The organism is Pseudomonas sp. B37(2017) (assembly GCF_002112885.1).
Taxonomy (GTDB): Bacteria; Pseudomonadota; Gammaproteobacteria; order Pseudomonadales; family Pseudomonadaceae; genus Aquipseudomonas; species Aquipseudomonas paraglycinae.
In genome coordinates, this window is record NZ_NEIX01000014.1 from 1 (window position 1) to 57,671 (window position 57,671).

General features: G+C 62.2%; 30 protein-coding genes and 1 pseudogene (1 of these 31 running past the window's edge). 18 read left to right on the top strand and 13 right to left on the bottom strand.

The features are described 5' to 3' along the window. Window positions 1–356 precede the first annotated feature (356 nt). Entirely contained in the window at window positions 357–1,313 is a 957-nt protein-coding gene (locus CAF90_RS25925; RefSeq protein ID WP_085608929.1) for a threonine dehydratase, read from the bottom strand. Window positions 1,314–1,410: 97 nt separating this feature from the next. On the opposite strand from CAF90_RS25925, the gene CAF90_RS25930 reads away from it, so the two are divergent. Together CAF90_RS25930 and yghU are read left to right on the top strand one after the other, a co-directional pair. Beyond that, on the top strand, window positions 1,411–2,256 hold the full coding sequence (locus CAF90_RS25930) for an AraC family transcriptional regulator (RefSeq protein WP_085608930.1): 846 nt from the start codon (window positions 1,411–1,413) through the stop codon (window positions 2,254–2,256). 61 nt (window positions 2,257–2,317) lie between these two features. Then, the gene (yghU, locus tag CAF90_RS25935) at window positions 2,318–3,157 is read left to right on the top strand and encodes a glutathione-dependent disulfide-bond oxidoreductase (RefSeq protein ID WP_085609000.1); all 840 of its coding nucleotides are present in this window, start codon (window positions 2,318–2,320) and stop codon (window positions 3,155–3,157) included. Between the two features lie 54 nt (window positions 3,158–3,211). On the opposite strand, the pseudogene CAF90_RS29420 reads toward yghU, so the two are convergent. Beyond that, a pseudogene (locus tag CAF90_RS29420) lies at window positions 3,212–3,319 on the bottom strand (DUF2269 domain-containing protein); the annotation flags it as partial. A gap of 150 nt (window positions 3,320–3,469) precedes the next feature. After that, on the bottom strand, window positions 3,470–4,111 hold the full coding sequence (locus CAF90_RS25940; protein ID WP_085608931.1) for a LysE family translocator: 642 nt from the start codon (window positions 4,109–4,111) through the stop codon (window positions 3,470–3,472). Window positions 4,112–4,266: 155 nt separating this feature from the next. Between CAF90_RS25940 and glcD the strand changes: the two genes are divergently transcribed. From glcD to CAF90_RS25960, 4 genes are all read left to right on the top strand, one after another. Then, window positions 4,267–5,766, top strand: coding sequence for a glycolate oxidase subunit GlcD (gene glcD, locus CAF90_RS25945; protein WP_085608932.1), 1,500 nt, complete (start codon window positions 4,267–4,269; stop codon window positions 5,764–5,766). Beyond that, window positions 5,766–6,830 (top strand): glycolate oxidase subunit GlcE, encoded by a 1,065-nt coding sequence (gene glcE / locus CAF90_RS25950; protein WP_085608933.1) that lies wholly within the window; start codon window positions 5,766–5,768, stop codon window positions 6,828–6,830. Before glcD ends, glcE begins: the two co-directional genes overlap by 1 nt. Before the next feature lie 3 nt (window positions 6,831–6,833). Beyond that, a complete protein-coding gene (gene glcF, locus CAF90_RS25955; RefSeq protein ID WP_085608934.1) occupies window positions 6,834–8,066 on the top strand; it encodes a glycolate oxidase subunit GlcF in 1,233 nt (410 codons plus the stop codon). A gap of 959 nt (window positions 8,067–9,025) precedes the next feature. Next, entirely contained in the window at window positions 9,026–9,796 is a 771-nt protein-coding gene (locus tag CAF90_RS25960; RefSeq protein ID WP_085608935.1) for a helix-turn-helix transcriptional regulator, read from the top strand. 66 nt (window positions 9,797–9,862) lie between these two features. On the opposite strand, the gene CAF90_RS25965 is transcribed toward CAF90_RS25960, so the two are convergent. The 5 genes from CAF90_RS25965 to CAF90_RS25985 all read right to left on the bottom strand — a co-directional run bounded on the left by CAF90_RS25965 (window position 9,863) and on the right by CAF90_RS25985 (window position 40,926). Beyond that, window positions 9,863–11,818, bottom strand: coding sequence for a MacB family efflux pump subunit (locus CAF90_RS25965; protein ID WP_085609001.1), 1,956 nt, complete (start codon window positions 11,816–11,818; stop codon window positions 9,863–9,865). Between the two features lie 2 nt (window positions 11,819–11,820). Further along, the gene (macA, locus tag CAF90_RS25970) at window positions 11,821–12,969 is read right to left on the bottom strand and encodes a macrolide transporter subunit MacA (protein WP_085608936.1); all 1,149 of its coding nucleotides are present in this window, start codon (window positions 12,967–12,969) and stop codon (window positions 11,821–11,823) included. Window positions 12,970–13,035: 66 nt separating this feature from the next. Next, complete coding sequence (locus tag CAF90_RS25975) at window positions 13,036–21,336, bottom strand: non-ribosomal peptide synthetase (protein ID WP_085608937.1); 8,301 nt, start codon at window positions 21,334–21,336, stop codon at window positions 13,036–13,038. Further along, complete coding sequence (locus tag CAF90_RS25980; protein ID WP_085608938.1) at window positions 21,333–34,331, bottom strand: non-ribosomal peptide synthetase; 12,999 nt, start codon at window positions 34,329–34,331, stop codon at window positions 21,333–21,335. Before CAF90_RS25980 ends, CAF90_RS25975 begins: the two co-directional genes overlap by 4 nt. 184 nt (window positions 34,332–34,515) lie before the next feature. Further along, window positions 34,516–40,926 carry a non-ribosomal peptide synthetase gene (locus tag CAF90_RS25985; RefSeq protein ID WP_085608939.1) on the bottom strand — a complete coding sequence of 2,137 codons (6,411 nt, stop codon included), beginning with the start codon at window positions 40,924–40,926 and terminating at the stop codon, window positions 34,516–34,518. 492 nt (window positions 40,927–41,418) lie between these two features. Here CAF90_RS25985 and CAF90_RS25990 point away from each other — a divergent pair, with 492 nt between their 5' ends. The 5 genes from CAF90_RS25990 (at window position 41,419) to CAF90_RS26010 (ending at window position 45,426) form a co-directional block, all read left to right on the top strand. Then, complete coding sequence (locus tag CAF90_RS25990; RefSeq protein WP_085608940.1) at window positions 41,419–42,213, top strand: helix-turn-helix transcriptional regulator; 795 nt, start codon at window positions 41,419–41,421, stop codon at window positions 42,211–42,213. A 62-nt stretch (window positions 42,214–42,275) separates the two neighbouring features. Further along, complete coding sequence (adeC, locus tag CAF90_RS25995) at window positions 42,276–43,691, top strand: AdeC/AdeK/OprM family multidrug efflux complex outer membrane factor (protein WP_085608941.1); 1,416 nt, start codon at window positions 42,276–42,278, stop codon at window positions 43,689–43,691. A 149-nt stretch (window positions 43,692–43,840) separates the two neighbouring features. Beyond that, entirely contained in the window at window positions 43,841–44,161 is a 321-nt protein-coding gene (locus tag CAF90_RS26000; RefSeq protein ID WP_085608942.1) for a hypothetical protein, read from the top strand. Window positions 44,162–44,344: 183 nt separating this feature from the next. Next, window positions 44,345–44,950 (top strand): SCO family protein, encoded by a 606-nt coding sequence (locus tag CAF90_RS26005; RefSeq protein ID WP_007956879.1) that lies wholly within the window; start codon window positions 44,345–44,347, stop codon window positions 44,948–44,950. Continuing rightward, window positions 44,950–45,426 carry a copper chaperone PCu(A)C gene (locus tag CAF90_RS26010; protein ID WP_007956880.1) on the top strand — a complete coding sequence of 159 codons (477 nt, stop codon included), beginning with the start codon at window positions 44,950–44,952 and terminating at the stop codon, window positions 45,424–45,426. Before CAF90_RS26005 ends, CAF90_RS26010 begins: the two co-directional genes overlap by 1 nt. 83 nt (window positions 45,427–45,509) lie before the next feature. Here CAF90_RS26010 and CAF90_RS26015 read toward each other — a convergent pair whose 3' ends face one another. After that, a complete protein-coding gene (locus CAF90_RS26015; protein WP_007956881.1) occupies window positions 45,510–45,926 on the bottom strand; it encodes an organic hydroperoxide resistance protein in 417 nt (138 codons plus the stop codon). Window positions 45,927–46,190: 264 nt separating this feature from the next. Here CAF90_RS26015 and CAF90_RS26020 point away from each other — a divergent pair, with 264 nt between their 5' ends. The 4 genes from CAF90_RS26020 to CAF90_RS26035 all read left to right on the top strand — a co-directional run bounded on the left by CAF90_RS26020 (window position 46,191) and on the right by CAF90_RS26035 (window position 47,935). Then, window positions 46,191–46,643, top strand: a complete 453-nt coding sequence (locus CAF90_RS26020) for an Ohr family peroxiredoxin (RefSeq protein WP_007956895.1) — start codon at window positions 46,191–46,193, stop codon at window positions 46,641–46,643. A gap of 179 nt (window positions 46,644–46,822) precedes the next feature. After that, complete coding sequence (locus CAF90_RS26025) at window positions 46,823–47,284, top strand: MarR family winged helix-turn-helix transcriptional regulator (protein WP_085608943.1); 462 nt, start codon at window positions 46,823–46,825, stop codon at window positions 47,282–47,284. 82 nt (window positions 47,285–47,366) lie between these two features. Further along, window positions 47,367–47,741 carry a hypothetical protein gene (locus tag CAF90_RS26030; RefSeq protein WP_007956899.1) on the top strand — a complete coding sequence of 125 codons (375 nt, stop codon included), beginning with the start codon at window positions 47,367–47,369 and terminating at the stop codon, window positions 47,739–47,741. Next, on the top strand, window positions 47,738–47,935 hold the full coding sequence (locus CAF90_RS26035; protein ID WP_085608944.1) for a helix-turn-helix transcriptional regulator: 198 nt from the start codon (window positions 47,738–47,740) through the stop codon (window positions 47,933–47,935). Before CAF90_RS26030 ends, CAF90_RS26035 begins: the two co-directional genes overlap by 4 nt. 60 nt (window positions 47,936–47,995) lie before the next feature. Here the strand turns inward: CAF90_RS26035 and CAF90_RS26040 are convergent, their stop codons facing one another. After that, window positions 47,996–49,009 carry an ABC transporter substrate-binding protein gene (locus CAF90_RS26040; RefSeq protein ID WP_085608945.1) on the bottom strand — a complete coding sequence of 338 codons (1,014 nt, stop codon included), beginning with the start codon at window positions 49,007–49,009 and terminating at the stop codon, window positions 47,996–47,998. A gap of 103 nt (window positions 49,010–49,112) precedes the next feature. Next, complete coding sequence (locus CAF90_RS26045; protein ID WP_085608946.1) at window positions 49,113–50,003, bottom strand: LysR family transcriptional regulator; 891 nt, start codon at window positions 50,001–50,003, stop codon at window positions 49,113–49,115. Between the two features lie 127 nt (window positions 50,004–50,130). Between CAF90_RS26045 and CAF90_RS26050 the strand changes: the two genes are divergently transcribed. Next, the gene (locus CAF90_RS26050; protein ID WP_085608947.1) at window positions 50,131–50,574 is read left to right on the top strand and encodes a GFA family protein; all 444 of its coding nucleotides are present in this window, start codon (window positions 50,131–50,133) and stop codon (window positions 50,572–50,574) included. On the opposite strand, the gene CAF90_RS26055 is transcribed toward CAF90_RS26050, so the two are convergent. Next, window positions 50,555–51,586 carry a sterol desaturase family protein gene (locus CAF90_RS26055; protein ID WP_085608948.1) on the bottom strand — a complete coding sequence of 344 codons (1,032 nt, stop codon included), beginning with the start codon at window positions 51,584–51,586 and terminating at the stop codon, window positions 50,555–50,557. The two genes, CAF90_RS26050 and CAF90_RS26055, sit on opposite strands and share 20 nt — an antisense overlap. 287 nt (window positions 51,587–51,873) lie before the next feature. On the opposite strand from CAF90_RS26055, the gene CAF90_RS26060 reads away from it, so the two are divergent. Next, window positions 51,874–54,084: an LTA synthase family protein gene (locus tag CAF90_RS26060; RefSeq protein ID WP_085608949.1), complete on the top strand. Its 2,211-nt coding sequence runs from the start codon at window positions 51,874–51,876 to the stop codon at window positions 54,082–54,084. Window positions 54,085–54,133: 49 nt separating this feature from the next. Here CAF90_RS26060 and CAF90_RS26065 read toward each other — a convergent pair whose 3' ends face one another. Continuing rightward, on the bottom strand, window positions 54,134–56,170 hold the full coding sequence (locus tag CAF90_RS26065) for a TonB-dependent receptor (protein WP_085608950.1): 2,037 nt from the start codon (window positions 56,168–56,170) through the stop codon (window positions 54,134–54,136). 326 nt (window positions 56,171–56,496) lie between these two features. On the opposite strand from CAF90_RS26065, the gene katG reads away from it, so the two are divergent. Further along, window positions 56,497–57,671, top strand: partial view of a catalase/peroxidase HPI gene (gene katG, locus CAF90_RS26070; protein WP_085608951.1) — the 5' portion only. 1,093 nt of this gene lie beyond the right edge of the window; the window shows 1,175 of its 2,268 coding nt (coding positions 1–1,175); the start codon lies at window positions 56,497–56,499; the stop codon falls past the right edge of the window.

Below are 57,671 nucleotides of genomic sequence, written 5' to 3' on the forward strand. Positions count from 1 at the left end.
GATCTCTCGTTAGCGGGAGGCGAATTCTACAGCGTTACACGCTGCTGTCAACACCTCTTTTTCTCCGCTTTCGACCGAGAAGATCGAACCGTTGAAAGCGCCAGACAAACCGGCATTTCCAACTCCTCCCAGGCTTCGATGAACTGAAGCGACCCACCTTCGAAACCTACTTAACTCATTGAATCTCAAGGAGTTTTTCGTTTCGACTGCGCCGGAAGTGGGGCGAATTATAGAGACTCAGAATCTGCCGTCAACCCTTAATTTGCGTTTCTATCAAGAGAGGGAAAAAGGCCGCTTCTATGTAGACGCGAACGTATCGCTACCACTGAATGCCGACCCCGCCTACACATCCGTAATCAACCAATCACCTTCGCATACACCGACCGGTCGATATTCCCCCCGGACAGAATCACCCCGACCTTCTTCCCCTCCATCCTCCCACGCTCCTGCATCAACGCAGCCAACGCTGAGGCGCCTGCACCCTCTGCAAGGTTATGGGTATCGGTGTAATACACACGCATGGCTTCGGCAATCTCGCCTTCGCTGACCGAGATGATCCTCGCCGCCCCTTCCTTATAGATGTCGAACGCCTGCGCAATCGGCTTGCGCACAGCCAGGCCATCGGCAAAGGTATTCGCCGACGCCGTTTCGCAGATCACATTCGCTTCGAACGACAGCTTGGCAGCTGCGGCCTCCGTCGACACCACCCCCACCACTTCAGTATTCAGTCCTAGCGCGTCGCGAGCAGCGATGACACCACAGATCCCCGATCCGCAGCCGATGGGCACGTAAACCGTATCCAGATCCGGCGCCGTAACGAACAGCTCCAGCGCATAGGTCGCCACGCCCTTGACCAGTTCAACGTGAAACGGCGGCACCAGAAAAAGGTCATGCTCCTGCGCCAGGCGCGCCGCCTCTTCACGGGCCTCGTCAAAATCACGCCCGTACTCGACCACCTCACCACCAAAGCCGCGCATGGCATTGTTCTTTTCCACCGAGTTGCCCTGCGGTACTACGATCAACGCTTTCAGGCCCACCGCCCGCGCTGCCAGCGCCAGACTCTGACCGTGATTGCCGCGCGTCGCGGAGACGATGCCTTTGACAGCCGGATGCTCACGACGCAGCCAGTGCATGAAGGTGATACCACCACGCACCTTGAAGGCGCCGGTCGGTGTGTGATTTTCATGCTTGACCCAAACGGTGCAGCCCAACCGCTCGGCCAGCAACGGCCAACGGTATTGGGCGGTAGGCGGCATCACCTGGTAAACCTGGCGGGCAGCGTTTTCGATGTCGTCGCGAGTGAATGTGTGCATTTAGATGGCTCCCTGGACTTTGGCCCAGTCTAGGCACGGACGCACCACGTCGGCTTTCAAAAAACCGACCTGACTTTTATCCGACCTCTTCTCTACTATGGTGCTCATGAACCATCGAAACCGGCGCCACCCCATAACCGTCGCTGAACCGATACGTCGTATCGAGGCCGGTCCGTGGGCGATCGAGTTGCTGCCGGGCGCAGCCTACTCGGCGCGGTACGTGGCGACCCAGTCAGCGATCGGCTTTGCCTTCGACAGCCAGCACGGCGTGCACGCCATTGGTACTGACCGGATACGCCCCTTCGATGCGATGCCCAATGGCCTGGCGTTTGTTCCGGCTGGATGTGACGTGCTGTCCGAGTCGCCCATGGGCGGCGAGTACCTGCGAGTGATACGCACCGACGGCACAGCACTGGCGGGTGACCGGGCGTTCAACAATCGCATCGACCCGCAGGCCATTCACCTCGCGTCGCGAATGCGCAGTGCGTTGCTGCATGCCTCTCTGGAGGATGACTGGGAAAGCTGGGCGCTCGGTCTGGCGGAACGGGTCGAAGGTCATGAAGCGGTGTCGCCTCCAGGCTCGATCACCAGCAGCCGCATGCGCCTGCTGGATGAATTCATCGACGCCGGTCTCGGCAATCCGCTCGCCGTCCCGGCGATGGCGCAATTGCTGGAGTTGTCCGAGGGTTACTTCATGCGTGCCTTCAAGCAGGCAACCGGCAAAAGCCCCCACAGTTACCTGATCGACAGACGATTGGCCAAAGCCCGAGCGTCAATGCGCGATACAACGGACAGTCTTTCGCAGATCGCCCTCGCCTGCGGTTTCAACTCGCAGGCGCATATGACCACAGTCTTCAAACAGCGCCTCGGCGTGAGTCCGGCGCAATTGCGCACAGGTTCGCGCCCACGCTCTGCCGCTGACGAACAGTATTCTTCTATATAGAGGGAGTGGCCGGCGACGATGTGGCCACATGATATTCCTCGCAACCGATGAGGTCCGTTTCATGAGCAAGGCGCCCTACGCTCCACCCAAGGTCTGGAAACACATCGCTCCGTCCGGCGGCCAGTTCGCCAGCATCAATCGCCCGATTGCCGGGCCGACGCACGACAAGACGCTGCCGACCGGCAAACACCCGTTGCAGCTGTACTCACTAGCCACGCCCAACGGCGTGAAAGTGACCATCCTGCTTGAGGAGTTGCTGGCGCTCGGGCGCACCGACGCCGAGTACGACGCCTGGCTGATCCGCATCAACGAGGGCGACCAGTTCTCCAGCGGCTTTGTCGAGATCAACCCCAATTCGAAAATTCCGGCGCTGCTGGATCGCAGTGTAGAACCGGCCATTCGCGTCTTCGAATCCGGCTCGATCCTGCTCTATCTGGCGGAAAAATTTGGCGCCTTCCTGCCCACCGACCTGGCGGGACGCACCGAAACCCTGAACTGGCTGTTCTGGCAGATGGGCTCGGCACCCTACCTGGGCGGCGGTTTCGGGCATTTCTATGCGTATGCGCCGGAAAAGCTCGAATACCCGATCAACCGGTTCACCATGGAAACCAAGCGGCAGCTGGATGTGCTCGATCGCCGCCTGAGCGAAAGCCCCTACCTTGCCGGCAACGAATACACCATCGCCGACATCGCGGTCTGGCCTTGGTACGGGCAATTGGTGCGCAACAACGTGTACTCCGCCGCCGAGTTTCTTTCCGCTCACGAATACACCCACGTGCAGCGCTGGGCGCAAGAGATTGCCGAACGGCCTGCGGTGATTCGTGGCCAGCGCGTCAACCGGACGTGGGGCGATGAAGCGAGCCAGGTTCCAGAGCGACATCAAGCAAGCGATCTGGATTGAGCTTCGCCTGATACGACGCGACGTCCGGTGCGGGTGTATCGGGCGTTGCGTTCGCTACACCAACAGGTCGACCCACTGCCCCGGCGTCATCTTCGTCACCATCAGCAGCACGATCACGAACATCCCCAGAAAACCGGCAACATCCATCCAGAACCATTTTCGGCAGCTCGATGTCAGGCATCTCAATCAAATGCCGATCAAATGCCGGCTGACAATGCTGCCGAAACTCCCATAACCGCCGACCACTAAAACCCTGAGTGTCACGCAATGCTTCCTTGAATGGATGACTGATTTCAGTCGGACGGCTTTTACTTACGCGGCCTGCCGACGCATCGTCAGAATCGCAGCCCCGAAACCGATAAACGTAGTCCCCACTACGCAACTGACCCAGCGGGACAGCGCAGGCCGGGTCAGCACGCCCTTGGCGCGGGAGGCAAGCGCCGCGTAGAGCGTCAGCGACGTAACCGACAACGCCATGAAAATCGAGGTGAGGATCAGAAACTGCGGCAGCAATGTCGCGCCCTGATCGATGAACTGCGGAAACAGTGCAGTGAAGAACATTGTCGCCTTGGGATTGGTCACGGCCGTCAGGAACGCTGACTTGTACAGTTTGCTGCGAGTGGGCCGGACCTTCTTCGACTCATCTTCAACGCTCTCGGGGAGCATCGAACCTTTTTTGAACAACTGCCGGATCCCGAGGTAGAACAGATAACCGGCACCGATGATTTTGACCGCGTTGAACAGCATTTCGGAGCTGGCCAGTAACGCCCCCAAGCCGAGCATCGCCGCAGCCGACAGACAGAACAGGCCGCTGGCATTGCCGAAAGATGACCAGATCGCGCTACGCTGACCGTGGGCCAGGCTGTTGTTGATCGCCATCAGGGTCGCAGGCCCCGGGCTTGCGATGGCAATCGCGGCAACCAGGGTAAAGGCCAGAATCGAGTGAGAATCCATTTTCCATGCTCGTTGGGGTGAGGTGGCCGCATATTACAGGAGCACGCGGGACAACGGACCTCCGGCCGCTACGCTTTACTTCTCGGTGTCAGCGGCCCAATGATGGAAAACGGCACCGGCCTCGAATAACGACAACGGAGGGTCGTCCACCGATCATGAACATTCTTTACGACGAACAGGTCGACGGCGTTTTGCCCGACGTCGACAAAGCTGCACTGTTGCAAGCCCTGCAGCGCCAGTGGCCGGATCTTGAAGTCCTGCATCAGCTTGAAGAACTCAAGCCGTATGAATGCGATGGCCTCTCCGCCTATCGCACCACGCCCTTGCTGGTGGTACTGCCACGGCACATCGATGAAGTTCAGGGTGTGTTGCGCATCTGCCACAAACGACGGGTGCCGGTGGTAGCCCGGGGCGCCGGGACCGGTTTGTCTGGCGGTGCCCTGCCTCTGGAAAAAGGCGTGTTGCTGGTGATGGCGCGCTTCAACAATATCCTGCAGATCGACCCCGAAGCCCGCACCGCGCGGGTTCAACCCGGTGTGCGCAACCTGGCGATTTCCCAGGCCGCTGCGCCGTTCGGGCTGTATTACGCGCCCGATCCGTCTTCGCAAATCGCCTGCTCCATCGGCGGCAACGTGGCGGAAAACGCCGGCGGCGTGCATTGCCTCAAGTACGGTCTGACCGTGCACAATCTACTCAAGGTCGAGATTCTTACAGTCGATGGCGAACATCTGACGCTGGGCTCGGACGCGCTGGATTCCCCCGGTTTCGACCTGTTGGCACTGTTCACCGGTTCCGAAGGACTGCTCGGGGTGATAACCGAAGTTACGGTCAAACTCTTGCCCAAACCCCAGACTGCCAAAGTGCTGCTGGCGGCGTTCGACTCCGTGGAAAAGGCCGGCCGCGCAGTGGCCGACATCATCGCCGCCGGCATCATCCCCGGTGGCCTGGAGATGATGGACAACCTGGCGATCCGCGCCGCCGAAGACTTCATCCACGCCGGTTATCCGGTGGATGCCGAAGCCATTCTGCTTTGCGAACTCGATGGCGTTGAGGCTGATGTCCACGATGACTGCGCGCGGGTCCGGCAAGTGCTCGAACACGCCGGCGCCACCGAGTTGCGCCAGGCCCGGGACGAGGCCGAGCGCGTGCGATTCTGGGCCGGACGCAAGAATGCCTTCCCCGCCGTGGGCCGGTTGTCGCCGGACTATTACTGCATGGACGGCACCATCCCGCGCCGCGAGTTGCCTGGCGTACTGCACGCGATTGCGCAGCTTTCAGCCGAATATGGCTTGCGGGTTGCCAATGTCTTCCATGCCGGCGACGGCAACATGCATCCACTGATTCTGTTCGACGCCAATCAGCCCGGTGAACTGGAACGTGCCGAAGCGCTGGGCGGCAAGATCCTCGAATTGTGCGTGAAGGTTGGCGGCAGCATAACCGGCGAACATGGCGTGGGCCGGGAAAAAATCAACCAGATGTGCGCGCAATTCAACCGTGATGAGCTGACCCTGTTCCACGCCGTAAAAGCAGCCTTCGACCCCGGCGGCCTGCTCAATCCCGGCAAAAACATTCCGACCCTGCATCGCTGCGCCGAATTCGGCGCCCTGCACGTACACCACGGGCAATTGCCCTTCCCCGAGCTGGAGCGGTTCTGATGGGTGACACCAAGGATTTCGATGACAGCGCCGCGTTGCTCGAGCAGGTCAACCGGGCACTGGAAAGCGCCACGCCGCTGCGCATCCAGGGGGCGAACAGCAAGGCGTTTCTCGGACGCATCATCGGTGGCGAGATTCTCGACACCCGCGCCCATCGCGGCATCGTCAGCTACGACCCGACCGAACTGGTGATCACCGCACGCTGCGGCACTCCGCTAACAGAATTGCTGACCGTGCTGGACGCTTCACAACAGATGTTGGCGTGCGAACCACCCGCATTCGCCGACGACGCCACGGTCGGCGGCATGATCGCCACGGGCCTGTCCGGGCCGCGTCGCCCCTGGTCGGGATCGGTGCGCGATTTTGTGCTGGGCACGCGGATCATCACGGGACGTGGCAAGCATCTGCGCTTCGGCGGCGAAGTCATGAAAAACGTCGCCGGCTACGACCTGTCGCGCCTGATGACCGGCAGTTACGGCTCGCTGGGGGTCACCACGGAAGTTTCGCTCAAGGTGCTGCCCAAACCGCGCGCGTGCCTGAGCCTCAGTCTGGAAATGACCGGCGAACAAGCCCTGCTGCGCCTGGCCGAATGGGGCCAGCAGCCGTTGCCGATCAGCGCCGCGTGTCACGATGGCCGGCAATTGCGCTTGCGTCTGGAGGGTGGTGAAGGTTCAGTGGCGGCCGCCCATGATCGCCTTGGCGGAGAGCTGATCGACAGTTCCTTCTGGGCCGACCTCAACGAGCAACGCCTGGGCTTCTTCGATGAAGACCAACCGCTCTGGCGCCTGTCCGTGCCGCTCAATACGCCGCCGCTGAACCTGCCCGGCGAGCAGTGGCTCGACTGGGGCGGCGCGCAACGCTGGCTCAAATCGACAGCCGAAGCGGCGACCATTCGCAAAGTGGTCGGCGAAGTCGGCGGACATGCGACCTGCTACAGCCACGGCCTGATCGATGAACCGTTCCATCCTCTGACGCCCGCCCTGCTGCACTATCACCGCCAACTCAAACGACAACTCGACCCCCGGGGCATTTTCAACCCCGGGCGTCTGTACGCGGAGCTTTGAGCCATGCAGACCACCCTCAGCCCGCAAGCCCGACAACTGCCCCGCGCCGAAGAGGCCGAACGCATTCTGCGCACCTGCGTTCATTGCGGATTCTGCAACGCGACCTGCCCGACTTATCAATTGCTCGGCGATGAACTGGACGGCCCGCGCGGACGCATCTATTTGATCAAACAGGTGCTTGAAGGCAACGAAGTCACGGCGAAAACCCAGCAACACCTGGATCGCTGCCTGTCGTGCCGCAACTGTGAAACCACCTGCCCTTCCGGCGTGGATTATCACAACCTGCTCGACATCGGCCGAGCGGTGGTCGACGCCGCCGTCCCGCGGCCGCTCGGGCAGCGCCTGTTGCGTGAAGGGTTGCGAAACATCGTGCCCAATCCGCGGTTGTTCAAAGGGTTGGTCAATGGCGGTCAGATATTACGGGCGCTACTGCCCGATGCCCTGCAAGACAAACTGCCACGCAACGCGGTGATGCCTGCATCACGTCCCGTCATCTCACATGCAAGGCAAGTGCTGATGCTGGAGGGTTGCGTGCAGCCGGGCTTGTCACCCAATACCAATGCAGCAGCGGCACGGGTGCTGGATCGTCTGGGCATCAGCGTGATCCCGGCCCGCGAGGCTGGTTGTTGTGGCGCGGTGGATTATCACCTCGCCGCCCAGGCCACCGGCCTTGACCGCGCCCGTCACAATATTGATGCGTGGTGGCCGGCCATCGAGCGGGGTGCAGAGGCGATCGTGCAGACCGCCAGCGGTTGCGGTGCGTTCATCAAGGATTATGGGCATTTGCTCGGTGCCGATCCGGTCTACGCCGAGAAGGCAAGACGTGTCAGCACGCTGGCCCGGGATCTGGTGGAAGTGCTAAGAGACGAACCGCTCGAATCCCTCGGCATCCACGCCGATCAGCGCCTGGCCTTTCACTGTCCCTGTACTTTGCAACACGCGCAGAAACTGGGCGGTGCGGTGGAGTCGGTGCTGACTCGACTGGGCTTCAACCTCACGACTGTGCCGGACGCACATCTGTGCTGTGGCTCGGCAGGCACCTACTCACTGACTCAGCCAACACTGGCCCGGCAGTTGCGCGAGCAAAAACTCAATGCCCTGGAAAGCGGCCATCCGGACGTCATCGTCACCGCCAATATCGGCTGTCAGGCGCACCTCGACGGTGCGGGGCGCACGCCGGTCCGGCACTGGATCGAATTGGTGGATGCCGCGCTGCCTTCGCTGACCGAGGCGTAGGATCGCTGGCGAGGGCCAAACGATGGGCGAAAAAAAACCGCCTTTGCGGGGCGGTTTTTCGGTAAGCCTCAGTTTGCGGCTGGGCTTGATGCATCTCACGGACAGCACTGACGTAGCGGAATACTATTTATCTTTGGCGTTCGTTGCAACGTTATTTTGCATGTGTATTGAATGTCATTATGTGAAGCCAAGGGCGGTCTTGACGGGCATTCAGAAGGCCTGATCATGCTGACAGAAATAACGAATTACAAAACTTGTCAGGCCTTTATCCAGGATCCTCAAAATCCCGTCATAAGACAGGTTAGTATGCGGACGCTCACTCGACAGTGCATACGTGAGGTTTGGCTGGAACCATAACGGTTTCATGCCCTTCGACACGGTTTTGCACCCGTGCCGGAATGATGGCTCGGAGGGATCACAACCGGCCGCCTCACGGACAGCACTGACCTGTCTGTCCGAAGGCACACATGATCCGGTAAGTGCGCTGGAGGTTTGGCCCCCGACCTGGAGGCCAAAACGTATGAAGCTGTTGCTGCGTACGCTGAGCCTCGTATGGAGATCGTTTCAAGCGTTCCGCTTTTACGAATTCCTGCGAGACCATTTCAACGACCTGAAGTAACCGGTCGTTGATGCGGGAAGAAGCCCGTTTCAGTTTCGGCTGAAACGGGCTTTTTTATGCGCGTTAATAGCTGTCATAAGTAGGACTTACCTGAAAACCTCTGTAGGACATTTCATTAATCACTTCGAAGACCTACGAACTTATTACCGCGACACGGGCAGCACCCTTCGCGCCACGCCACTCAGCCTGGTTATGAGCTAATAACCCCTTCATTAAACGGTCGCTCAAACGTTGTACTAGGATAGGATCCAAATTTCCCGATTTGTGGTCGCCGGCCAAGGACATCAGCCGGAGAGTCGGGAAAGCGCAATTCCCCCATTGCTACTCATGGATGAAACACATGAACTCACATCTGTTCCCTCACATCGGCAAGGTCATCGCCAGCACCGGCAGCCGGCATTTTCCGCGGATGCTGCATGACCTGATCCTCACCCAACTGGCCGTGGATGCCACACATATCCGGCAGATGCGCGTGGAGCCGGTCGGACGCGCGCAACCTCGCACCGATCCTGAATGCACCAAAGAGGCGACACTGACGGCCGAGACGGTGTATTCCGAACTGAGCACCGATCCCGGCAGCAGCGACGTGCCCGCCCCCGAACCCTCCACGGTCACCGATGCTTCACAGTTGCACCTGACCCGACGCAAGGACGGTTACCGTTATGTGATCTCCGTGTACCGCTGCGGGCCGTCAAAGCGGTTTTCCGCACGGGAGCGCAGCCTGTTGCAGGACATCTCCCCGGTGTTGCTGCCGATGGTGGAAAAGCACATCCACGCGCTGCAACCGGCGAATGCGGATCCCGAGGCGCAGGCCGCAGCGACCGAAGCATCGCTGCAAGGTCTGGAAACCCTGCGATTGCGCTTTTGCGAACGCGTGCAGCAACTGGGCCTGAGCCTGTCGAACCGTGAGATGGAAGTGTGCGTCGGCCTGCTTGCCGGCCGCACCGCGCCTGAACTGGCCGAACAGTTGCAGTTGAAGGTCAACACCGTCGAGAGCTACCTCAAGCGTGCCGCCATCAAACTGGGGATCAGCGGCCGCCATTCGCTGATGCGCTGGATGTATTCACCTGAAGACTGCCCGGCCGCCTGCGATCCGTCCAACGCGGCCTGATCGTTCACGCGCCTGTAAAAAAAACCGCCGCCCTGCCAGGGACGGCGGTTTTTTCATGCCCGCCGGTCAGTCCCGCGCCAACGCCTCGATCGGGTCGAGCCGCGACGCATTGCGTGCCGGCACGAAGCCGAACACGATGCCGATCAGCGTCGAGCAGATCACCGCCGTGAGCACCGAGGTCAGCGAGAACACCATTTCCCATTCCTTGATGAACAACGAGAACAGATGGCCGATGGCGTAACTCAGCGAAATACCGATGGCGCCGCCCAACAGACAGACCATCACCGCCTCCACCAGAAACTGCTGACGAATGTCCGACTGCCGCGCCCCCACCGCCATGCGAATGCCGATTTCACGGGTACGCTCAGTGACCGACACCAGCATGATGTTCATCACCCCTATGCCGCCGACCACCAGCGAAATCACCGCAATCAGCGACAGCAACAGCGCCAGTGAGCGGCTGGTTTTCTGCACGGTCTGCATCACGCTGTCGAGGTTGTTGGTGAAGAAATCTTTAGTGCCGTGACGCTGCAGCATCAGTTTGTTGACGTTGTCTTCCACCACCTTGCTCGGCTGGCCGTCCTTGATCCGCACGCTGATGCTGTCCAGGTAACGCTGGCCCAACAGCCGCCCGGCTGCTGTTTCATAGGGCACCCAGACGTTGAGCGACTTGCTCGACGAGAAGATGTTCTTGTTCTCCGCCGCCACGCCAATCACGGTGCACGGCAGGTTGCCGATCAGGATCACCTGCCCCAGCGGATCGACTCCTTCGCCGAACAATCGATGGCGGGTGTTGTGATCGATCACCACCACCTGCGCCTGGCGCCGGGCATCGCTTTCGCTGAATGCAATGCCCGACTCCATCTTGATTCCGCGCACCTGAAAGTACAGATCGCTGACCCCGTTGACCTGCGCATCGAGGTCGATATTGCGATAGCGCAGCAACAGATTGCGCCCGACCACCGGCGTGGCACTGTCGACGTAGTACAACTGATTGAGCGCCGTCACGTCCGCCGGCACCAGGGTTTCGATGGCGGCCGAACGGCTGTCGCCGAAACTGGTGCCGGAATAGATATCGATGGTGTTGCTGCCGATGGCCTGAATGTCCTTGAGCACATAGCGCTTGGCCCCTTCGCCGATGGCCGAGATCGACACCACCGAGGTGATGCCGATGACGATCCCGAGCATGGTCAGCAAGGTGCGCATCCGATGGGAGATCAGCGCGACCCAGGCCATGTTGAACGCTTCCTTGAACAACCCGAGGCTGGCCACCAGACGCCGCGCCGCCGTGGATTTGGGCACCGCGTCCTCATTGCTCAATGCAGTGGTGTCGCGCTCGTTGCGACGGTCGCTGAGGATTTCGCCGTCGCTGACCTCGATGATGCGCTCGGCGTTGGCTGCGACCTTGGGGTCGTGGGTCACCAGAATCACCGTGTGCCCGGCCGCGTGCAGCTCCAGCAGAATCCGCATCACCTCCTTGCCGCTGGTGGTATCGAGGGCGCCGGTCGGCTCATCCGCGAGGATCACTTCGCCGCCGTTCATCAGCGCGCGGGCGATACTCACCCGCTGCTGCTGACCGCCCGATAGCTGGCTCGGACGATGGGTCAGGTGCCCTTCCAGCCCAAGGCGCGCCAACAATTCACGGGCCCGCGCATGCCGTTGTGGCTCCGGCGTGCCGGCGTAGATCGCCGGCATCTCGACGTTGTGCATCGCGCTCAGATGCGGCAGCAAGTGGTAGCGCTGGAAGATGAAGCCGAAATAGTCACGGCGCAGTTCGGCCAGCGCCTGATTGTCCAGATCCCGGGTTTCCCGGCCATTGATCCTGTAGCTGCCGGCCGTGGCGTAATCGAGGCAGCCGAGGATGTTCATCAGGGTCGACTTGCCGGAGCCCGAGGCGCCGATGATCGCCACCATTTCCCCGGCGTGGATCGTCAGGTTGATGTTTTTCAGCGCCAGAAATTCACGGTCGCCCGCAGTGAAACTGCGGCTGATGCCGGTCAGTTGCAGCAGAGGTTCGGTCATGCTCATGCCCCTGCCACTTTCGTCACCGGATCACCGATCACCACCCGGTCACCTTCGGCCAGACCGTCGTTGACCTGCACCTTGACGTTGTTATTGATCCCGGTCTGCACATTGCGCGACTGCGCCTGGCCCTTGGCGTCCAACACCCGCACCGGGAAACTGCCGTCGTTGTTGCGCGGACCCAGCGCCGCGACCGGAATCGTCAGCACCGATTTGGCGGTGTCGAGCACCACCCGCACCTGAGCCGTCATGGAAATACGCAGACGATGATCGGGGTTCGGTACTTCGAACAACGCGTTGTAGAACACCGCCGTGTTCTGCTTCGGCGTGCCGGCGGGCGGGGTTTCGAGGAAGTTCTGCGGCGCAGGCTCGGTACCGCGCAGCTTGCCGTAATAACGCTTGTCCTCGCCGAGAATGGTGAAATACACCTCCTGCCCCGGCGCGATGTGAATGACGTCGGCCTCCGACACCTGAGCCTTGACGGTCATGGTGTCCAGGTCCGCCAGTTTGAGCAGGATCGGCGCCAGTTGGTTGGCGATCACGGTCTGGCCTTCCTGAGTCACGATGCCCACCACGTCGCCGTCGATGGGCGCGACGATTCGCGTGTAGGCCAGATTGACCTTGGCGGTGTCGATCTGGATATGCGCACTCTTGATCTGCGCGTCCAGCGACAACAGGTTGGCCTGCTGCACTTCGTAGTTCGATTGCGCGGTTTCGAAATCCTGCCGCGAGATCGAGGCGTCCTCCTGCAGGTTCTGATAGCGCTCGTAGATCGCCTTGGTCTGGCGCAGCTGAGCCTGAGTCGCCCGGCGCTGGGCTTGCAGATTCTCCTCATCGACCTGTGCCTGACGCAGGGTGTTCTGCAGCACCAGCGGATCGATTTCTGCGAGCCACTGGCCCTTCTTGACCTTGTCGCCGACCTTGACCTTGAGCGACTTCAACTGGCCCGAAACCTGGGCACCGACGTCCACCTGCTTGATGCCCTCCAGCAAACCGGTGGCCAACACTGCGTTTTCAATGTCAGCGCGTTCGACCGTGGCGGTCAGGTATTGCGGTGCCTCGGCCGGCGCCTGCACCGTGTAGAACACCAACCCGGCCACCAGCGTCAACGCGACTCCCAGACCGACTTTGCGCAACTTCGACTGTTCCATAAATGACCACGATTCCGTTCAGGGTTGAGCCCGGCCAGCGGCCGGGTTCCAGGATAAAGACTTCACTCAGGACAACACTTGATCCGCCGCCACCGTCAGCCCGTCATGCCACCACGCCGCGAGACTGAAGACGTTGGGTGCCTTGAGAATCGTGAAGTGATTCCCGGGGCCGTACCACACAGTCAGATCCCTGGCCTCGCGCTGCCAGCCTTCGAGCATCGCCGCCTGTTCGCGCTGATTGCCCGAGGCGTCCAGCGTCGGGTCGTCCACCAGCGCCAGACGCACCGGCCCGGTGTAGGCCAGAGTCGATCGATAGACCGTGCGCAGCGCGGTGGCGAAGGTGCGCACCGGCCCCTGCATCGCATCGACTGACGCACGTTCGGACAGCACACCCGCGCGCACCATCCCGTCATGCAGCAGGCGCATTTGCGTGGTGTCGTCGGCTTCGGCAAAGGCCAGCGCATCGATGCCCAGAGACTTGCCGCTGGACAGTTGCAGCGACTCGATCAGCCGCAACAACGCCGCCGTCATGGTGTACGGCTTGCCCACCACGCTGTTGCCGCCCGGTGATTCGCTGTCGATCAGGGTCAGGGACGCGACTTCGCGCCCCAAGGCCTGCAACTGCGCCGCCATGGCGTAGGCCACCCAGCCGCCGAACGAATGTCCGATCAGATGCACCGGTCCTTGCGGATACAACTGCTCAAGCGCCCGCAAGTAGAACGTGGCGGCGCTTTCGACCCGGCTGTGCGGCACCGTCGCGCCGTCGAGGCCTCGGGGTTGCAACCCATGAATCGGCCACTCCGGCCCCAGTGCCTCGGTCAGGTGGAGGAACCCGGTGACACTGTCGCCAGCCCCCGGCACACAGAAAATCGGCGCATGCCCGGAGTGACCGGTCTGAATCGTCAGGATCGGCTGATAAGCCGGTGGCACTGGAGCAATTGCCGTTTCCAACGCCTGAGTCAGTGCCTGCCCCAATGCCTGAACGTGGGGTGCTTTCATCATGCTCTGGTGGTCACCTGGTACGTCGATGCAGTTCAGCTCCACACCTGGCAATTCTTCAGCCCAACCGCGGGTGAGGCTGAGTCGCGACATTGGCGCCGAACGCTCCATGGCACGCAGCAGATGCAACGGCAGACGGATCGGGTTGATCCGGTAATGCGCCAACGCATGCCCGTGGGCCACTTCACGGTCGAGGTAATGCCAGGCATCCTCCGGCGAGACAGCCGCGAGCTCGGGTCTGAGCAACTGCTGCTCGTGACAATGGTTGAACAAATCGGCGAACGCCCACTGCTCAAGTTCGGTCTGCAACACGGCCAGACGCGCCAGTGCTTGCTGCCCCTGTGTCTCGTGCCCGGCCCAATGCGCCGTGCAATGCAAAAGCAATTGGCGCTTGTGCACATGTACATCGTTCCACTGCGCCTTGTTCGGATCGGCCAGGCGTGGCACGTAAGTATCGATCAGCCCGACGAACGCCACTGACTCGTCCATCCCGAGCAGTTGCGCCGCGATTTCATAAGCCAGCACGCCACCGAACGACCAGCCGGCAAGCCGATAGGGGCCGTGGGGTTGTCTGGCGCGGATCACCTCGACCAGTCGGGTTGCCAGGCATTCCATGGTACGCAGTTGCGTCATACCGGAATCGATTCCCGGCAAGCCGTAAATCGGGAACTCACCGCCGATGTGCATGCCCAGCGCCGGGAAATACAGGTCACGACCGCTGAACTCATGCACCAGGAACAACGGCGTTCCCTGGTCACTTGCACGCACCACGACCACGCCGTCATGGAGCGGCACAGCGTCACTGCGCTGGCACAGCAGCGTGGCAGTCCCCTCGACAGTGGGATGCTGGAACAGCTCGGCCAACGAAACCGGCATGTCGGCCTTTTGCATCAGATCGACGAGCCGCACCGCCAGCAGCGAATGCCCGCCCAGTTCGAAGAAGTTGTCATGGCGCCCTACCCGCCCGACTTGCAACACTTCAGCCCATAGCCCGGCCAGTGATTCCTCAAGAGGATTGGCCGGCGCTTCATAGTCACGCATGACTAGCGCTTGGTGTGTCGGCGCCGGCAGGGCTTTGCGATCGAACTTGCCGTTGTTGTTCAGCGGCAGGCTCGCCATCGCCACCCAGGCGGTCGGCACCATGTACTCCGGTAACCTTGCTTGCAGCAGCGCGCGCAGAGTAGCGCTCTGCAATTCCGAATCGTGCGCGGTGTAATAGGCCACCAGCCGCGTTGGCGCCTGCTCGTCGCGTCGGGCCAGGACCACCGCTTCCTTGACTCCCGGACAACTCAACAGGCGGTTTTCGATTTCTCCGAGCTCGATCCGGAAGCCGCGAATCTTCACTTGGTCATCGTTGCGGCCGATGCATTCCAGTCGCCCCGGCGCCTGCCAGCGCACCAGGTCACCCGTGCGATACATCAAGGCTTGCGGATTGTCGCTGAACGGATCCCGGAGGAATTTCTCGGCACTCAGTTGAGGCCGATTCAGATAACCCAGCGCAACACCCTGACCACCGATGTACAACTCACCGGTGACGCCGAACGGCACCGGTTGTTGCCGGTTATCCAGCACATACACGCGGGTATTGCCGATGGGGCCGCCAATCGAAACACTGTCCGCATCCGGCGCCACCTCACGCACTTCGAAGGTGGTGGCGTACGTCGTGGTTTCGGTCGGGCCATAACAATGCACCAGGCGCAGGTCCGGCGCTTCGGCGAGCAGCTTTCGAAACGCCGCCGGATCGCCACGCTCCCCACCGCACAGCAGGATGCGCAGCCTTTTTAGCACCTCGGGAATCAATTGCACGTACTGATTGAACAACGCGGTGGTGACAAAGAGGATCGTCGCCCCGCACCGATCAAGCTCCCGACCGAATGCCTGCGGGTCGAGCAAGGTCGCATGATCGATCACGGCCACCTGGCCACCGTTGAGCAGGGCGCCCCAGATATCCATGGTGCTCGCATCGAACGCCGGGTTCGAAGCGAATGCCACCCGGTCACTCGGGTTGAAATCGGCGTAGCCGCAATCGATCACAAGGCGGGTAATTCCGCGATGCGGCACCATGACCCCCTTCGGGGTGCCCGTGGAGCCCGAGGTGTACATGATGTACGCCAGCGCCTCCGAGGACTGAGGTAGATCCGGGTTGTGCGAAGGACTCCCGGCAAGCGCCAGGGTATCCAGATCCATTCGCCGTACCGGGTACTCGATGGCCTGATCGCTGCCGGTCAACAGCGCGACCGCCTGACAATCCTGCACCATGAATGCCTGACGCTCGGCGGGTGCATTGATGTCCAGCGGCACATAGGCCGCCGCACACTTGATGATCGCCAACTGTGCGACCAACAACTCCAGCGAGCGTGGCAACAGGATCGCCACATGATCGCCGGGCTGCACACCCTGGGCGATGAGGTGATGAGCCAGGCCGTTGGCGCGGCGGTTCAATTCTGCGTAACTCAACGCCTGCATTCCGTGCACCGCCGCGACGGCTTGCGAATCTTTGGCAGCCTGCATCTCGAATAAACGGTGCACGGTCAGTATTTGCGGAGTGTTCCGCGCGCTGGCGTTGAATTCGTCGAGCAACTGCGTGCGTTCCTGATCCTCGATTATCTGCGCGTGTTCCAGCACTGCCTGGTCGTTGTTGACCATGGCCTGCAACAAACGCTTGAAGTAACCGACATAACGCCGTGCCGTCGCCTCATCGAAGAGCGCTGTGGCGTACTCCATCCAGCCACTTATCCCGTTGGGCGACTCCCCCAGGGTCAGGGTCAGATCAAACTTGGCGAAGTGACTCGGCTCGGCCACCGCTTCCAGGGTCAGATCCCCCAGCGCCAACACCGGTCCGTCGCTGTTGCGCCAGTTGAACATGGTCTGGAACAGCGGGCTGTGGGCCAGGCTGCGGGCCGGTCGGGCGATTTCCACCACTTGCTCGAAGGGCAGGTCCTGATGATCCTGGGCCTGCAGGGTCAGCGCCTTGACCCGCGCCAGCAACGCTTCGACGCTCAGCTCACCGGAGGTATCAATGCGTAATGCCAGGGTATTGACGAACAACCCGATCAGTCCCTCGATTTCGGCCCGCTGACGGTTGGCCACCGGCGAGCCGACCACGACGTCCGATTGCCCGGCCAAACGACCGAGCAGCATCGCCCACGCGCTCAGCATCGTCATGTACAGCGTCACGCCATGGCGCTGGCTCAAGGCTTTGAGCCCGGCGCTCAAGCGCTCGTCCAGGCACACTTCGACGCTGCTGCCTGCGTAATCCTGTTGCGCCGGCCGCGGTCGGTCGGCAGGCAACGTCAGCAAGGCAGGCGCGTCGGCCAGCGTACGTTGCCAGTATTCGCTCTGGCGCTGCAATACCTCCCCGCTCAGCCAGCGTCGCTGCCAGACGGCATAGTCGGTGTATTGCAATGCCAGCGGCGGCAAAGGGTCCGCCAACCCCTGACTGAAAGCCTGATACAACGCCATCAGCTCGCGGGTCAGCACCTCCATCGACCAACCGTCGGAAATGATGTGATGCAAGGTGATCAGCAGCACATGGTGATCGTCGGCCAGACGGACCAGTCGCCCGCGAATCAACGGATCGTCCTGCAGGTCGAACGGGCCTGAGGCCTCCCCCTGAATCAGTGCCTGCAAGGCTTCGTCGGCCAGCGGGTGCTGGCGCAAGTCTTCGACACGCAGCAGCACACCGCTGTCGGGCGGGGTAATCAGCACCTGGGCTTCGCCATTGCTGGGAGCGAAGCGGCTGCGCAGGCTTTCGTGCCGGGCGACAATCCGGGCCAGCGCCCGCTGCAGCGCATCGGCGTCGAGCACACCGCGCAAACGCAGGCCGATCGGAATGTTGTAAGCCGTGTTGGCACCTTCCATCTGCGCCAGAAACCAGAAGCGCTGCTGGGAAAACGACAGCGGCAATGCGCCTTCCCGTGGCACCGGCAGGATCGGCGGCTGCGTAGAGCGTCCGACCAGGGTCAGCGACTGCGCCACCGACGCCAGTTCGGCATTGGCGAACAACTCGCCGAGCGCAAGCTCTACACCCAGTCGCTGACGCACCTGCGCGACCATGCGCATGGCCAGCAACGAATGGCCGCCCAACTCAAAGAAATGATCCTGACGCCCTATCCGTTCGACCTGCAGAACCTCGGCCCAGATCTGCGCCAGTGTGCACTCCAGTTCGCCTTGTGGCGCCTCGTATTCGTGTGTGAGCAGGGCCGTGCGCTCCGGTAACGGCAAGGCCTTGCGATCGAGCTTGCCATTGGCGGTCAACGGCAAGCTGTCGAGCCTGACGAACGCGACCGGCACCATGTATTCGGGCAACTGGCCCAGCAAATGCTCGCGCAGCTGCGCTACCGCCAGTGGCTGCACCTGGGCCTGCTCGGTGAAATAGGCCACCAGCCGTGGTTGTCCTGGCTCGTCTTCACGAGCCAGGACAACCACTTCCTGAAGGCCGGGAAGCTGATGCAGGCGGCTTTCGATTTCCCCCAATTCGATGCGCATGCCGCGGATTTTCACTTGATCATCGTTGCGCCCCAGATAGTCGATCGTCCCGTCCGGGCGCCAGCGAGCTAGGTCGCCAGTGCGATACATACGCGCATTCGGTCGTTCACTGAAGGGGTCCGGCAGAAAGCGTTCGGCGGTCAGTTGCGCACGGTTCAAGTAACCGCGCGCCACGCCTGCGCCACCGATATACAGCTCGCCGGATACGCCGATCGGCACCGGACGCTGTTGGTCGTCGAGCAGGTACACCGAGGTATTGCTCACCGGTTTGCCGATGTGCAGCGCCTCCCCCGCCTCGATCCGTCCGGACGTGGCGACTACGGTGGCTTCGGTAGGGCCATAGTTGTTGATCACATCGAAATGCTGATTGCGCGAAAACTGACGCAAGCGGTCGCCGCCGATCAGCAGGGTACGCAATGTCGGGTGCTCGAGATGCCGGCTGAAGGCGTATTCGGCGACGGGCGTCGGCAGGAAACTCACGTCCAGCGGTTGCGCGCACCACCAGGCCAGCAGCCCGTCGACGTCTTCGCCGCCGTCCTGCGCAGGCGCCAGGTGCAGGGTCGCGCCGACGGACAGCGATGGCCAGACTTCCCAGGCCATCGCGTCGAAGCCGAACCCGGCCAGACTCGACGTATGGCGGCCGGCACACAGGTCAAACGCGTTGCTGTGCCAGTCGACCAGATTGGCCAGTGTCTGGTGTTCGACCATCACGCCCTTGGGCAAACCGGTGGAGCCGGAGGTGTAGATCACGTAAGCCAGGTTCGCCTCGGACAGACCCGGTACCACGGGGTTTGCGTCATTGCCTGAGCGCCAGGTGCGCGGGTCGAGATCGATCACCGGCAGCTCCTGCGTCGGCAGCCGTGCAAGGAGGTCACGTGAAGTCAGGATCGCCACCGGTGCGCAATCACCCAGCAGATAGTTCAGGCGTTCGGCCGGATGCGCGGGGTCGATCGGCACATACCCGGCGCCTGCCTTGAGGACTGCGAGCAATCCGGCCAGAGTATCCAGTCCTCGCCGGGCGACGACTGCGACCCGGTCATCCGGCAGCACACCCAGATCGATCAAGCGATGCGCCAGACGGTTGGCCTGGCGGTTCAGTTCGTCAAACGTCAGTTGCTTGTCCAGATGCACCGCCGCCAGCGCTTGCGGTCGCGCGACGACCTGCGCCTCGAAGCGTTGATGAATCGTCTGTCCGCGAGGGTATTCGACATCGCTGGCGTTGAACCCCGTCAACAGCTGTTCGCGCTCCGGGGCGGGCAACACCGACAGTTGACTCAGCGGCGTATCCGCCGCGAGCGCCAGCGCCTGCAACAGGTTTTCCATGGCACACACCATATAGCCGCAGATCCGCTGCGCCTCGACCTCACGGGTGGCCAGCAGCGTCAGGCTGAAGTGATCGCCAAAGTCATCGATGCTCAAGGTCAGCGGGTAATTGGTGCGTTCCTCCGCATGCAGGACGCTGATCCCCTCCCAGGCCGAAAGCGCCTCGGCACTGGCATTGGCACTCGAGGTGCTGTGCCGATAATTGAGCAGCGAACTGAACAGCGGCGATGACCCGACCACCCCGCTGCAGCGCTGGGCCAGCGCCAGTGGTGCGTGCTCATGGCGCATCAGGCTCGTCAGACGTGCCTGTGTGGCCTTCACCGACTCGCTCGCTGCCAGCGCGCTGACCTCGACCCGTAGCGGCAAGGTGTTGATGAAAATGCCGAGCGCGCGGTCGGTAGATTCCGCTCCTTGCATCCGCCCCATCAGCACAGTACCGAACACGACAGGAGACTTGCCGGTGAGTGCATTCAGGACCTGCCCCCAGCCAAGATGAAACAGACTCGCGACACTCACGCCGAGCGAACGGGCACTGGCTCGCAGGCGCTGCCCCAGCAGTGGGTCAACTGACACACTGCATTCTTCAATGTCGCTGCCGTCGCCATGCACGCCTTGCAGGCCGAACGGCAACGTCGGTTCGTCGATGTCACCCAGCATCTCGCGGAAAAACGCCTCGTGCTCCGACTCGCTGATGCCAAGCCGCGCCTGGGCGACATAATTGCGAAACGGTACGGGCGCTCCCAGTCTGGCGCTCTGCCCTGACAGGCAAGCCTGCATTTCTTCGCTGACCACCGCCAGCGCCGAGTGATCCATCGCCATGTGATGAAACAGCAACATCGCGACGATACGCCCGGTCTTTGCATCCCGGGCATGGGCCAGTTGCAATAGCGGCGCACGTGTCACGTCGAGACGAAAATGCCGGGCGTCGAATCGCGCATGCAACTGCTCCAGAACATCGCCTTGAGCCGGATCGAGCTGCACTTCTTCCACAGGTAACCCGACACGTCGCAGGACCACTTGCACCGGCGTATCCAGTCCTTCCCAGACGATGGCGGTGCGCAGAATGTCGTGGCGTTCGATGACGGTCTGCAGGGCCTCGACGAATGCCTCGAACCGCTCAGGTCCGCTGAACGCGAATTTCGCCTGCATCACATACGGATCACCCTGTGCAGCGCTCGCGTGGTGGTAGAGGATGCCTTCCTGCAACGGCGTCAGCGGATAGATGTCCTGGACATTGGCGCCGCCGCCAGGGATGTGCGCGACAATTTGATCGAGGGTGTCCTGGCTCAGGTCAACCATTGTCAGCATCGCCGGGGTAACCCGTGTTGTGCCCGGTGAAATGCCATTGACCGGCACTGCAATCTGCCCTTCCCGTGCGGGCGAGTAACCGCCCGCCTCGATCAGCTCGATCAATGCCGGTTTGTGCTCGCGCAATGCGGCCAGCAAGGCCTGTTCACTCAGGGCCTGCTTGTTGCCATTGACCCGTAATTGTCCGTCCGTGATTGCCAACTGGATGTCTTTTGTCTTCAGCGTCGCCAACAGTTCATTCAGGTTCACAGGACGATCTCCATTCTTTCCGTGATAGCCGCGTAACCAGCCAGAGTCGGTTGCTCGAACAACGTCCGGACATCGGCTTCGATACCTTCCTGTTGCAGGCGCCCGATCAGACTGACCGCCAGCAACGAATGCCCACCCAGCTCAAAGAAATGGTCTTGTCGCCCGACGCGCTCGACTTTGAGCAATTCACACCACAGTCGCGCGAGGAGGATTTCCATCTCGCCGACCGGCGCTTCGTATTCGCGAATGCTGACTGCAGCCGAATCCGGTGCGGGCAGCGCCTTGCGATCGACCTTGCCATTAGGGCTCAGCGGCAGGCTGTCGAGCGCGACGAATGCCGACGGCACCATGTAATCGGGCAAGCGTGCGAGCAAGTGTTCGCGCAACGCCTCGATCCCCGGCTGGCCGGCCTCGGCGTGCCAGGTGAAGTACGCCACCAGACGCTCATCACGCACCAGCACCACGGCTTCGCGCAGCGCCGGATGACTCAACAATTGCGCTTCGATTTCACCCGGTTCCAGGCGCAGGCCACGCAGCTTGACCTGGAAGTCGTTGCGCCCGATGAATTCGAGCTGGCCATCGGCGCGGTAGCGCACCCGGTCGCCCGTGGCGTACAGCCGATCGCCAGCCACGAACGGGCTCGGGATAAACCGTTCAGCCATCAACTGCGGCAACCCCAGATAACCCCGCGCAACCCCGGCACCACCAATGAACAATTGACCGATGACGCCCATCGGCACCGGCCGTTCGGCGGCGTCGAGTACGTACAGACGAGTGTTGTTGATCGGCCGCCCGATCGGCAACGCGCTGTCCGGCACCGGCATCGACGGCTCCAGCGTCCACACCGTGCTGTCGACCGTGGCTTCAGTCGGGCCGTAAACGTTGTGCAAGCGCACTTGCGGCAAACGCTCGCGCACAAGGCGGGCCAGCGCCGGCGTCAGGTCGCCACCGCCACAGAACACGTCGGTGAGACTGCTGCACTGGCTGACATCGTCCTGCTCGAGGAACTGTTGCAACAGCACCGGCACAAACTGGATCACGCTGATCCGTTGTTCGCGAATCACCTGCACCAGATACGCCGGCTCGCGGTGTCCGTCGGGACGCGCCAGCACCAGACGCAGCCCGGCGCTCAACGGCCAGAACAGCTCCCAGACCGAGGCATCGAAACTGAACGGGGTTTTCTGCAACAGCGCGCCATCCGTCACGGCGGGACATAGCTGCGAACTCCAGTGCAACAGGTTGCCCACACCACGGTGCTCGACCATCACGCCTTTCGGCGCACCGGTCGAACCGGAGGTGTAGATCACGTAGGCCAGGTTCGAAGCGCTCAGGTTCGGTACTTGCGGGTTGTCGTCCGGATTGAATGTCCAGTGAGTCTGATCCAGATCGATCACCAGCGCAGTGCTCTCGCCCAGCAACGCACGCGTCGCCCCGTGCACCAGCACCGCTATCGGCGCGCTGTCCTTGAGCATGTAATCCAGACGTTCTGCCGGGTACGCCGGATCCAGCGGCACATAGGCACCGCCCGCCTTGAGAATGCCGAGCAGACCGACCATCAGCTCCAGCCCGCGCTCGACACAGATCGCCACCCGAGAATCCGGCCCCACGCCCAGCTCGCGCAGGTGATGGGCCAGACGGTTGGCCTGTGCGTTGAGTTCGGCGTAAGTCAGCCGCTGCTCACCAGCCTGCAAAGCAACGGCTTGCGGCGTGCGTTGTACTTGCGCTTCGAACAGCCCGTGAACGGTTTGCTGCAGATTGTCTGCGGTGCCGGTGACGTTGAGGTCGTACAGAACCTGCTGACGTTCAGCGCCGTCAAGGATCGGCAAGCGGTTCAGCGGCTGATCCGGTGCCTGCTCCAGAGCCTCCGCCAGTGTCTCCAGCGCGGTCTGCATGTAGTCGCAGATCCGCTGCGAACCGATGCTCGCCGGGGTCATGGCGGTGAGCACAAAACCGCTGCCCAGATCATCGACGCCCAGACTCAGCGGATAGTTGGTGCGTTCTTCGCTGCTCAGAGTCTCGATGCCTTGCCAGGCCTGACGCAGGTTTTGCTGTTGAGCTTCATCAGCGCTGTGCCGGTAGTTGAGCATCGAACTGAACAGCGGCGACGGCGCGGCCACACCGCTGCAACGCTGGGCCAGCGCCAGTGAAGCGTGTTCATGGCCGAGCAGCGCACTGAGCCGCGCATGCGTCGCCCGAGCCCCTTCGCGCACTGGCGTATCTCCGAGATCGACCCGCAGCGGCAAGGTGTTGATGAACATCCCCAGCGCCCGGTCGGCCCCCTCGCCACCCTGCATCCGGCCCATCAGCACCGTGCCGAATACCACCCGCTCCTGCCCGGACGTCGCGGCCAGCACCTGTGCCCACGCAAGGTGGAACAGGCTGGCCACGCTGATGCCCAGTTGCCGGGTCAGGCTGCGTAGACGCTGGCCGGTTGCATCGGTCAGGGCCTGCTGCGTTTCCTCGATGTCGCTACCGTCACCTTGTACATCCTGCAATCCGAACGGCAGGGTCGGCTCGTCGATGTCGCCGAGCATGTCGCGGAAGAACGCTTCGTGCTCCTGCTCGCTGACACCCAGCCGCGCCTGCGCCACGTAGTTGCGGTAAGGCACCGCCGCGCCCAGCGAGGCTTCGCGCCCTTGCAGGCAGGCGAGCATTTCGTGCTGCACCACGTCCAGCGCGGTGTGATCCATCACCACATGGTGGAACAGCAGCATCGCGACCACCCGGTCGTGGGCCGGATCACGGGCATACACCAGACGCAGCAACGGTGCCTGGCTGATGTCGAGGCGGTAGTGACGGGCATCGAAACGCCCGTGCAATTGCTCGAGGATGTCGCCATCCGCCGGATCAAGCACGATCTCCTGCACAGGCAGATCTGCGTGACGCCAGACCACTTGCATTGGCTCGGCCAATTTCTGCCAGATCACCGCTGTACGCAGGATGTCGTGACGGGCAATGACCTGACGCAGCGCCGTCGCGAACGCTTCCACACGCTCGATGCTGTCGAAGGCCAGCCGCGATTGCAGCAGATACGGGTCGCCCTGCTCTGCGCTCAAGTGGTGATAGAGGATGCCCTCCTGCAACGGCGCCAGCGGGTAAATGTCCTGCACGTTGGCGGCGCCGCCGGGCACGCTGGCGACGATGCGGTCGATGCTCGACTGATCCAGCTCGGTCAGGCTCAGCAACTCCGGAGTGATGCGGGTGCAGTCGGCAGGAATGCGATTGGCCGGCACTTCGATTTCGCGACCGCTGCCCACCGCCGCGGCCAGGGCTGCCAGAGTTGGCTGGCTGAACAGCACGCGCACGTCGGTGCTCAGGCCGATCTGGCGAAGGCGTTCGATCAGGGTGACGGCCAGCAGCGAATGGCCACCCAGTTCGAAGAAGTTGTCGTGGCGACCGACTTTTTCCAGCTTCAGGACATCGGCCCAGATCTGCGCCAACGCAGTTTCCACCGGGCCTTGCGGGGCTTCGTATTCGCGGCTGAGCCAGGCGTTCTGATCCGGTTCCGGCAAGGCCTTGCGGTCGAGTTTGCCGTTGGCGGTCAGCGGCAAGGCGTCGAGGCGCACGTAAGCCGCCGGGATCAGCGCTTGCGGCAATCGGGTTTGCAGATGATTGCGCAGGGTTTCGATATCGGTCGGCGCACGCTCGGTGAACCACACCAGCAACTGCCCGTCGCGCACCAGCGCCACTGCGTCCTGCACTGCCGGATGGCTGGCCAGCGCCGCTTCGATTTCCCCCAGTTCAACTCGCACGCCGCGCAGTTTCACCTGATCGTCGTTGCGGCCCAGGTACTCGATGTTGCCGTCCGCCAGCCAGCGTGCGAGGTCGCCGGTGCGGTACATGCGTCCTTCGTTGAACGGATCATTCAGGAAGCGTTCAGCGGTCAGATCGGGACGGTTCAGGTAACCCCGCGCCACGCCGGCGCCGGCGACGTACAACTCCCCCGTCACACCCACTGGCACCGGACGTTGCTGGTCATCGAGCAGATAGATTCGGGCGTTGGCCATCGGCCGGCCGATGTGCAGCGGTTGGCCGACTTCGACCGGCCCGGACGTGGCGACCACCGTAGCCTCGGTCGGACCGTAGTTGTTGATCACCGAGAAGGTCTGCTCGCGATTGAACTGACGCAGCTTGTCGCCGCCGATCAGCAAGGTGCGCAGGGTCGGATGTTGCAGTTCGCGGCTGAACGCATATTCGGCCACCGGAGTCGGCAAAAAGCTCACTTGCAACGGCTGCGCCCGCCACCAGTCGAGCAGTTCGTCCAGGTGCTCGTTGCTCACCGATTCCGGCGGCAGGTGCAACGTCGCGCCGACGCACAGCGCCGGCCAGACTTCCCACGCCATCGCATCGAAACCGAACCCGGCCACGCTGGCGGTGTGGCTGCCGGCGTGCAGGTCAAAGGCTTCGGCGTGCCAGTGCACGAGATTTTCCAGGGTCGCGTGTTCGACCATCACGCCCTTCGGCTGGCCGGTGGAGCCCGAGGTGTAGATCACATAGGCCAGGTTGTCCGGCGTAAAATCGGCGACCTGCGGATCAGCAACCGACAGGCCTGACCAGGTTTCATGGGCGAGATCGATCACCGGCACGCCCGACTGATTCGGCAAATCGACGTTGCGAACCAGTACCACCCTCGGCGCACTGTCGGCCAGCATGTAAGCGATTCGCTCGGGTGGATAAGCCGGGTCGACCGGTACATAGGCGGCGCCGGCCTTGAGGATCGCCAGCAAACCGACCAGCATTTCCGGGCTGCGTTTGAGACAGATCGCCACTCGCGTATCGGTGGTAACACCCATCCCCTGCAGATGATGGGCCAGGCGATTGGCGCGCTGGTTCAATTGCCAGAAAGTCAGGCGCTGCGTGCCCGCCTGAACCGCCACGGCATCCGGCGTGCGCGCAACCTGCGCTTCGAACAGATGATGAGCACCTTGCGCTGACGGGTAAACGGCGGAGCTCGCATTGAAGTCGCCAAGCAGCTGCTCGCGCGCCGCCGCGGACAGGACGTTGAGACGTTCAAAGGCCTGTCCGGGGTTGTCAGCCAACGCTGTCGCCAGCTCCGTCAGAGCGGTGTGCATCAGCTCGCAGACCCGCTGCGCCCCCACATGATCCGGGGTCAGCACCGACAGATTGAAGCCATCACCCCGGTCGTTGATGCTCAGGGTCAGCGGATAATTCGTGCGCCCGTCCTGGGCCAGGAATTCGATGCCTTGCCAGACCGGATCAACAGGCTCTCGCGCAGCGTCGTGGCCGCCATGCCGATAGTTGAGTACCGCGCTGAACAGCGGCAAAGGGGCGGCCACGGCGCTGCAACGCTGAGCCAGTGCCAGCGACGCATGCTCATGTCCCAGTAAAGCCGCCAACCGCTCATGAACCGTTCGAACCGCTTCGCTCACACTTTGCCCGGCAACCTCCACGCGCAGCGGCAAGGTGTTGATGAACATCCCCAATGCCCGATCCGCGCCCTCACCGCCTTGCATGCGGCCCAGCAGCACCGTGCCGAACACGACGTCCCGGCGTCCGGAGGTCGCCGCCAGCACCCGTGCCCAGGCGAGATGAAACAGGCTCGCGACGCTGACCCCGTATTGCCGTGCCTGGCTGCGCAGGTGCCGATTCAATTCCACCGGCAGCGCCAGCGAATGCTCCTCGATGTTGCGGCCGTCGCCCTGTACGTCCTGCAATCCGAATGGCAGGGTCGGCTCGTCAATATCACCGAGCATCTCGCGAAAGAAGCTTTCGTGTTCTTCCTCGCTGATGCCTTGGCGAGCCTGATGGACGTAGTTGCGGTAGGGCGCGGCAGGCGGCAAAGACTCAACCTGCCCCGGCAGATACAACTGCATTTCCCGGCGAACCACCTCCAGCGCGGTGTGATCCAGCACGACGTGATGAAACAACAGCACGCCTGCCACCCGGTCATGCAGCGGATCTTCGGCATACACCAAACGGATCAGCGGTGCCTGACCGAGGTCGAGGCGATAATCCCGGGCATCGAAGCGTGCGCGCAACTGATCGAGGATATCGCCATCCAGCGGACTCAAATCGACCGATTGCACCGCCAGCGCGGCTTCTCGCCATACCACTTGCTGCGGGTTCGGCAATCCTTCCCAAACCAGACTGGTGCGCAGGATGTCGTGGCGCGCAATCACCTTTTGCAAGGCGTTGGCAAAAGCGCGCAGGCGCTCGACGCTGGCAAAGGCCAGACATGATTGCAGCAGATACGGATCGCCCTGCTCCGCGCTCAAGTGGTGATAGAGGATGCCTTCCTGCAACGGCGCCAGCGGGTAAATGTCCTGCAAGTTGGCGGCGCCGCCGGGCACCGTGGCAACGATCCGGTCGATGCTCGGCTGATCCAGTTCGGTCAGGCTCAGCAACTCCGGAGTGATGCGGGTGCAGTCGGCAGGAATGCGATTGGCCGGCACTTCGATTTCGCGACCGCTGCCCACCGCCGCGGCCAATGCAGCCAGCGTTGGCTGGCTGAACAGCACGCGCACGTCGGTGCTCAGGCCGATCTGGCGAAGGCGTTCGATCAGGGTGACGGCCAGCAGCGAGTGGCCGCCCAGTTCGAAGAAGTTGTCGTGGCGACCGACTTTTTCCAGCTTCAGGACATCGGCCCAGATCTGCGCCAACGCAGTTTCCACCGGGCCTTGCGGGGCTTCGTATTCGCGGCTGAGCCAGGCGTTCTGATCCGGTTCCGGCAAGGCCTTGCGGTCGAGTTTGCCGTTGGCGGTCAGCGGCAAGGCGTCGAGGCGCACGTAAGCCGCCGGGATCAGCGCTTGCGGCAATCGGGTTTGCAGATGATTGCGCAGGGTTTCGATATCGGTCGGCGCACGCTCGGTGAACCACACCAGCAACTGCCCGTCGCGCACCAGCGCCACTGCGTCCTGCACTGCCGGATGGCTGGCCAGCGCCGCTTCGATTTCCCCCAGTTCAACTCGCACGCCGCGCAGTTTCACCTGATCGTCGTTGCGGCCCAGGTACTCGATGTTGCCGTCCGCCAGCCAGCGTGCGAGGTCGCCGGTGCGGTACATGCGTCCTTCGTTGAACGGATCATTCAGGAAGCGTTCAGCGGTCAGATCGGGACGGTTCAGGTAACCCCGCGCCACGCCGGCGCCGGCGACGTACAACTCCCCCGTCACACCCACTGGCACGGGGCGTTGCTGCTCATCCAGCAAATAGACCTTGGCGTTGGCAATCGGCCGGCCGATGTGCAGCGGCTGGCCGACTTCGACCCGGCCGGAGGTGGCGACCACCGTGGCTTCAGTCGGGCCATAGTTGTTGATCACCGCGAAACTCTGTTCGCGATTGAACTGACGCAGCTTGTCACCACCGATCAGCAAAGTGCGCAAGGTCGGATGTTGCAGTTCACGGCTGAACGCATATTCGGCCACCGGGGTTGGCAGGAAACTGACCTGCAACGGCTGCGCACGCCACCAGTCGAGCAGTTCGTCCAGATGCTCGTTGCTCACCGATCCCGGCGGCAGGTGCAGGGTCGCGCCGACGCACAGCGCCGGCCAGACTTCCCAGGCCATCGCATCGAAACCGAACCCGGCCACGCTGGCGGTGTGGCTGCCGGCGTGCAGGTCAAAGGCTTCGGTGTGCCAGTGGACAAGGTTTTCCAGGGTCGCGTGTTCGACCATCACGCCCTTCGGCTGGCCGGTGGAGCCGGAGGTGTAGATCACGTAGGCCAGATGTGCCGGGGTCAGTTCCGGCAACTGTGGATTGCTGTCCGGCAGGTGCTGCCAGGCGTCGCTGTCAAGATTGATCACCGGCACGGCGCCCAGCAGGTCGCGGGTGACTGTCTGTGCCAGTACCGCCACCGGGTCGCTGTCCTGCAACAGATAAGTGATCCGTTCTGCCGGATGTGCCGGATCGACCGGAACATAACCGGCGCCAGCCTTGAGAATCGCCAGCAGCCCGACCAGCATCTGCGGACCACGCTGCACGCAGAGCGCGACGCGATCGTCCGGTTGCACACCGAGGCCGATCAGGTGATGGGCCAGGCGGTTGGCGCGGCGGTTCAACCCGTCGTAGCTCAGACTTTGCCCGCCCTGCACCACTGCTACAGCGTCGGGTTGGGTCGCTGCTCGCGCTTCAAACAATTGGTGCACCACATGGCCGTGGGCAAAGTCGCGACCGGTAACATTGAAACCGACCAGCACGCGCTGGCGTTCGGCCGCCGACAGAATCGACACCTGATTCAATGGCGCATTGCGGTCTTGTTCCAGCGCGCTCAGTAAATTGTGCAATGCCGCTTGCAGGTAGTCGCAGACCCGCATGCCATCCACTTCGGGCACTGCCTGCACAGAAAGCCGGAAGCCCTGTCCAAGGTCGTCGACGCTGACCACCAGCGGATAGTTGCTGCGCTCACGAGAATCGAGAATCCGGATGCCTTCCCATCCCGGCGTAGCCGTCTGTTGCGCACTGTGGCGATAGTTGAGCAAGGTATTGAACAGCGGATCCGAACCCGTCACGCCACTGCAACGTTGAGCCAGTATCAGCGGCGCCTGCTCATGCACCAGCAGTTGCGCCAGACGCTCGTGGGTAGACCTGACACCCGCCTCCACCGTCGTTGCCCCGACATGGACCCGCAGCGGCAGTGTGTTGATGAACATACCCAACGAACGGTCGGCGCCCTCTCCACCCTGCATGCGCCCCAGCAGCACCGTACCGAATACCACCTCCTCGCGCCCGCAGACCTGCGCAAGTACCTGACCCCAGGCCTGATGCACCAGACTCGCAACACTGATGCCCAGCGTGCGGGCCTGTTTGCGCAGGCGCCCGGCAAGACCCTCATCCAGTGCCAGTTCGCTGTCCACGATGTTTGTGCCATCGCCGAGTACGTCTCGCAGGCCGAACGCCAGGGTCGGTTCGACGATGTCGCCGAGCATCTCGCGAAAGAACGCTTCATGTGCCTGGGCATTCGAACCGAGACGGGCCTGAGCGACATAGTTGCGGTATTGCACGGGGGGCGGCAGCGCGCCGACTTGCCCGTCAAGTGCGTCGCTCATCTCGGCCACCAACACCTCGAGCGCGGTGTGATCGAGCACGATGTGGTGCAACAGCAGGATTCCGACCCAGCGGTTTTGCAACGGGTCTTCGGTGTAGGCGAAGCGCATCAACGGCGCACGCTGCAAGTCCAGGCGATAGTGTCGCGGATCGAAGCGCGCCTGCATTTGCTGCAACACATCACCGTCCTGCGGATCGGCATCCACCCGCTCCAGTGCCAGCGGCGCCGAACGCCAAACAACTTGCACTGGCTCGTCAAGGTTTTCCCTTACCACGCTGGTACGCAGGACGTCGTGCCGGGCGATGACACTGTTCAACGCGCGAACGAACGCCTTGATCTGCGCCAGTCCGTCGAAGGCGAATTGCGCTTGCAGCACGTACGGGTCACCGTCGGCGATGGCCAGATGGTGATAGAGGATTCCCGCCTGCAACGGTGCCAGGGCGTAGATGTCCTGCACGTTGTCGATACCGCCCTCGACGGTCTCGACGATACGGTCGATGGCCGCTTGATCCAGCGTGGCCAGCGGCAGCATGTCCGGGGTGATGCGGGTGCAACCGGGTTCGATGCGGTTGGCCGGCACGCTGATCGTGGCGTCCCCTCCCAGCGTCGCGGCGAGTGCCGCCACGCTTGGCTGGCCGAACAGCACACGGACGTCGCACTGCATGTTTTGCTGACGCATGCGCTCGATCAGCTTCACCGCCAGCAACGAATGCCCGCCCAGCTCGAAGAAATTGTCATGCCTGCCCACCCGGTCCAGTCCGAGCAAGGTCTGCCAGATCACAGCGATGCGGGTTTCGATTTCGCCGAGCGGTGCTTCAAATGCCCGCCGGGCGAAGGCTTCGTTGTCCGGCTGCGGCAACGCCCGGCGATCGAGTTTGCCGTTGGCCGTCAGCGGGAAGGCATCGAGGCGCACGAACGCGCCCGGCACCATATGCTCGGCCAGCGATGCCAGCAGGTGATCGCGCAATTGCGCAACGCTCGGTTCGACACCTTCGGCGGCCAGCCAGTAGACCACCAGACGCGTGTCGCCGGGGCTGTCCTCGCGGGCGATCACCAGCGCATCGCGCACGCCGTCGCAGGCTGCAAGACGTGCCTGAATCTCGCCAAGTTCGATACGGAAACCGCGGATTTTCACCTGATCGTCGTTGCGTCCCAGGTATTCGAGTTCGCCCTCCACCGTCCACCGAGCCAGATCGCCGGTCTTGTACAAACGCGCTTCGGCATGCTCGCTGAACGGATCGGCGATAAAGCGCTCGGCGGTCAACGCCTCACGATTCAGATAACCACGGGCAACCCCGGCGCCACCCACATACAACTCACCGGTCACCCCGGCTGGCACTGGCTCCCGCCGAGCATCGAGGACGTATAGGTGCAGGTCGGGAATGCGCACGCCGATCGGGCTGCTGGCGGTCAATTGCGCGTCTGCCGCCACCAACGGTCGATAGGTCACATGCACCGTGGTTTCGGTGATGCCGTACATGTTCACCAGCCGGGTGCCGGCGTTGCCGACCCGCGCATACCAGGGTTTGAGCGATCCTGGCTCCAGCGCTTCACCGCCAAAAATCACTTCGCGCAGCGAATGTTGCAACGGGCTGCGGCCCTGGGCGGCGATCAACTGACGGAAAGCGCTCGGCGTCTGGTTGAGTACGGTGACCCCCGTGCGGCAGAGCAACGCATAACACTCGTCCGGCGAGCGGCTGATGTGTTGCGGCACCACCAGCAACTGACCGCCGTAAGCCAGCGCGCCCCAGATTTCCCAGACCGAGAAATCAAAGGCAAACGAGTGAAACAACGCCCAGACGTCTTGCGCATTGAACCGGAACCAATCGTGGGTCGCGCCAAACAGGCGTGCCACGTTGCGGTGCTCGACCATCACCCCTTTGGGCAGCCCGGTGGAGCCAGAGGTGTAGATCACGTAGGCCAGATGCGCCGGATTCAAGTCCGGGATCTGCGGGTTGAATTCAGGTTCGGTCTGCAAACCGTCGTTATCGAGGTCGATCTGCGGCACGGATAGCCCGGCAATCCGATCCAGAGTCGCTGCCTGCATCAGCACCGCCACCGGCGCACTGTCTTGCAGGGTGAAGGTGATCCGCTCCAGCGGATAAGCCGGATCGATCGGCACATAACCGGCGCCCGCCTTGAGCACACCGAGCAGGCCGACGATCATTTGCGGGCCGCGCTCAACGCAGATCGCTACCCGGTCATCCGGACGAATGCCGAGGGCGAGCAAACGATGGGCCACCTGGTTGGCCTGTCGGTTGAGTGCCTCATAACTGTAAGTCCTGCCCTCGAACAGCAACGCGACTGCCTCGGGCCGGGTGTGCGCATGCGCTTCGAATTGCTGATGGATCAACGGCGTGTCGAGAAAACTCGCCCTCGGTGTATTGACGCCATACAACCAGTGCTCACGCTCGGCGGGCGGCAGGATGTTGAGGCTGTGCAATGCGGCTTGCGGGTTGTTCTGCAGCGCATCGACAAGACTGTCCAGTGCCGTGCGCAGGTATCCGGCGATTCGGGAGGCGCCAAGCGTCGCGTCGGCCAGCACCGTGATGCGCAGGTCCTGACCGAGGTCATCGATGTTGACCGTCAACGGGTAATTGGTGCGCTCGCGGGCGCCCAACACGTGCACCCCCGGAGACAGCTCGATCACCTCGGCAACTTCCTCCACGCTGCTGTGGCGGTAGTTGAGCATGGCGCTGAACAGCGGCGTCGGCACCGCCACGGCGCTGCAACGCTGGGCCAGTGCCAGGGACGCCTGCTCATGGGCGAGCAGCGCGGTCAGACGCCGGTGCGTCGCCAGCACGCCGTCATGAACGCTCGACCCGCCGACATCCACCCGCAAAGGCAGCGTATTGATGAACATCCCCAATGCTTGCTCGACACCGTCAGCCGCGTTCATCCGTCCCAGCAGAACGGTGCCGAACACCACCGCCGAGCGCCCGCACAACTGCCCCAGCACGCGTGCCATGGCCAGGTGCATCAGGCTCGCCACGCTCACGCCTGATTGTCGCGCCTGGGTACGCAGGCGCTGGCTCAGATCGCTGTCGAGCATGCACGAGACTTCCTCGATGCCCTGACCGCCACCTTGTACATCGTGCAAGCCACCGGGCAGCGTCGGCTCGTCGATGTCGCCGAGCATCTCGCGGAAAAATGCCTGGTGCGCTTGCTCATCCGAGCCCAGACGTGCCCTCGCCAGGTGGTCGCGAAACGGCACCGCCCTCGCTACTTCGGCATCGCGGCCTGACAGGTAGGCCTGAATTTCCCGGCGTACCACATCGAGCGCGACGTGATCCATGATCATGTGATGGAACAGCAACAATGCGACCACCCGGTCGTTGGCCGGATCCTCGGCGAACACCAACCGCAACAACGGGGCCTGTTGCAGGTCGAGGCGAAAGTACTGCGGGTCGTGGCGTGCCAGCAATTGCGCGAGTACGTCCTCGCGGTCATTCAAATCGACTTCCTCACAGACCAGCGGGGCTTCACGCCAGACCACCTGCACGGGATCGTCCAGATGCTCCCAGAGGATGGCGGTGCGCAAAATGTCATGGCGCCCGATCACCCGACGCAGCGCGTCGGTGAATGTATCCAGCCGTCCGCGACTGTCGAACGTGAACCGCGCCTGCGACACGTAGGGATCCCCCTCCGGCGCGGAGAGATGGTGATAAAGCAGCCCCTCCTGCAACGGCGCCAGCGGATAAATGTCCTGCACGTTCGCCACGCCGCCCGGCACGGTGGCGACGATGCGGTCGATGGCCGGCTGATCCAGTTGCACCAGCGGCAGCATGTCCGGAGTGATGCGCAGCGCCGGGCTCGACCAGTCGCCGCCGTGGCTCGCCACCAGCTCCAGCAATTGCGCCTTGTGCTTGGCGAGGCTGTCCCACAACGCGTCGTCCAGCGCGTCGTCGTTGCCCAGAATGACCAGGTCTTCATCGTCCTGTTGAAGGCGGATCGCATGGGTGGAAATAACAGCCATCAGCTCGCGAAATTGCATGGGGGTAACCTGCTGTAAATTCGGGAAAAAGGAGCGCGCAGCGGCGAGTCCGTGCGGCCGCGCGCAGCCTGGAAAAGCTAAAACATCGGGGCTTGGGTGTCTGACATGGGAAGCAGGGACAAGCCCGTGACCGGACAGTCATGGCGTCGATCCGCGGGAACCGCGAATCGACGCCGATGTCGCCTCAGAGCCGGCGTTTGCGATTGAGCGTCGGTATGGTGGTTTGCGGGACTTCCACCTGTTTTGCCTGCGCCGAGGTCTGCGCCGCCAGCGCGGCCAGGGTCGGCTGGCTGAACAGCGTCCGCGCATCGACGTGCAGCCCGGCCTGACGCATGCGCGCCACCAGACTGACCGCCAGCAACGAATGCCCGCCGAGCTCAAAGAAGTGGTCGGTGCGCCCGACCTGCTCCAGTTGCAGCACCTCGGCCCAGATCTGCGCCAGCCGGATTTCGACTTCGCCCTCGGGCGCCTCATAGCGGCGACTGAGCACCGCCTCTGCCCCCGGTGCCGGCAAGGCTTTGCGGTCGACCTTGTCGTTGGGGGTCAGGGGCAATGCGTCGAGTTTCACGTAAGCGCCCGGCGCCATGTACTCCGGCAAACGCTCCAGCACATGGGCACGCAAGGTTTCGATGGGGGGCGCGTCGAAGCCTTCGCGCACGGTGAAATACGCCACCAGTCGCTCGTCCCGCACCAGCACCACCGCTTCACGCACCGCCGGGTGCTCGATCAGCCGCGCTTCGATTTCCCCCGGCTCCAGACGCAGGCCGCGCAGCTTGATCTGGAAGTCGTTGCGGCCGAGGAATTCGATGTTGCCATCCGCCCGGTAGCGCACCAGATCGCCAGTGCGGTACAGGCGATCACCGGCCACGAACGGGCTGTCGATGAAGCGCTCGGCCTGCATATCCGGCAATCCCCGATAACCCCGCGCAACCCCGACCCCGCCGATGTGCAAATGACCGCTGACGCCGAATGGCACCGGTTGATCGTGGGCATCCAGCACATAGAGCCGGGTGTTGCTCAGGGCCTTGCCGATCGGCACCACGGTTTCCGGCACCGGTTGATCCGGTTCCAGCGTCCAGCCGGTGCTGTCGACCGTGGTTTCGGTCGGGCCGTAGACGTTATGCAGACGCACCCACGGCAGGCGTTCGCGGACACGCCGGGCCAGTGCGGCGGTCAGCTCACCGCCACCGTTGAGCACGTCGGTCAGGCTGGTGCACTGGCTGACATCATCCTGTTCGATGAACTGTTGCAGCAGCGCCGGCACGAACTTGACCACGGTGATCTGCCGTTCACGAATCACCTGAGTCACATAGGCCGAATCGCGGTTGCCGTCGGGGCGCGCCAGCACCAGCCGCAGGCCGGAACACAGCGGCCAGAAAATCTCCCACACCGAACTGTCGAAGCTGAATGGCGCCTTCTGCAGCAGCGCGCCGTGCTCGGTCGGCGGGCTGATCTGCGAGCCCCAGTGGACCATGTTGCAGGCGCTTCGGTGCTCGACCATCACGCCCTTCGGCGTGCCGGTGGAGCCCGAGGTGTAGATCATGTAGGCCAGGTTTGAAGCGCTCAGACCCGGTACTTGTAGGTTTTCAGTCGATGCGCCCTGCCAGATGCAACGGTCGAAATCGATGACCGGCACACCCGGATCGCCCAACAGATTGCGGGTGGTTTCGTGTACCAGCACCGCAACCGGCGCGCTGTCCCGCAGCATGTAATGCAATCGATCCAGCGGATAGTCCGGATCCAGCGGCACATACGCGCCGCCGGCCTTGAGAATGCCGAGCAGGCCGACCACCAGATCCAGACTTCGTTCGACGCAGATCGCCACCCGCGAATCGGGCTGCACGCCTTGCTCGCGTAGATGATGCGCCAGACGGTTGGCCTGTTCGTTCAGCTGGCGATAGGTCAGTTGTTGCTCGCCAGCCTGCAACGCGATGGCGTCGGGCTTGCGTTGCACTTGTTGCTCGAACAGCACCTGAAGCGGCTGATCGAGCGGGCAATCGACTTCGCTGGCATTGAACTCGACCAGCAGTTGCTCAAGTTCCGCCGCCGGCAGGATCGGCAAGCGATTCAGCGGCTGTTGCGGGGTTTGCTCCAGGGCATCGACCAGTGCCTGCAACGCGGTTTGCACGTAGTCGCCGATGCGCTGCGCACCGATGCTCATCAGGGTGCGCGTGGTGATCTGCAAAGCGCTGCCCAGATCATCAACGCTCAGGGTCATCGGGTAATTGGTGCGCTCTTCATTTTCCAGAGTCTGAATGCCTTGCCAGGCTTGGTCCGACGCCGATTCCTGCGCCTCAAGGTCGGTGTGTCGATAGTTGAGCAACGCACTGAACAGCGGCGCCGGCGACGCAACGCCGCTGCAACGCTGGGCCAACGCCAGCGACGCATGTTCGTGCCCGAGCAAGTCGGTCAATCGGGCGTGGGTGAGCAGCACCGCATCGCGCGCGCCCCGGTCCATGTCCACCCGCAATGGCAAGGTGTTGATGAACACTCCGAGCGCCCGGTCCGCGCCCTCGCCGCCCTGCATACGACCCATAAAAACGCTGCCGAACACCACATGTTCCTGCCCCGAGGTCGCCGCCAGCACCTGCGCCCAGGCTAGGTGAATCAGGCTGGCCACGCTGACGCCCGCCTGCCGCGCCTGAAGGCGCAAACGCCGGTCCAGCTCAGGCGTTAGCGTGCGTACGGCTTCATCGATACCGCGCCCGTCGCCCTGCACATCCTGCAAGCCGAACGGCAAGGTTGGCTCGTCGATGTCGGCGAGCATCTCGCGGAAGAACGCTTCATGTTCCTGTTCGCTGACACCGAGCCGGGTCTGCGCCACGTAATTTCGATACGGCACCGCTGGCGGCAACGGTTCGCCCTGCCCCAGCAGATTGGCGCGCATTTCATGGCGCAGGACTTCCAGCGCGATGTGATCCAGCGCCAGGTGATGGAACAACAGAATCGCCACGATCCGCCCGTGAGCCGGATCGCGCGCATACATCAGCCGGATCAGCGGCGCCTGACTGACGTCGATGCGATAGCGACGAGCATCGAAACGCGCGTGCAGTTGCGCGAGGACATCGCCCTCGGCCGGATCGAGGGTGATTTCCTGCACCGGCAATCCGGCTTCGCGCCAGACCACCTGCACCGGGTCGGTCAAGCCTTCCCAGACCACCGCAGTGCGCAGGATGTCGTGGCGCGCCATGACCTGACGCAGCGCCGCCGCATAGGCCTCGACCCGCTCGACGCTGTCGAACGCCAGCTGCGATTGCAGCAGGTACGGATCACCCTGTGCGGCGGTGATGTGGTGATAAAGGATGCCTTCCTGCAACGGCGCCAGCGGATAAATGTCCTGCACGTTGGCCGCCCCGCCCGGCACCGTGGCGATGATCCGGTCGAGGGTGGCCTGATCCAGTTCTACCAACGGCAACAGGTCCGGAGTGATCTGCGTGCAACCTGGCGGAATGCGGTTGGCCGGCACTTCGACCTCGCGGCCACTGCCCACCGACGCGGCCAGTGCCGCCAATGTCGGCTGGCCGAACAGCACGCGCACATCGCTGCTCATGCCGAGCTGCCGCATGCGTTCGATCAGATTGACCGCCAGCAACGAGTGCCCGCCCAGTTCAAAGAAGTGATCGTGACGCCCGACCTTTTCGACTTGCAGCACCTCGGCCCAGATATGCGCCAGGAGGATTTCGACGTCGCCTTGCGGGGCTTCATATTCGCGGCGGATCAACGCTTCCGGCCCCGGCGCCGGCAACGCCTGGCGATCCAGTTTGCCGTTGGCCGTCAGCGGCAACGCCGTCAAACGCACGTAGGCCGATGGCAGCATCGCGCTGGGCAGACGGGTCTTGAGGTGAGCATGCAGCTGCGTGATATCCAGCGGCTGGCGTTCGGTGAACCAGGCCAGCAATTGCCCGTCGCGCACCTGCACCACCGCATCACGCACGGATTCATGGCTGCTCAACGCGGCTTCGATTTCGCCGGGTTCGATGCGCACGCCACGGATTTTTACCTGATCGTCGTTGCGGCCCAGGTATTCGATAGTGCCGTCCTGGCGCCAGCGTGCGAGGTCGCCGGTGCGGTACATCCGCGCGTTGGGCTGGCGGCTGAATGGATCGTCGAGGAAACGTTCGGCGGTCAGCTCAGGGCGATTGAAGTAACCCCGCGCCACACCGGCGCCACCGACGTACAGCTCGCCGGCCACGCCAATCGGCACTGGACGCTGTCGGTCATCCAGCAGATAGGCCGTGGCATTGCTCACGGGTTTGCCGATGTGCAGCGCCCGGCCCGGTTCGATTCGGCCCGAGGTGGCGACGACTGTGGCTTCGGTCGGGCCGTAGTTGTTGATCACCGCGAACGTCTGCTCGCGATTGAACTGGCGCAGGCGATCGCCGCCGATCAGCAGCGTGCGCAAGGTCGGGTGTTCTAGGTGGCGGCTGAAGGCGTACTCGGCAATCGGGGTCGGCAGGAAACTCACGTCCAGCGGCTGCGCGCGCCACCAGTCGAGCAGCGCGTCGATGTCTTCGCCGCCATCGCGGGAAGGCGCCAGGTACAGGGTCGCGCCGGCACACAGCGCCGGCCAGACTTCCCAGGCCATGGCGTCGAAACCGAAGCCGGCGAGGCTTGAAGTGTGGCGACCGGCACACAGATCGAAGGCCGCGCAATGCCAGTCGACCAGGTTCGATAACGTGTGATGCTCGACCATCACGCCTTTGGGCTGGCCGGTGGAGCCGGAGGTGTAGATCACGTAGGCCAGGTGCGCGGTGGTCAGCCCCGGGACGTCGGGGTCGAGATCGTTGATCGGCCAGCCGCGTGAATCGATTTCGATCACCGGCACGTCCAGCACCGGCAAGCGTTCGCGCAGATCGCGCTGGGTCAGGACCACGACCGGAGCACTGTCGCTCAATAAATAGCTCAAACGTTCCGCCGGATGGGCCGGATCGACCGGCACATAACCGGCGCCGGACTTGAGGATCGCCAGCAGCGCAACCAGTGTGTCCAGCCCTCGGCGGGCGACCAGCGCCACGCGGTCATCGGGTCGCACGCCGAGCCCGATCAAATGATGGGCCAGAGCGTTGGCCTGTCGGTTCAGGTCGGCATAGGTCAGCCGCAAGCCCTGGAACTCTGCCGCCACCGCATCCGGCCGCTTCGCCGCTTGCGCTTCGATGCGCTGGTGGATGGTCAGGTCATTGGGGAATTCAACGCGCGTGTCATTCCAGTGCTGCAGCAACGCCGTTTCGGCCGGCAGGCTCAGGCTGAAATCGCCCACCGCCAGCGCCGGCTCTTCAAGCCCCTGCTCCAGCACCCACAGCAAGCGCCCGCTCAACGCCGCGATTTCGTCGGCGTCAAAGTAGGCTTCGTTGTACACCATGTACAAACTGTCCTCGTCGTCGCCCCGGCTGCTCAGCAGGTGCACGGACAGCGGCGTGCCCTCTTCGTGGTTCGACACTTTGACCACCCGCCCCTGCGCATCGCCATAGCGGTATTCATGCGCATCGCGCTCATAGGACACGGTCACTTCGAACAACTGCGAGCGATCCTCGCGCAGCAGACCGAGTGCGCGGTTCATTTCGCTGAGGGGGAAACGCTGATGGCGGAAATCCTGTTTCAACTCATCGCCAATCGCCTTGATCAGCGCCTTGAACGACAACTCGCGACCGAACCCCATGCGCACCGCGCTGACCTGGGTGAACAGCCCCAGGGTCGATTTGAACCGGGCGCCGGAACGGTTGAGCAGCGGCACGCCCACCACCCATTCGTCACGCTGGGCGCTGCGGCTGAAGTACACATGGATCGCTGCCAGCAGCACATGAAACGCCGACGCGCCGTACTCTCGGGCCACCTGCTTCATGCGTTCATGCAGGCGTGCCGGAAAGACTTGCGAGAAAATCCGGGTCGGTGCCGCAGCGCCGGCAAAGCGTTCCTGATAACGCGGCAACAACAGCGGCTCGGGACGGTGCTGGTATTTGTCCAGCCAGTACGCACGGTCACGGGCATAACGGGCGGACTGAAAATACCGCGCATCGTCACGGATGAAATCGACATAGGACGGCGCCGAATCGGGTGGCTGCTGCCCGAGCGCCAGCGCGTTGTAAACCTCGTCGAGGGATTTGAGCATCTCGCCGAAACCCCAGCCATCGACGATCAGGTGATGTGCCTGGAGTGACAGCCAATGGCAGTCGTCATCGAGGCAGATCAGGCAAAACCGGAACAACGGCCCGCCGTTCAGTGTGAACCGCTGCTCAATGCATTCCTGAGTCAGTTGGCGTGCGGCGGAATAAGGGTCGGGATGGCTGCGAAAATCGTGCACCGGCATCGGCACCGGCATCGATTGCGCGAAACGCTGCAACGGCAGCCCATGCTCGCCGGCCCCCGGCAGCAGGCTGGTGCGCATGGCGTCATGCCGGGCCACGAGCCCTTCAAGCGCCGCCTGCATCAGCGCCGGATCCAGCGGCCCGGTCAGCTCGACATAACCACCGATGTTGTACATCGGCGAATTCCCCTGACGCACTTGATCGAGCCAGATATCGCGCTGGGCAGCGGTCAGCGGGAAAGCCTCGGAAATCGCGGACAGACCGTCCGCCGCGTCGGCAGCAAATTGGTTCATAAGATCCATCTCACGTGATTTGGCGCGTATTCAAGCATCGGCCCCGAAATCGGCGTGACACGTGAAACCCGGACAACCCTGCTCACTTCGTACAGTCCTGCGACCCAACAGGGCCGGACAGGTCAGCGATCCCCCTAAAAGTTCGGAAAGAAATGGCTGAAAATTCTGTAGGACAATCGCCACTCGCTGCTACCGACTAGCGCCTCGCAATTGTAGGGCGCGTCGGTCCGAGCCCCGGATTTCGGGGTTCGCACTAGACCGTACAGTCATGGACTACGAGAGCTTGCACATTGATCTGACAGAAACGTGACGCCATTTTTTCGGAAATGGTGGCACTTTGTGTCCCTGTTTTCCCCTACAGACGTAGGACAAATGCATAGGCTTAAATCCCGCTCCAGATCGATTTCAAGGAGAAAAGACTGGGTGGGCGTTTCACGGGTGCATGCACGGCAGACGATTCGGCAATGGCTCTAAATCAAGGATGACAAGGATATGAATCTGACCGGCAGTCTTCGCAACATGGAAAATCCGCACTTCTACTGGCAACTGGGTGAACTGATCGCCAGCACCGGCAACGAGCGTTTTGCCACGAACATGTTCCAGTTGGTCGACAACCTCGTGCCGGTCAATCGCGTCCATCTCAGTGAGTGGACCCTGGATGAGCGGGAAGCCAGCGTGGTCGAGATCAAGGCGTTGGGCAGTGCCGGTTTGCCGGACACCTTCCCGCCCCCGGAGCCGTTGCAGCACCCGGACGACCACCCGCTGCTGCAACAGATGATCGAGATGAACGACTCGCTACTGATTCAACTGAAAGCCTCGCTCCAGCATCGACACCCGCACCACAGCGTCCACCAATGCAATCTGGTGTCCCGCACGTCCAACCGCCGTTGCGTCATCTCGTTCTACCGCCCCCACACGCATCGGGTGTTTTCCCTGCCGGAGCTGTCGTTCCTCAAGCGCCTGTCCGACACCCTGTTGCCCCTGATCGAGCGCCACGCGCACATCAGTCGACAAGCCATCGCCCGCCAACCCCGCGCGCCACAAGCCGATCAACCCCAGACGCCGTTGCAACAGGTGTTCGACGAACGCCTGGCGTTGGGCGACATCACCCTGTCGGTGCGCGAAAAAGAGGTCTGCCTGGGCCTGCTGACCGGCGGCACCGTGCCGCAAATGGCAGAAAAGCTGCGGGTCAAGAACAGCTCGATCGAGACCTACCTCAAGCGCGCAGCCGCCAAGCTTGGGGTCAGCGGCCGTCATGGTCTGGCGAAATGGATGGCCGGGGCCTGATCCGGCGTTTTTCTCATCACGGGCGCCCGGCGTCCGCTCTCATTCGTGAACGAGGCTGTTTGATGTCCAGGTTGCCGATTTCCCTGCTGTCCGCCGCGCTACTGCTGGGCGGTTGTTCGTTGATTCCCGATTATCAGCGACCGGCATCGCCGAGCGCGGCGCAGTATCCCCAAGGTCCGGCGTATGCCGCGCAATCCCCGGTCACACCCCGGGTCGAGGACTGGCGCGCGCTGTTCAATGACCCGGCGTTGCAGCAATTGATCGAAAGCGCACTGGTCAACAACCGTGATCTGCGGGTGGCCGCGCTGAACGTCGAGGCGTTTCAGGCGCAGTACCGCATCCAGCGTGCCGATCTGCTGCCGGCGGTGTCGGCCAACGCCAACGAATTGCGTCAGCGGGTGCCGTCCAGCGTGACCCGCACCAAGGCGGCGATCACCTCGACCTATTCGGTGAACCTGGGCATCAGCGCCTATGAACTGGACTTCTTCGGCCGGGTGCGCAGCCTCAGCGAGCAGGCGCTGCTGACCTGGCTGTCCACCGAAGAGGCCCGGCGCAGTGCGCAATTGAGTCTGGTGGCCAACGTCGCCAACGCCTACCTGACGTGGCGCGCCGATCAGGAGTTGCTGGCGCTGGCCCGGGAGACGCTGGCCGCCGACGAACGAAGCCTGCACCTGACCACCCGCAACCGCGAGGCCGGCAAGTCTTCGGCGCTGGACCAGATTCAGGCGCAGACCAGTGTCGACAGCACCCGCGCGAGCCTGGCCCGTTATCAGCGTCAGGTTGCCCAGGACTTGAACAGCCTGACGCTGCTGGTAGGCGCGCCGGTGCCCGAGCACCTGCCGGCGCGTCCGCTGGACAGTGATCTGGTGGCTACCGTGCCGGCCGGATTGCCGTCGGATCTGCTGCAACGCCGGCCGGACATTCTCCAGGCCGAATACAAGCTGCGGGCCGCCAATGCCAACATCGGCGCGGCGCGGGCGGCGTTTTTCCCGAGTGTCAGCCTGACGGCCAATGCCGGGACGTCCAGCCGCGATCTGTCCGGGCTGTTCAAGGGCGGCTCCGGGGCCTGGACGTTCCAGCCGCAGATCAACCTGCCGATCTTCAACGCCGGCAGTCTGCGTGCGAGCCTTGATTACGCGAAGCTGCAAAAAGACATCACCGTCGCCGAGTACGAAAAGACCATTCAGACGGCATTCCAGGAAGTGTCCGACGGCCTCGCGGCGCGCCAGACCTACGAACAACAACTCCAGGCCCAACGCGATCTGGTGCAGGCGACCCAGGACTACTACGACATGGCGCAGCACCGCTATCGAAGCGGCGTCGACAGCAGCCTGACGTTCCTCGATGCCCAGCGTTCGCTGTTCAGTTCCCAGCAAGGACTGATTACCGACCGGTTGGCGCAACTGGTGGCGCAAGTGAACCTGTACACCGCGCTGGGTGGTGGCTGGAGTGCTGGTGAGGGATCAATTCATCAGTAACGCTATATATTCGAAGCCAATAAATGGAGTTGCCCACCATTTCCTATCAGTCTGAGCAACTGTCAGAAATGACAGTAGAAGGTAAATAGGTGGAATCATATGCTCCCTTTACTCGGAATTTGCCGAGATCAACGAAGGGAGCACATTCGATGGCGGATAAAATCACGAAATTCCTGCCCTACAACATCGAAGGTTTCGATGCTGTGACAAAGACTCTCTCAGTGGCACGGATTAGCCCGCCAGGAGCGAAGATTCAAGCCCCGGCCGACTCAAACATAGAGAGACTTATCTTTACGGGAGCCAACAGTTCGGTAGATCTGCACATGACGAATTTCCTGAGTACTCCGGTGATGGAATGCACACTTCCCATATGGTTTTTGATGAACAACCTGGGCGCTGTCGTCAACTGCCTGTTCCGATCATCGCCCAGCGGAGTTGTAATCGCTGACGATATGAAAATCGTCCCTTGATACAACCAGTGAGATCGCACTCCTTACCCTGCGTCATTTTTTCTTACACCTTTTGTCGCCAGATCCCACATTGCCCGGCGATCGAAAACCGGCGCAGCGGATCATTTTGGTATCATGCGCCGCTTTTACGGTTAACCCGCCCGCCTGTCCTGCCGACTGGCGGGCTCCAAAGGGCGGTATGAAATGACGGCTTTGTTGACTCGCCGCAAGGTGCTTGCGGGAATGGGCGTACTCGGTCTCGGCCTGCTCGCCGGCTGCGACACCCGCGGCGAACTGTCGTACAAGTACGGCAAGGATCTGAGCGACAAGATCCTCGGACGCACCTTCAAGCTCAAGGACACCGAAGGCAACACCGTGTCGCTGTCGAGCTTTCGCGGCCTGATGCCGATGATCTTCTTCGGCTTCACCCAGTGCCCGGCGATCTGCCCGACGACACTGGCCCGCGCCGCGAAAATCAAGAAGCTGATGGGCAAGGACGGCGACATCCTGCAAGTGGTGTTCATCACCCTCGACCCGGAACGCGACACCCCGGAAATCCTCGACGCCTACGTCAAGACCTTCGATCCAAGCTTCGTCGCGCTGTACGGCACCCTCGAAGAAACCAAGGCCACCGCCAAGGAATTCGACGTGTTCTACGAAAAAGTCCCGGCCGGCGACACCTATACCCTCTCCCACACCGCCACCAGCTATGTCTACGACACCCGGGGCAACTTGCGTGTGGGCCTGTCTCAATCGCTTTCTGCACAAGAGTGCACGGAAGATTTGCTTACCGTCATGGAGGTCTGCTGATGAACCCTTTTCTGAACAACATCAAACGTGCCGCACTGGGCCTGTCCCTGCTGGGCCTGGCTTTCCAGGTATCGGCGCAGACCAAAGTCGACGATGCCTGGGTGCGCGCGACCGTGCCGAACCAGTCGGCCAGCGGCGCGTTCATGACCGTCACCGCCGACAGCGACAGCAAACTGCTCAGCGTTGCCTCGCCTGCGGCCAAGGACGTGCAGATTCATGAAATGACCATGAAGAACGACGTGATGAGCATGGGCCCGGTGAAATCGGTCGACCTGCCAGCGGGCAAGGCCGTCAACTTCGACCCGAATGGCTACCACGTGATGCTGATGGGCCTGACCGCTCAGCTGAAGGAAGGCGACAGCGTGCCGCTGACCCTGACCGTGGAAAACGCCAAGGGCGAAAAAGAAACCGTTGAAGTCAAAGCACCGGTCAAGGCGCTGACCATGGAAGGCCACGATCACAGCAAGATGCATTGATCGCTGACTGACAGATCTACGGTTTCAAAAAACAAAAGGGGCGGCATGATCGATGATCATGCCGCCCCTTTTGCATCTGGATATCAGACCAGTTTCAATTCGACCTCGATATTGTTGCGCGTAGCCTTGGAGTACGGGCACACCTGATGCGCCGCATCCACCAGCTGCTGCGCCGCGCCACGCTCCATTCCCGGCAGGCTTACATTCAGTCGCGCCTGCAGGAGATACCCTCCCGAATTAGTGCCCAAGTCCACTTCGGCATCCACCGCCAGGTCTGCCGGCAGGCTGATTTTCTGCTGCCCCGCCACCGCTTTCATCGCGCCAATGAAACACGCCGACCAGCCTGCGGCGAACAATTGTTCCGGATTGGTCCCGCCGCCACTGGAACCGGGCGACGACAGTTTTACATCGAGGATCCCGTCGGAACTGCGCGATGCGCCGTCACGTCCGCCGGTGGTGTGGGTTTTCGCGGTGTAGAGGACTTTTTCGATCTGACTCATGGCGATCTCCTGAATGAAAAACAGCAGATTGTTCACTCGGCGCCTCCCGTCGCAGCTTGAGGTGCGCCACCCGTTTCACACAGCCCTCTCACTATAGACGCGGGTTTGCCGCTTACCCGACCGGCGGACGTGCGGATAACCGCCGGTCGTATTGGCACCGCCAAGCGGGTTGACAGAACCAGAGGGCGAGAGGATTATTATTACATCGCATACGATCTAACCGTATACGATCACAACCAACCACAACACCTTGAGGGTTCCCCCATGAGCAAAATCGAAAAAGTCCTGGCCACCGGCAAAACCCACACCACCGCCAGCAGCGCCGGTCTCACCTCCCGTGGTCACAACGGCAATCTGGACATTCAGCTCTCGACGCCCGGCAGTGCCAAACCGGCGCACGTGTTTGCCAACGTCCTGCCCCACCCGACCGCCGAGCAACTGTTCGCCGGTGCCTGGTCGTCCTGCTACACCGCCGCCGTCGGCCTGGTGGCCAATGACCTGGGCGTGGTGCTGCCGGCCGACATGTCGGTAGACATCGAAGTGGATCTGGGCCAGACCGGCCCCGCCTATTTCCTTCAGGCTCGCCTGACCCTGCGCGTCCCGGGCATCGCTGAGGACATCGCGAAAAACCTGGCCCACACCGCTGACCAGATCTGCCCGTACTCCAAGGCGACTCGCGGCAACATCGAGGTGGCACTGAACGTCATCACCGAGTAATTTTTTGGTGCAAAACTCATCGCATGCGATTTAGGCGCATAAGGAATAACTAACCGGTTCGCGCTGAGAATGGCGAACCGGTTACTTCAGGCAACATGATCAACACTCCCGATAGAATCGCATCCGACGTATAGTTCGCCCCATACGTTTCACCGGTCACCCGACCCACGAGGATGAACATGAATTCCACCGCCAATACCGCACCAACCGATCTCAAACTCAGCGATTTCCTGTGCTTTGCCGTCTACTCCACCAACCTGGCGTTCGGCAAGGCCTACAAACCGATCCTCGAACGACTCGGCCTCACGTACACCCAGTACATCACCATCGTCTCCCTGTGGGAGCAGGACAACCAGACCGTCGGCGGCCTGGGCGAGAAGCTGTTCCTGGAATCGAACACCCTCACGCCAATCCTGAAAAAACTTCAGGCCATGGGTTATGTGCAACGCCAGCGTGACCCGGCAGATGAACGCCAGGTGCGGATCAGCCTGACCCAGAGTGGCCGTGACCTGCGCAACGTGTCTTCGGGCACGAGCCTGTTCGAGGCGACGGGGCTGACCACGGAAGAGTTCACGCAGATGCAGAAATCGATCGTCAAGTTGCGCAACAACCTGATCCGGTCGATGAATGCCGAGGGTTGATCGAGTCCTGATGGAAAGCGTGCTTTACATAACTAGTGGCTTCAGTAACTATGTAAAGGGTCTTTTACACAGGAAGTGAAGCATGAATCGATTCCATCTCGAAATGGGCGGCGCGCTGGTGCTGTATGCCGTCGTGCTGATTGCCTCGACGGTTGCGCTGCAGTCGTTGGAGGACGCCAACATTTACCTGCGCACGCTCATTGTTCTGACGCCGATGATTCCGGCCGCACTGGTGTGCTGGAGCGTGGTACGCGACATGAGGCGTCTGGACGAAATGTATCTGCGCATCCAGTTCGAAGCCCTCGGCTTCGCCTTCGCTGCCTCGGCCTTGCTGACCTTCAGCTACGGTTTTCTGGAGAACGTCGGCGCCCCCCATATCCCGTGGTTCTGGGTCTGGCCGGTGATGGGTGCGATGTGGATGATCGGCCTGCGCATCGCGCGGCGCCGCTACCAATGAAGAACCGGCTCAAGGAGCTGCGCGCCGAGCGCAAGTGGTCGCAGGTGGATCTGGCCGAACGCTTGAACGTTTCGCGCCAGACCATCAATGCGATTGAAAACGAACGCTACGACCCGAGCCTGCCTCTGGCATTCCAGATTGCCCGGGCGTTCGAGATGCCGATTGAGAGCATCTTTGATGACTCGATGAATTGATACGAATAGCCCGCCCGTCAGCACGGGCTGCCGGGTGGACTGTTCAGAAAAGACGAGTGTTTAGCTCCCTGCCCCGCCATGGGCCTCTTCAAAGAAATAATCCTTCCAGCTGTCCGCCTTGTTCTTCAGCACACCCAGCTCCTGCAATTTCTCTGCATAGATGAAGGTGCGTTGCGGCACCACGGTGAAATCGATTTCCGGGTCGGTGACGATTTTCTCCACCAGCGCCAACGGCAGTTTCGACTGCTCGACACGGATATAGGCCTGGGCCGCCGCAGGTTTGTCGGCCTTGATGATCTTCTCGGCCTCGGCCAGGGCGTCGTAGAACGCCTTGTAGGTTTTCGGGTTTTCGTCGTGGAATTTTTCCGTGGTGTAGAGCACGTTGAACGTGGCCTGGCCGCCGAGCACGTCGTAGGAACTCAGCACTTTATGTACGTTGGGATTCTGCAACGCCTGGTACTGGAACGGTGGGCTGGAGAAATGCGCGTTGATTTCCGAGCCGCCGGCGATCAATGCGGCCGTGGCATCCGGGTGCGGCAGGCTGACGGAGATGTCGTCGAATTTCTTGTATTGGTCATTGCCGAATTCCTTGGCCGTTTCGATCTGCAGCGTGCGGGACTGGAAGCCCACACCCGCTGCCGGTACGGCGATGCGATCCTTGTCGCTAAAGTCCTTGAGGGTTTTCACGTTCGGGTTATTGGTCAGCAGGTAGTTAGGCATCGAGCCCAGCGAAGCGATGGCCTTGACGTTCTGCTTGCCCTTGGTGCGATCCCACACGGTGAGCATCGGCGGCACGCCGGCCGAGACCACGTCCAGCGATCCGGTGAGCAGCGCTTCGTTCATGGCGGTGGCGCCGGAAATACTGTTCCAGTCGACCTTGATGTCCAGGCCCTGGGCCTTGCCGTGTTTCTCGATCAATTGCTGATCGCGCACCACATCCAGAATCAGATATCCGATGCCGAATTGCTGGGCGATGCTGATCTTGCCTTCGGCTTGAGCAGTGTTGCCGAGCAGCGCACCAGCCAGCGAAGCCGCCAGCAGCGTCAGTGCAGAACGTTTGAACGGTAGGGCCATGACAACCTCGCAGTGATTTACCGGGAAATCTGTGAGGCCGGACTCTATCGCTATAAAAAACGAAATTTAAATACCGTTATCGCATATTGATATCACCTGAACGTCAGCCTTCCAGAAACGCGTGCAATTCCGACCCCAAGCCATCGAACACCGCTGAAACCCGCTGCACCCGGCGCATGTCCTGATGCATGGCGATCCACACATCCACCGTAAAATCCACGTCTGCGGGCAGAACTCGTATCAGACCATGGCGCTCGGCCAGTTGCCGGGAACTCACGCCAATCCCCAGCCCGGCACGCAACGCCGCCCACTGCGCCAGATGATCATCAGTGCGAATGGCCGTGTGCTCGGCTGAACAATCGAAGCCGCGCTCGCGCAGAAACTCGATCTCGCCTGCATGGCGATCCGGGCCGATCAGCGAAAAACGGCGCAAGTCCTCAGGCGTTTCAGGCACGCCCTGCTCCGCCAGCAATTCCGGCGTGGCGTACAGGCCGACGTGCAGGTCGCCGACCTTGCGCGCCACCACCGAAGCTTCGGTCGGGCGGCGGATGCGCACGGCGACGTCGGCCTCTTGCCGTGAGAGGGTTTGCAGACGATTCGACACGTTCAGTTCCAGCGCCAATTGCGGGTGCTGTTGACGTAAACGGCGCAACATCGGCGGCAGGATCTCGACGCCCAATAGCTTGCCGGCCGTCAGGCGCACGGTGCCGCCGGTTTGCGCCACGTCGGCGGAAGCGGCGCGGTTGAAGGCGTTGGCGGCCAGGGCCATGGCTTCGACGTGGCCGATCAACTCCCTGGCGGTCTCGGTCGGCAACAGCCCCGAGGGCGAACGAATGAACAGGCTGACGCCGACGCTCTGCTCCAGCACCTCGATCCGCCGTCGCGCCGTGGCCTGGGCGATTCCCAACAAGCGCGCGGCGCCCGACAGACTGCCGGTGCGCAATACCGCGAGAAAGGCGCGCTGGGTTTCCCATTGAAGTTGTGGAGCGTTCATACATTTCCTGTGAGCGGTTGGGCAGTTTTGGCCGATGTTCATTCACCGGGGTCTGCGGCATGCTGCGCGAGCATACCGCACGGGCCTTGCGCCCGGCATCGAACCCGCAGTTGAAGGAGCCTTGCCCATGACACTCACCGGCCAATGTCGCTGCAGTGCCGTCCGCTATCAGTTGAACACCGACGTGCCGCCGGCGATCTACGCCTGCCATTGCACGGATTGCCAGACCTGGAGCGGCAGCGCCTTTGCCCTGCACGCCCTGCTGCCCGCCGACGCCCTGACGTTGACCGGGCCACTGACCACTTATGCCTACGATCTCAATGGGCAGCACGCCGAACATCAGCTGTGCAGCGTCTGCCACACGCGATTGTTCAACACCACAACGGCCGCGCCGGGGATGAAAGTGCTGCGCGCCGGCACGCTCGATGAAAGTCGCTCACTGCAACCGATGGCGCACATCTGGGTGAGTCACAAACAACCCTGGCTGACGCTGCCCGAGGGGCTGCCGAGCTGGCCGCAAAGCCCGACCCCGCAAGCCTTCGGCGAAGCCCTCATGGCGTACGCTGGTTGAACCGGGTTCTGAGCCCGTCGGCGTTCGACGACAAACGCTTCGCGGTGTCCACAAACGGGGTGACGATCAGGCTGTACAACGTCAGATAACGCGTGCGGTCCTGCTCGCCCGTGCCGAAGCGCAGCACTTCGGGCTTTGAAGTGGTGACGTACAGCGTGCCGAACAGCCAGTCCCACAGTGACAGATTGATCGCGAAGTTCTTGTTGAAATGTCGCGGTGCGTCGCTGTGGTGAATCTGGTGCTGGGCCGGGCTGTTGAGCACATGCTCGACCGCCGGCCCGAACGACAGCCAGACATGGCTGTGGCGCAGATTGGAACCCAGGCTGTTGATGATCAGCACCAGCCACGTCACGCCGAACAGCGTATAGCGGCTGACTTCGCCGCCGCAGGCGTACCAGACCACACCGGCAAACGCGCCGAGGCCAGCGGTGATGACGGTTCGTTCAACAATCGATTCGACAATGTGAATCCGGCTGGCGGTGGCCGGCACCAGAACCGGCGCCGAATGGTGAACCTTGTGAAATTCCCACAGATAGCGGGAGTGGAAGGCGCGGTGAATCCAGTAATGCAGAAAATCCCTGAACAGGAACACACCCAGTCCGTAGAACAGCGCGATCATCGGGTGATCCGGCACTTGCTCGCGCGCGCCCCACAGCTGAGTGAAAAACTGCGCGTAATCACCTGAACGCAGAATGTGCGGATCGACGAGGCCGACCACGGGCAACACCAGCGTCACCCGAAGAATCGCCTTGATGAAGTAATAACGGTAATCCAGCCAGGCCGAACGATGCCCGTGGACACGCCCGCCGCCTACAAATTGCCAGAAGGATCGGGCCTGCGTCAGATGTCGGGATTTTCGGTGGCGATAAAGGCCGTAAGCCACGCCGTAGGACGTGAGCAGAAACACCACACCCAGGCGACCGTTCAAATCGAACAGGCCAAGGAACTGCTCGGTGACCGGATCGATCACCCAGCGGCTGAGCTGCGCAAAGAGTTGCGTGAGGACATCCACGGAGCTTGATCTCCATCAGAGGTCGCGCATTGTAAATCGCACTGGTTCGCAAATGCAGCACGAACGGATCAAAGGGCGGTTAAACAGCCTGAAACAATAAAACCGTCACCGCGCTCGGGACGGAAAACCGCCAGGACGGTCGCCGAGCAAGGCCCCAGCTCATCCGGGTTGCTAACCGCGCCTTCCGGGACCGGTTCACCCAGCCGTTTAAAAAGGCGATCAGACAGCCCACCCTTGGTATCATCGCCCACACTTTTATGACGATTTGATGGCTGGAAGGTCTTTTTGTGAGCGCTCTTTTTCAACGGTTGCGGCGCCTGGATGCCCGTCTTCTTTCTCTGGTTTTCCTGGTACTGATTGTACCGGTGTGCCTGCGGGCGGCACTTGGCTGGTCGAGCCTGTTCGGTTACCTGTCGGATCTGGCCATCGGCAGTCTGCTGGTGGTGCTGTTGCATCGTCGTCCCTGGTGGCTGGCGCTGCCGGTGCTGCTGTTCTGGGGACTGCTGGCGGTGGCGACCGCTGAACTGGTCAGCGCGGTCGGCCGCCTGCCGACCGTGGCGGACCTGCATTACCTGATCGACCCGCAGTTCGTGGAGAACTCCACCGGCGGCGGCTTCGCCCACCCCGGCGTGGCGGTTGCGCTGCTGGTGGCTCTGGTCTTGTGGTTGCTGAGTCATTGGACTCGACGCGCGACAACCGCCCCCGCTCTGCCCCGCGCAGCCTGGGCGACGCCGGTGCTGCTGTTCTCCGCGTACTGGGGCGCTCAGCATCTGGCCCCGAGCGATGCCGACCCGTGGCGTCTGTACAACCTGCCTCACCAGTTGCTGGCCGCGCAGGTCGCCGACGTGCAGATGCAGGCTGAAGAATGGCTGGACGGCGACACTCAATTCGCTCCCCCGCCCATGGCCGGGCTCACCGATGTCGATCTGAACGGTCACCCGTTGCTGGCGGCCAAGGGCCAGGCGCGCAATGTGCTGATCGTTGCCCTCGAAGGCATTCCCGGTGCCTACATCGGCGCCAATCGCCAAGCCATCGGCAGCCATTATCAGGAAGACCTGATGCCCAACCTCAGCCGCTGGGCCGAGCGCGGCATGAACACCCCGGATTACGTGCTGCACACCCACCAGACCATTCGCGGTCTGTACGCCATGCTCTGCGGCGATTACGACAAACTCGACAACGGCACGCCCAAAGGCGTGGAAATGCTGACCCAGCACGAGCGCAATCAGGCCTGTCTGCCGGCCCAGTTGCGTCAGCACGGTTTCGCCACGCACTACCTGCAAGGCGCAGGGCTGCGGTTCATGGCCAAAGACAAGATCATGCCGCACATCGGTTTCGATGCGACCCATGGCCTGGAGTGGTTCACCAACGCCAACTACCTGGAATTCCCGTGGGGCAAGGATGACAAGGCGTTCTTCGAAGGCGCGCTGAAATACGTCGGCGACCTGAAAAAGCAGAAGCAGCCGTGGATGCTCACGCTGCTCACAGTCGGCACTCACCAGCCCTACTCCGCGCCGGAGGAATACCTGCAACGCTACGACACGCCGAAGCAGGCCGCCGTCGGTTATCTGGACGATGCGCTGGAACAGTTTCTCAGCGGCCTCGAACGCCAGGGCGTACTGAAAGACACGTTGGTGGTGATCACCTCGGACGAATCCCACGGCATCGACGGTGTCCGCCTCGCGTCGTCCTGGGGCTTCAACCTGACCCTCGCGCCGGAGCAGGCGCAATTGCCGCGCCTGAACGCCGGGGTCTACGGTCACGTCGATCTGAGTGCGTCGATTCTGGATTACTTCGACTTTCCGGTGCCCTCCGCCCTCAGCGGTCGCTCGCTGTTTCGCGATTACGATTCGGGCCGCGAAATCATGTCGTTCACCAACGGCAAGCTGCGCTATCACGACGGCCGCGGCCTGCTGACCGAATGCGACATGCCGCGCCGGTGCCGCAATTACGCCAGCGAAGGTTTCATCGCCGAAAGCGCCACGTTCAAGGGTAACGCCAGCGGCCAGAATGCCCGGGACATCGCCGCCCGCGCCTCGGCCCTGGATCTGTCGCTGCTGCGTACTCCGCTCAACCAGCGCTATCAGTTCGGCAGCGCCAACGTCATTCCGCTGCAAGCGCAGATCAAGGATGACTGGGCCGACAACCTGATCGGCGCGCAATACCTGGAGATGCCAAAAGGCTCCCACACCCGCGTGCGCCTGACCGTGCGTTCGGTGGATCCGCAGCAGGCGGCGTACATTCAGCTCAAGGCCAAGGAGTTCGAGCAGGACGTGCAACTGGGCCTGCCGACCGAGATGGTCGCCACGGCGGATCAGCCGCTGGAGATGGATTTCAGTTTCGACAACCCGCAACCGCGCAAGGCGTTCTCGTTTCACTTGTTGGGGTATGGCCTGGGCGCCGTGGAAGTCAGTGATTTCAGCGTGATCACCGAACTGCCGGGGCAACAGGATCTGCTGGACGAGATCCCGGAAGAAGACACCGCTCAATCGAGTTGAGGTCGACGCCAGCGTCGCAACGACGCTGGCGCCCGTCCGGTGTGAACGATCAGAAGGTGGTACGCAGTCCGACCTGAATGCTGCGCCCTTCTGCCGGTGCAATATCGCGCAGGATCGAGCTGGCGTAACGCACGGTCTGGTTGGTCAGGTTCTCGGCATTGACGAAGGCCAGCCATTTGCTCTGGCCAACATCAAAGTGATAACCCACATTAGCCCCCAGCGTGGTGTAGCCGTCGGTGCTGCTTTCGTTGTCCGGCACCCGGTGCTGGGAACTGGCGTGTTCCACATCGATCCGTGCCTGCCAGCGATCCAGCTCCCACAACAGACCGGTGTTCAACCGCAGTGGTGCGATGCGCGGCAGGTCCTGGCCGTTGTCGAGGTTCTTGGCGCGGGTGTAGTCGCCCGACAGCTCCAGCGCAAACTTACCGTAGGCATTTTCGCCAAGGGTCCAGCGATCCTGCGCTTCGATACCACTGAAGCGCGCCCGCACGCCGGAGTAGGTGTATTCGGGGATGCCGTCGGCGTCCTCCTCCCCTTCGTCATTCAGCGTGCGTCCAGTGCTGAGCAATCCGATGTAATTTGAGAAGTGGCTGTAGAACACGCCGACGCTGCCTTTGTGCGTACCGTTGTCGAAACGCAGGGCCAGGTCGCTGGACACGGCTTTTTCTTTCGACAGTCCCGCGTCCCCGACTTCATAAGTGCCGGTGGCGACGTGGGCGCCGTTGGCGTAAAGCTCATAGAACGTCGGCGCGCGCTCGGTGTAGCCCAGCGTGGCGGCGACCGACCAGATCGGCGTCAGCGTGTACACCGCACCGGATGACAGGCTGCCGGCGGTGAAGCTGCTGGAGCGATCGGCATTGGCGAAACGCTCGTTGCCTTTGGCGTCCGGGTCGACGGTGGTGTGTTCCAGGCGGCCGCCGAGGGTGAACAGCAGACGATCCGTGGCTTGCAGCTCTTCGAGAATGAACAGTGCACCGGCGTCGGTATCGGTGTGCGGCACGAAGGCTTCTTCGCCCAGCGCCGAGAACTCGTTGCGACTGACTTGCGCGCCAATCACCCCGTTGAACGGCCCGAGCGGCTGATGCCGGGCCTCGACCCGCGCCTCGTAGCCCTTGTTCTTGAACGTGGTGCCGACTTCGCCGCCCTCGATTTCCCGGTGCTGGTAATCGGTGTAGCCAGCGTCGAGTTTCACCGAGCTGAACGGGCCGTCGAGGTTGCGGATTTCCGAGGCGAACGCGTAGTGCTCCTGCTCCATGCGGATGCGCACATCGTCTTCGGCCGGCGAGCCGTAGTTGGAGTCGTAATTGCTGTACGACAGCCCCGCGTAACCGTCATCCCAGGTGTACGACCCACCCACCGCACCGCCGTCCTGACGACCATCGCTGTTGGCCAGCCGATGCTTCTTCGAATCGCCATCGTCGTTCGCCCGCTCACGACCGGTCTTGGCGTAGCCGGGGATTTTAAGGTCATTGAATTCGCGGGCGCTGGCGTCCAGGTGCAAGGCGAACTGGCCGTTACCGGCTTCGAGTTTGCCGGCGCTGCTGCGGGTGGTGTCGGCGCCGCCGTAGCGCAACTCGCCAGCACCGTGAATGCCGTCGATGGCTTCGGTCGGGATGCGGTTGTCGAAGGTGTTGACCACCCCGCCGATGGCGCTGCCGCCGTACAGCAAGGCTGCCGGGCCACGGACGATTTCGATGCGCTCGACGTTGACCGGATCCAGCGGCACCGCGTGATCGTAGGACAGCGACGAGGCGTCCAGCGCGCCGACGCCGTTGCGCAGGATGCGAATGCGATCACCGTCCTGCCCGCGAATGATCGGGCGACTGGCACCTGGGCCGAAGTAGGACGACGACACACCCGGCTGCCTGTTCAGGGTTTCGCCGAGGCTGCCCTTTTGTTGCAGCGTCAGGCTGTCGCCGCTCAACACGGTCGAGGGCGAAGCCAGGGTCTGACTGCCCAGCGGATTGCCGGTGATGACTTGCGGTTGCAGTTCCAGCGGGTCGGCGGCGAATGCGGGCGAAGCGATCAGCAGCGCAGAGGCCATGAGCGTCAGGCGGGGTTGGAAGGTGTGGAAACGGGAAGGCATTTCAGGAATCCGTCAGGCAGAAAAGTGAGGATCGAGGCCAGCGCTACAGAGGGTGTGTTGCCGGCATCGATCAGATGAAATCATTTTTATGTTATACAATAACATTTCTAATGGCCATCACGTTTCTTCCACACAATTGCAAACCATGGCTCAAGCACGGGTGTTTCAGCGCCCTGCCCGGTATTCGCTGCCGACACTTCGGGTAAGAGACTGCGCCTATCACGCACCAATAGTCGGCCTATTAGCTGACTCGCCGAGTCGGGTCTAGCCTTACTACTCCGAAGTCGGCACGAGCCGGCCGCAGAAGACCTGATAAGGACCCGAACATGGCAAATGAATCGAAATGCCCGTTCAATCACGCCGCCGGCGGTGGCACGACGAACCGCGATTGGTGGCCGAATCAACTGAACCTGAAAATCCTGAGTCAGCACTCGCCCGCATCCGATCCGATGGGCAAGGACTTCGACTACGCCAAGGCTTTCAAGAGCCTGGATTTCCAGGCTCTCAAACGCGATCTGACGGCGCTGATGACCGACTCCCAGGAGTGGTGGCCAGCGGACTTCGGCCACTACGGCCCGCTCTTCATCCGCATGGCCTGGCACAGCGCCGGCACCTATCGCACCGCTGACGGCCGTGGTGGCGCCGGCTCCGGCCAGCAACGCTTCGCCCCGCTCAACAGCTGGCCGGACAACGTCAGCCTCGACAAGGCCCGCCGCCTGCTGTGGCCGATCAAGCAGAAATACGGCCGCAACATTTCCTGGGCTGACCTGATCGTGCTCACCGGTAACGTCGCGCTGGAATCCATGGGCTTCAAGACCTTCGGTTTCTCCGGTGGCCGCGCGGACGTCTGGGAACCGGATGAAGACGTGTACTGGGGCTCGGAAAACAAATGGCTGGGCGGCGACAACCGCTACGGCAAGGATCCGGAATCCATGCAGCCGCCGGGCGAAGGCACACTGGTGGCCGAGCCCGCCGAACACGGCAATGAGGAAAGCCGCACCAACCAGGGCGAACGCAACCTCGAGAACCCGCTCGCCGCCGTGCAGATGGGCCTGATCTACGTGAACCCGGAAGGTCCGGAAGGCAATCCCGACCCGGTGGCCTCGGCCAAGGACATCCGCGAAACCTTCGGCCGCATGGCCATGAACGATGAGGAAACCGTCGCCCTGATCGCCGGCGGCCACGCCTTCGGCAAGACCCACGGCGCCGGCCCTGCCGATAACGTCGGCCCGGAACCGGAAGCCGCCGGCCTCGAAGAACAAGGCCTGGGTTGGAAAAGCACCTTCGGCACCGGCAAGGGCGCCGACACCATCACCAGCGGCCTGGAAGTCACCTGGACCACCACCCCGACGAAGTGGAGCAACAATTACCTGGAAAACCTGTTCGGCTTCGAGTGGGAACTGACCAAGAGCCCGGCCGGTGCCCATCAGTGGAAACCGAAAAACGGCGCCGGCGCAGGCACCATTCCCCACGCCCACGACCCGAACAAACGCATCGACCC

Coding starts and splice junctions, on each gene's coding strand:
- CAF90_RS25925 (WP_085608929.1), bottom strand. CDS start 1,313: ATGCACACATTCACTCGCGACGACATCGAAAACGCTGCCCGCCAGGTT.
- CAF90_RS25930 (WP_085608930.1), top strand. CDS start 1,411: ATGGTGCTCATGAACCATCGAAACCGGCGCCACCCCATAACCGTCGCT.
- yghU (WP_085609000.1), top strand. CDS start 2,318: ATGAGCAAGGCGCCCTACGCTCCACCCAAGGTCTGGAAACACATCGCT.
- CAF90_RS25940 (WP_085608931.1), bottom strand. CDS start 4,111: ATGGATTCTCACTCGATTCTGGCCTTTACCCTGGTTGCCGCGATTGCC.
- glcD (WP_085608932.1), top strand. CDS start 4,267: ATGAACATTCTTTACGACGAACAGGTCGACGGCGTTTTGCCCGACGTC.
- glcE (WP_085608933.1), top strand. CDS start 5,766: ATGGGTGACACCAAGGATTTCGATGACAGCGCCGCGTTGCTCGAGCAG.
- glcF (WP_085608934.1), top strand. CDS start 6,834: ATGCAGACCACCCTCAGCCCGCAAGCCCGACAACTGCCCCGCGCCGAA.
- CAF90_RS25960 (WP_085608935.1), top strand. CDS start 9,026: ATGAACTCACATCTGTTCCCTCACATCGGCAAGGTCATCGCCAGCACC.
- CAF90_RS25965 (WP_085609001.1), bottom strand. CDS start 11,818: ATGACCGAACCTCTGCTGCAACTGACCGGCATCAGCCGCAGTTTCACT.
- macA (WP_085608936.1), bottom strand. CDS start 12,969: ATGGAACAGTCGAAGTTGCGCAAAGTCGGTCTGGGAGTCGCGTTGACG.
- CAF90_RS25980 (WP_085608938.1), bottom strand. CDS start 34,331: ATGCAATTTCGCGAGCTGATGGCTGTTATTTCCACCCATGCGATCCGC.
- CAF90_RS25985 (WP_085608939.1), bottom strand. CDS start 40,926: ATGAACCAATTTGCTGCCGACGCGGCGGACGGTCTGTCCGCGATTTCC.
- CAF90_RS25990 (WP_085608940.1), top strand. CDS start 41,419: ATGAATCTGACCGGCAGTCTTCGCAACATGGAAAATCCGCACTTCTAC.
- adeC (WP_085608941.1), top strand. CDS start 42,276: ATGTCCAGGTTGCCGATTTCCCTGCTGTCCGCCGCGCTACTGCTGGGC.
- CAF90_RS26000 (WP_085608942.1), top strand. CDS start 43,841: ATGGCGGATAAAATCACGAAATTCCTGCCCTACAACATCGAAGGTTTC.
- CAF90_RS26005 (WP_007956879.1), top strand. CDS start 44,345: ATGACGGCTTTGTTGACTCGCCGCAAGGTGCTTGCGGGAATGGGCGTA.
- CAF90_RS26010 (WP_007956880.1), top strand. CDS start 44,950: ATGAACCCTTTTCTGAACAACATCAAACGTGCCGCACTGGGCCTGTCC.
- CAF90_RS26015 (WP_007956881.1), bottom strand. CDS start 45,926: ATGAGTCAGATCGAAAAAGTCCTCTACACCGCGAAAACCCACACCACC.
- CAF90_RS26020 (WP_007956895.1), top strand. CDS start 46,191: ATGAGCAAAATCGAAAAAGTCCTGGCCACCGGCAAAACCCACACCACC.
- CAF90_RS26025 (WP_085608943.1), top strand. CDS start 46,823: ATGAATTCCACCGCCAATACCGCACCAACCGATCTCAAACTCAGCGAT.
- CAF90_RS26030 (WP_007956899.1), top strand. CDS start 47,367: ATGAATCGATTCCATCTCGAAATGGGCGGCGCGCTGGTGCTGTATGCC.
- CAF90_RS26035 (WP_085608944.1), top strand. CDS start 47,738: ATGAAGAACCGGCTCAAGGAGCTGCGCGCCGAGCGCAAGTGGTCGCAG.
- CAF90_RS26040 (WP_085608945.1), bottom strand. CDS start 49,009: ATGGCCCTACCGTTCAAACGTTCTGCACTGACGCTGCTGGCGGCTTCG.
- CAF90_RS26045 (WP_085608946.1), bottom strand. CDS start 50,003: ATGAACGCTCCACAACTTCAATGGGAAACCCAGCGCGCCTTTCTCGCG.
- CAF90_RS26050 (WP_085608947.1), top strand. CDS start 50,131: ATGACACTCACCGGCCAATGTCGCTGCAGTGCCGTCCGCTATCAGTTG.
- CAF90_RS26065 (WP_085608950.1), bottom strand. CDS start 56,170: ATGCCTTCCCGTTTCCACACCTTCCAACCCCGCCTGACGCTCATGGCC.